The following is a 56,405-nucleotide window of genomic DNA, read 5'->3' on the forward strand; positions in this document are numbered from 1 at the left end:
ACATGTCACGGTTCCCGACCGCGGGGCACCTGTGTTCCTGGGCAAAGTTCTCCCCGGGCATCAACTCCTCCGCAGGCAAGACCAAGGGAAACGGTTCGACCGGTCACGGTAACCGCTATCTCGCCCGGGTCCTTGGCGAGGCCGCCGTCGGGGCCAGCAAAACTCACACCTTTCTGGGCGAACGCCACCAGAGGCTCGCGCGGCGGCGGGGCAAGAAACGCGCCATCGTCGCCACCGGACGTTCCATCCTCGTGATCATCTGGCACCTGCTGGAGAACCCGGACGCACGGTTCAACGACCTCGGGCCCGACTACTTCAGCCGCCATACCAACCCAGAGACCAGCAAACGCAACCACATCCGCCAGCTCGAAGCCCTCGNGGGTGGGGCTACTTTTCGACGAGGGTGAGGACGTCGTAGGTGGCCACGATCTCGTCGTTCTGGTTGGTCAGGAGCGCGTCCCAGGCCACCTCGCCGTACTCGTCGGTTTCGCGCGGCGTGATCTTCTTGGCCGTCAGGGTGACCCGGATGGAATCCCCGGCAGCCACAGGCGTGATGAAGCGGAGGTTCTCCAGGCCGTAGTTGGCCAGGACCGGGCCCGGCGCCGGTTCCACGAACAGCCCGGCGGCCCAGCTCAGCAGCAGGTATCCGTGTGCCACGATGCCCGGGAAGAACGGGTTGGCTTCGGCCGCTTCCTGGTTGGTGTGGGCATAGAAGATGTCGCCGGTGGAGTTGGCGAACGCGGTGATGTCCGCCAGGGACACTTGACGCAGGTCGGACCGGACGGCGTCGCCGATCCGCAACGAAGCCAGCGACTTCCGAAACGGGTGCGTTCCCTCGGTCTCCACGGTAAAGTTCCGGTCCGCCCCGGTGTGCCAGAGGCCGGTGACGGCGGTGAGCATGTTGGGCGAGCCCTGGATGGCGGTGCGCTGCATGTGGTGCATTACCGAGCGGATGCCGCCCAGCTCCTCACCGCCGCCGGCGCGGCCTGGCCCGCCGTGGACCAGGTGCGGGACGGGCGAACCGTGGCCGGTGGAGCTGCGGGCGTCCTCGCGGTTGAGCATCAGCACACGGCCGTGGTGGGCGGCGATCCCGGTGACGAGTTCGCGGGCTACGGCAGGATCGTTGGTGCACACCGATGCCACGAGGGAGCCGCCGCCCCGGGCGGCGAGGCGGACGGCGTCGGGCAGGTCCTTGTATCCGATCACGGAGGCGACCGGGCCGAACGCCTCCAGGGAGTGGATCGCGTCAGTCTCGGCGTCAGCCCAGCTCAGCACCACAGGCGACATAAAGGCGCCAGCATCCACTACGCCCGTGGCGCCGCCGGCAGAGGTGACCGACGGCGAATCCAGCGTCCCGTACGCAAGCTCACCGCCGGCGTCGAGCATTGACTGCACCGCGGCGCGGACATCGGTGAGCTGCTCGAGCGACGCCAAAGCGCCCATCGTGACGCCATCGGCGCGGGGATCCCCCAGCACCACACGCTCATCCACACGCCTGCCGACAGCGGCGATCACCGCCGGCACCAGCTCCTGCGGGACGATGGCGCGGCGGATGGACGTGCACTTCTGGCCCGCCTTGACCGTCATTTCGGTGACCACTGACTTGATGAACGCGTCGAATTCCGGCGTGCCCTCCACCGCGTCCGGACCAAGGATGGCGGCGTTGAGGGAGTCCGTTTCGGACGTGAACCGGACGCCGCCCTGCACCACGTTGGGATGCGATTTCAGGGACAGCGCGGTGGACGCGGAGCCGGTGAAGGCCACCAGGTCGCGGTAGTCCAGCACGTCCAGAAGGCCGCGGACAGAGCCGGAAATCAGCTGCAGCGAGCCCTTCGGCAGGATGTTGGATTCGATGATCGCCTTCACCACGGCCGCGGCCACATACCCGGTGGGGGTGGCCGGCTTGACGATGGTGGGGACCCCGGCGATGAATGCGGGCGCGAGTTTCTCCAGCATGCCCCAGACCGGGAAGTTGAACGCGTTGATCTGCACGGCGACGCCGGGGATGCGCGTGTAGATGTGCTCGGCCACGAACGAGCCGTCCTTGGACAGCACCTCCATGGGACCGTCCACCACTACCTGCGAATTGGGCAGCTCGCGCCGGCCCTTGGAGCCGAACGTGAAGAGGACCCCGATGCCGCCATCGATGTCGATCATCGAGTCGATCTTGGTGGCACCGGTCTGGGCCGAAAAAGCATAAAAGTGCTCGCGCCGGGCGTTCAGGTACTGCGCCAGCTCCTTGAGCTTGAGCGCGCGCTGGTGGAAGGTCAGCTTGCCCAGTTCCGCCTGTCCCGTGGTGCGGCCGTAATCCACGACGGCGGCAAGGTCCAGGCCGTCGGTGCTCACCTTGGCCAGGACTTCTCCGGTGCTCGCGTCCCGCACGGGGACAGCGGAAGCTGCCGAACCGGCGTCGGGAGTCCACCAGGAATCCCGCACAAAACTGGGAACGGTCTGGACGGTGTCGACTGTGGTTTCTGCAGTGGTGGTCATCGTTGACGGGTCCTTCCAAGGCGGGGACAAAACGCGGCCAGGGCTTTACTGACCGTCCGTTCGGTAATATGTCTACAGTACATGACTGTGCCGTGCCGCACACTGGAAGTTCAGCCTCGCCAAAGGAGACCCATGAGCGCCCTATCCCCCGACGCCGCTGCGCCGGACACCACCCCGGGCGCCACGCCGGTCGCCACGCCAGTCGCCACGCCGTGGAAGATCGTCCTCGGCGAGCTCGACGAGAAGATGGGCGTGAAAATCCTGGAGCAATCGGTCGAGCGCGTGGTGGCGACCATGCCTGTGGAGGGCAACAGGCAGTCGTTCGGGTTGCTGCACGGCGGCGCGTCCCTGGCGGTGGGCGAGGCTGTGGGCTCCTGGGCGGCGGTCATCCACGCCAGCACGTTGGGGAAAACTGCCGTGGGGGTGGACGTCTCCGCGACGCACCACCGCTCCGCGCGCGAGGGCAAGATCACCATCACCGCCACGCCCATCTACCTCGGCGGCACCCTGACCACGCACGAGGTTCTCATCACCAACGACGCCGGCCAGCGCCTCTGCACGCTGCGCATCACCAACCTGCTGATGAAGAAGAAGTAGCCGTCCCACCCCATGTAGGTAGCGCTATCTGTCGTTTTGCGTGCCCAAAACGACTGATAGCGCTACCTAGTTGGGGTGGGGCGCTGCCGCTTCCGCCGCTTCGCCAGCACCAGGAGCACACCGCCGACGGCGAGCGCACCAGCCGCCAGGCCGGCGAACAGAATCAGCCCGGATGCGCCGGTGTTGGCCAGGCCAGCCGCCGCGCTGTCACCCAGCGGACGTACGACGGCGGCGCTGTCACGTTTTGGGGGCAGCGCACCGTTCGCGGCTGGCACCGCAGCCGGGGGCTGAGATTGCGGGGCTGGCTGGGAGGGCTGGCTGACCGGGGTGAAGTCGAAGGCCACGGCACCGGATGTGCTGAATCCGTTGACCGTTTCGGCCGTGAAACGCAGCGGGCCTGCCACCGCGGGGGCAGTAAAGGACCACGCACCGCCAGCGTCCACGGGAACCTCAATGGACGCCTGGCCACTCACGGTGATCCGGACCTTCGAACCCGCCGCGACAGCGGACGCCGGAGCTGCGGCCACCGTGCCGGTAACGGTCTGGCCGGCGTCGAACGTTGCCCCCGACGCGGGCGACGTCACAGCCGGCTTGTTGAGGAAGAGTTCCAGCTGGTAGCCGGGGAGCACAGTCAATGAGTCCTGCAGCGTGGCGGCCACGGCGAAGTTTACCGGCGGCGCTTCGTTTGGTTTGGGTGCCTCTTCACCGGCCGAGTGGGTGCCCACGGCGTAGTTGCCGCTGACCCAGGGCCCGCCAGAATCGCCGCCGCTGGACTGGACATCGAAGGACAGGAAACCGTTGAAGGCCCGCAGGTCTGTCGGATCCGTCGCATAGTTGAGTCCGCCTGCCACGTAGATCCCCACCTCGTCGATGGTTCCGCAGGACCACGCTGAGGTTCGGCCGGAGCGACAGACCGGCATGCCGATTACCGGGGCGGCCGTCCCTATGATCTTGACGTCCCTGCCGGCCTGCGAGGGATCGTTCCATGTGCTGGCGGCGGGCAGTGGATCGAGGCCGGCGCGAAGTTGACCAATAACGGCGATGTCCGTGCCGACGTTGCCGGGGTCATCATCGTTGCCGGGGCGCAGGACTGTGGAGTTTCCGGGTCCGCCAAACTGGCTGAACCCGAAGGTCCCCAACAGGTCGCTACGGTTCCATTGCGGAAATTCCACGGTGGCCGTTGCCGCGGCGCCGTCATCCGTGCAATGTCCGGCAGTGAGGACGCCCGGCAGGCCTGCCGGGTCAAAAACTGAAAAGCCAGCGGAGCAGATTTCTCCGATGTCGGTGAAGTAGCCCTGGCCGCCGGAAAGGTCGGCCTGCGGCGCGAGCGGCGCCCCGGCGTCGAGCTGCACGTTGGCGTAGCGGGCCACAAACTCGGCGGGCGAGATCTTGCCGTCCGAGTTTGGGCTGGTGAGGCTCGAGCCGGCATTTCCGTCGTCGGCCGAATCAGGCACTGTGGCCTCGGACCCGTTGATTCCGCCGGTACGAACTACGAACCTGCTCCCGGTGTACGCCACGGCCTGCAACCCAGCCGCGCCCACATCGCGGAGGTACGCCTGGTACAGCTCCTGGGTGCTCCGGGCCAGTTCGGTGCCGGTCGCCGGAGAACCGGTCGACTGGGTGCCCGTTGCGGCCGGCGCGTCGGTTCTGTCAGCAGGCCCGTCCGACGGCGGCGCGGCGGGTGCGGTTTCAAGGTCGACGGCCGGGATAGTCGCGCTGAGCCGTGCCACCTCCGCTTCCAGCTCGGCCCCGCTACCGGCGACCAGAATGCTGCCGTTGTGGATCCGTGTTCCGAGGTAGCCGGAGATATCCTGCAGGGCCGCCGCAACGTCCGCAGCCTGCTTGCCCAGCTGGCCCGCAGCCGCGAACTCGTCTGCGGTGAGGCCAACATCGCGGAGGGCAGCTTCCCGAAGGCCGGCGTCGCCGGGGTGCGCGTCGCCGGGGCCGACCTCGCCGGGCTGCGCGTCACCGCCTCCGGAACCTCCCGCCGTCGGGCGTTCCGCAGCGTCCGCCGACGCAACGGCAGGCGAAGCAACCGGTGGCGGCTCAACGGCCGGCTGCTCAACCGCCCAGGCCGGCACGGCCCCGAGCCCCACGGAAAGTGCCACTCCGGCAGCCGCTGCTACTGCAAATACGCGTTTCAAACTGTGTGCCATCGCTTTCGTTCTATTCATCTGTATCGCTCCGCCGTGCCATGTACGCGGCCAGGCACAAGACTGCCCCGCCCACCATGAGGAAGATCTGGCCCGGGAGCCACCCGCCGACGACGGTCCCGTCGCCGAGCCCGAAGTTCCCCGCCGTAGTCCCGAAATCTGAAGCGAGGACGGCCCAGAACGGCCCGGCCACAATCATCACAACTCCCGACACCGCGAGCGACGCCGCCACGTACTTCATGGAATTCATGGCGCCACCCTGCTACCGAGCAGGCTCTGGACGGCGCCCAGTTCGGCCTCGGACAGGCCGTTGCGCAGCAGGAAGGTGCGGGTGTCCAGCTCCCGGACAAACTCCACCACGGCCCGGCCGCGCCGCTCCAGCAGGCGTGTCAGTGCGGCGTCGTCGATGTGGCGTTCGCCAGCATGGGGCGGGCCGTGCGTCCGGAAGCGTTCGTTGATGCCTCGGGCGGCTTTGGCATAGCCGTCCGCAATGAGCTGGTCCGGGTCGCCGGCGAGGTCCTGGAGCATGGCTGCCACCATGCCGCTCCGGTCCCGTCCCGCCGCGCAGTGAATGACGACGGCACCGGCCTCGGCTGCCGCGACAGCGCGGAACACCGCCACGAACTTCTCCGGGTAGAGCCGGACGTTGTGCAGATAATGGGCGGGATCATTGAGGTACGGTCCGCCGACGGCAGTGAACCGCGGATCATCGGGTTCTTCAGTGGGTGCGGCGACGATCGTGACGCCGGACCAGGCTGCTGCGTCCACCGCAGGGTCGGTGTCCCGGCGCTGCGCTTCACGGGAGTTACGGAGATCAATCACCGTGCGAACGCCGTCGTCGTACGCCTGCCGCCAACCTGCCTCGGTGAGCCATTCGCGGCGCCCCATCCGGTAAACGCGGCCGGCAACGTGCCAGGCATTCACGGCTCCGTCCCAGCTCACGGCTCCCCCTGTCGTCTCCACCCGGACAGCTAACCACACAGCCGCCATCGCCCGCACGCGATGGGCAGGTACCGGACAGTGTAGCGGCGCAGAAAATCGAGTACTCCGGACCCGTGACGGGCTTGTGCGTGGGGCGTACGGTGGCTGTTACATGCCTGTCTCACTTGTCCAATTGATAGTCAAAAGGGGAAAATTCAATGGCACGTTCTGGAGTACGACGTCGGCGCTCGGCTTTTGCGGCAGGCCTCGCCACCATAGCTGGCTCTGGGGTTCGCGGCCATCCCAGCCGAAGCTGCGCCGCAGGCGAAGACCGACTATGTGGCGTTGGGTGATTCGTACGCCGCTGGGCAGGGCGCGGCTCCTTACACGGACCAGACCTGCTTTGTGAGCCGTAGGGGATATCCGGTCATTGCGGACAACCTCCGGGGACTGGAGCTAACGGCGAATGCAGCTTGCTCGGGGTACACGATTGGAGTAGTTGCCGGCAACCTCCCGGCCAGCCTCGCCGGCGCCGAGATCATCACGATCACCGTCGGCGGTAATGACCTCGACACTACGGGTTTGTTGGCCACCTGCTTCGCAGCTCCGGATGCATGTCTGGGGGCCGCTGCAGTTCGTGCTGCAATGCTTCAGGACGCACGCGACAATCCCAGCATAAGCGCACTCGTGCAAGGCTTGGCTGGCCTTAGCCTAGCGGTCGACGCGCAGGCACCTGGCGCACGAATCGTGTTTACCGGCTATCCGATGCTCTTTGATCCGACCTTTCCGGATCCCCGGGCAGGCGTGGTCAATCAACTGACTGCTGGGCTGAACGATGTTATCCGCTTGACCGCACTTGGAACTGGTGCTGAGTTCGTCGATGTCGCACCGGCCTTCGCAGGCCATGGCATTGGCTCAGCCGAGCCCTGGATCAACTTCAATGCCGCCACCATTCAGGATCCCGCCAATTTCCACCCCAACGGAGAGGGCTATCGGCACGGCTACTTTGCGTCACTGGTCGGCAAGCTGACCGGGCAGTAACCACGCCCCGCTCGCCAAGCACCCGTCACGCGTGCTTGGCGAGTCGGTGCTCCAGACCGTTCCGGACCATGGCCCACTCGTGCTCCAGGATTGAAAACACCACGGTGTCGCGGAGGACGCCGTCGCTGGTCCGCCGGTGGCTGCGCAGCACGCCGTCCTGCTTCGCACCCAGCCTGGCGATCGCCTCCCTGGACTGGTGGTTCAGCCAGTGCGTACAAAACGCCACAGCCACACGGGGCGTGCCGGCGTCGATATTGCAGTAAGTGGTCATGCCGATGATCCGGCCAGGGCCGCCGGTGGCAGGATCGATCAGCCGCGTGGTGAACGGCAGCATGGACCCCTGCTCCTGCATCGCCAGCCTGCGGTCGATCTCCGCCGCCATCCCGTCCGGCGCCGGGACCGACGTGTACCAGAGCTTCCACAGCTCGCCATCCTGTGCGGCCGCCACCAGATCATCATGGTGATCGTGCTTCAGCGGCTCAAGAATCACGTGCCGGCCGGTCAGGGTGAGGGGTTCAAAGAGGGTCACCCGGAAATCCTACTCAGCCCAGTCGAAGAATCCCTTGCCGGTCTTCCGTCCAAGCTCTCCGCGGGCCACCTTATCCTTGAGGATCTGCGGCGGCGCGAACCGCTCCCCCAGCGTGGAATGCAGGTACTCGGCGATGCCCAGCCGCACGTCCAGGCCCACAATGTCCGTGGTTCTCAGCGGGCCGGTGGGGTGCTTGTAGCCGAGGACCATGGCGGCGTCGATGTCGGCCGGGGACGCCACCCCCTCCTCCACCATGCGCATCGCCTCCAGCGCGATGGCCACACCCAGCCGTGACGAGGCAAAGCCCGGTGCGTCATTGACGACGACGGCGGTCTTGCCGAGTGCCTCGACCCACCGTTTCGCCGCCTCAGCGAGGTCCGGGGACGTCTGCTCGCCGAGCACCACTTCGATGAGGGTGGAGGCGGGGACGGGGTTGAAGAAGTGCAGGCCGAGGAAGTTCTGCGGCCGCTTGAGTTCGCGGGCCAGGCCGTTGACGGACAGGGACGACGTGTTGGAGGCCAGGTAGGCGTCATCGGCCAGTCGCTCCTCGATGCCGCGGAGCGAGGTGACCTTCAGGTCCCAGTCTTCGGGAACGGCTTCGACCACCAGCTGGCGGTCCTTGAAGTCGTCATAATCGACCGTGACGGCGAGCCGGGACACCATCTCATCCAGGTTGGCGTCAGTGGCGCCGCGTTCGATGCTCTTGGCAGCAGCAGTTTCCACCCTCTCCCGGGCGGCTTCGGCGGACGCTTCATCGCGCTCCACCACCAAAACGTTGGCCCCGCTGATCAGGAAGGCGTGGGCGACCCCCGCGCCCATGCGGCCCCCGCCGAGGACGCCGACGGTCGCGGGAAGGTTCGGGTTCGTCATGGTTTCTTCTTCTCTGATTTCTTGTCGAGGAAAGCCTGCATGCGGTCAAACTTGGCCTGGGATTCAAACAGGATCCCCTGCGCCAGCTGATCAATCAGCGGGTGGGCTTCCGCCGGGGCGTGGAAAACCGACTTTGTAATCCGCACGGCCAGCGGGTCCTGGCGGCCGATCCGGTCCGCCAGGTTGTGCGCGGCATCCATCAGCTCCGGCGCCTCGTGGATTTCGGTGATGAGGCTGGCCGCCAGGGCCTCCTCGGCGCGGAGGACCAGGCCCGCGAGCAGGATCTGCTTGGCCAACGGCTCCCCCACTAGCTCCTTGAGGCGCCAGCTGGCCCCGGCCGCAGCGAGGATCCCCAGCCCTGTTTCCGGGTTGCCGATCCGCACACTGGGCGTTCCGATCCGGAAGTCGGCGGCGTAGGCGAGCTCGGCGCCGCCGCCCAGGCAGTAGCCGTCCAGCGCGGCAATGACCGGCAGGGGCAGCTTCGCGATCCGCACGAAAATCGTGGAGTTAATGCCCTGCAGGGCATCATCGCGGCGCCGCTCGCGCAGCTGGGCGATGTCCGCACCCGAGGCAAAGACGCCGTCGACCCCTGAGATGATCAGGACTTTGGGATTCTGCTCAAGCGCAGCGCAGACCACGTGCAGTTCGTCCACCATCTGCTGGTCGATGGCATTCCGGACTTCCGGGCGGTTGAGGAGGACCACCACGCGGTCCTCGCGCTCCTCGATCAGGAGCGTGCGGAATTCAACGGTGCTTAAGTGTCCGTTCGCGCTTTCCGGGGCGGGCATCAGACACGCTCCAGCAGCATCGCGGTGCCCTGGCCCACGCCGACGCACATCGTAGCCAGGCCGATTTTGGCGTCCTCGCGTTCCATCCGGCCCAGCAGGGTGATGGCAATCCGTGATCCGCTGGAACCGAGCGGATGCCCCAGACTTATGGCGCCGCCGTCGTTATTCACCGTGTCCGGGTCCAGCCCGAGCCGGCGCATGCTCGCGAGCGACTGCGTGGCGAACGCTTCGTTAAGCTCGACGGCGCCCAGGTCACCCACGCTGAGCCCGCTCCGTGCGAGCACTTTCTGCGTCGCCGGGACCGGGCCGATGCCCATGATTTCGGGTTCGCAGCCGGCGGAGGCGCCGTCGACGATCCGGGCCCGCGGCGTCAGGCCCAGCCGTGCGATGGCGGCCTCGGACGCAACGATGATGGCCGAAGCGCCGTCGTTCAGCGTGGACGAGTTCCCGGCCGTGACCACGGAACCGCCCCGAACCACGGGGCGCAGCCCGGCGAGGACTTCCAGGGTGGTGCCGGCACGCGGTCCTTCATCGGTGTCCACCACGGTTTCGGCCTTGCGGGATTGGACCGTCACCGCGACGATCTCGTCCCTGAAGCGCCCTGCGGCAATAGCGGCGAGGGAACGCTCGTGGGAGCGGACCGCGAAGGCATCGGCGTCCTCGCGGGTGATGCCGTCCACGCGGGCCACTTCTTCCGCGGTTTCCGGCATGGAGTAGGTCATCTTGCCGTCGCGGGCGAGCCCGCCCTTCTGGAAGAGGGGGTTGACGAAGCGCCAGCCGATGGACGTATCGAAGATTTGTCCCGGTTTGGCGAACGCCGTTGCGGGTTTTTCCTGGGCCCACGGTGCCCGGCTCATGGACTCTACGCCGCCGGCGATCACCACGTCCGCGGCGCCGGACTTAATCATGTGGCTGGCCTGGATGATGGCGCTCAGCCCCGAGGCGCACAGCCGGTTGACCGTGATGCCGGGAATGTGGAGGGGAAGCCCGGCCAGCAGGACTGCCATCCGGGCCACGTTGCGGTTCTCCTCGCCAGCGCCGTTTGCGTTGCCCAGGATGACTTCCTCGACACTGTCCGGATCCAGCCCGGCACGGGTCACGGCCTCGCGGACCACCAGTGCAGCCAGATCATCCGGGCGGACCGCCGATAACGCACCGCCATACCTGCCCACGGGAGTGCGGACGCCGCCAACAAGAAAAGCCTCGACCATAAGAACAAATCCTTTACGCCAGGGAGCCGGAATCTTCGGGGCCGTCCAGTGACCGCCCTATTTACCGACCGTTCGTTCTATAAAGACTACACTCACAGGACAAGGACGCCGAGGTGCCCAGCCAGGAGTGGCGCCAGCAGGCTCAGCTGATAGTCGTCGATCACGACGCCGGCCAGGCTGCCGAGGCCGCTGATGGTCCGGAAATCCGTGCCGCGAAGATCAAAGTCCTTCAGCCGCGAGCCTGTGAGATCCAGGGTGCCGATGGTGCAGTTCTTGAGCGCCACGCGCGTCCCGGAGGCGGAACCGAGGTCCAGTTCGTTGATGATGCAGTCGCTGATGACAACGTCCGTCAGCTTGGACCCGCGCAGATTCAGGAAGTCCAGCTTGCCGCCGTCGATCCGGACCGACTGCCAGCCGGTCTCGTACAGCTCAGCGGAGCCCAGCCGGGGATTGTTCAGCTGCACGTCCCGCCACGTGGAGCGGGCGGCCCGGAACACCGGCGCGTACAGCTCGGACAGGATGCAGTCCCGGAACGTGGCCCCGCGGAGCTGGGTGTCATTGAAGGAGACGCCCTGGAACTCACACTCGGCAAAATCCGTGCCGCTCAGCTCCAGACCGTCGGCGACCGCCCGGCTGTACCGGACGCCGTCGTACCTTTCACCACGCTGGAAGTCCGGGGCCGGATCATCCGTGACATCCTCCAGGCTGACGGGCGAGAGCCGGGGAGCCGTTACCTTGGGGGGCTTTGCCGCCACTAGAGCGATTCCGCTTTGGCGGCGATTTCCGCCAGGTCCTTCGTGAGCGCCTTGCGTGTCATGCTCATGCCCAGCTTGCCGAAGAGAGTCATGCTGACCTTGCTGAGCAGGGTGGGCTTGACGACGTCGGCGCCGAAGGTCAGCGTCAGGTCCGTCCCGCCGTCGCGCTCGGCCAGGCTGAAGCGCGAGGTGTAGTCGGCACCGCCCTGGAGGGCCTTGACCGTGTTGCTGCGAGGAGGATCGGCCTGCGCCACCCACATCTCCACCGTTTCCGAGCGGCCCATCATGGTTCGCGTTTCCTTCCAGCGCGTCCCCTCGCCATAGGGCCCGTCGCTGAGCATCTGCACGGCGTCGATGCCGGACAGGGTGGAGGCGGAACCCGGGATGTCCGAGATGACCGCCCAGACCTTTTCCGGCGTGGCATGAATGTGCTGGGTCAGGCTTGTGCTGTGTTCCATGCATCGAGCCTAGTCGGGGGCGCTGACATTCGACAGGCCGCTGATATCGGAGGCCCCTTGAAATGGTAAGCATGCTTTGTGTTATTCTGAAACGGCATTGTTTGATCCCCTGAAAACGAAAGGCGGCCAGACTCATGGGCCTCGGAGACAAGATCAGTAACGAAGCAGAGCACCTGGGCGGCAAGGCCAAGGAAGCGACCGGCAACGCCACGGACAACGACAAACTCAAAGCCGAAGGCCAGGCGGACCAGGTCAAGGCTGACGCCAAGAAGGTCGGCGAAAACGTCAAGGACACCTTCAAGAACTAGTCCTCCCATATTCGAGCGGCGGCGGATTCCCATGGGGGATCCGCCGCCGTTCTCGTGTCCGCCGACCGCCATCCGTTGCTCCCCACCGACCCCCTCGCCTCGCAAGCTCGGCCAGGGAACCCTGCCGGCGTGGGCCCAGGCGCCCTTTTGACGCCCCAAAGGGCCCGTACGGAGCAGTCGATGGAGGGCTTGACGGCGGCGGCTACCCTTGGCCCATGACTTATGTGGACCTGAGTGCCCAGAGTGCCGCTGCCGGCGGTTCGCCTTCGCTCGGCGGATATCTCGCCACGCCATCCGGACCAGGTCCGTTTCCCGCGGTCCTGATGATCCACGAAGCCTTCGGCCTGAACGAACTCGTTCGCGGGCATGCAGACCGGATGGCCCGAGCCGGGTACCTGACGCTGGCGGTGGACCTGTTCAGCGACGGCGGCCCGCGCCGCTGCCTGGTCAGCACCATGCGGAGCATGCTCAGGGGAAGCGGCCGCGCGTTCACCGACCTCGCCACCGCCCGCTCCTGGCTGGCCACTTCGCCGCTGTCCACCGGCAAGACCGGGGTGATCGGGTTCTGCATGGGCGGAGGATTCGCGCTGCTGGTGGCCCGCGACGGCTTCGACGCGGCCTCGGTCAACTACGGCCGCCTGCCCGGCAATCTCGAGGAAAGCCTCCGCGGCGCCTGCCCCATCGTGGCCAACTTCGGCGGCCGGGACCTCACCCTTAAGGGCGCGGCCGGCAAGCTTGAGACCGCCCTGGACAACCTCGGCATCGAAAACAGCGTCAAGGAATTTCCCACTGCAGGCCACGCGTTCCTCAACGAAATCGACCTGGGCCCGGCGGTTTTCCGGCCGCTGATGCGGGTCATGGGCATCGGCCCTGACCCGGAGTCCTCCCCCGAAGCCTGGCAGCGGATCGAAGATCACTTCGCCCGGCACCTCAAGAGCGTGGACGCCAACCGACCCCCATCGGTTGCTCCGTAGGCGCCCTTTTGAGCGCTCAAAAGGGCGGTCACGGAGCAACCGATGGGGGTTTCGACAGGCTCCACCAACGACGACGGCGGGCCGCCCCCGAAAGGGTGACCCGCCGACGTCGGACTTCTTAGCGTCCGACTTCTTAGCGTCCGTCCGCAGAGCGTCCGGCTGCTGAGGCGAAAAGACCTAGCAGAAGAGCTCGCTCTTGGGCTCGTTGTGCTTGACCTTCTGCCAGCCCAGCCACAGGACCAGGGCGAAGAACGGGATGGTGGCCAGTGTCCAGAGACCGAGGTGGAATACCTCGCCGGTCTTGCTGGTCATGGTGTCGAAGCCGATGAGCACGGCGATGGCCAGCAGCGCAATGAGTCCGGCCCAGCTGCTCCAGGTTCCGCCGGGCGCGGGCAGGGAGGAGACCTTGCCCTTCTTGTGGCGCAGCGCGATCTGGCTGGCGAAGATGGCGCCCCAGGTGAAGATCACGCCGATCGATGCGGAGTTGAGCGCGAGGTCGAAGGCGTGTGAGCCGCCCAGCCAGATGTTCAGCAGGATGCCAACGAGGTAGACGGCGCCGATGGCCAGGATGGCGGCGTACGGCACGTGGCTCTTGGACATCTTGGTCAGCCACTCCGGGGCGTGCCCGTTGTTGGCCATGGTCCGGAAGATCCGGCCGATCGAGTACAGGCCCGAGTTGCAGGAGGACAGCGCGGCGGTGATGACGATCATGTTCATAACATCGCCCATCCAGCCAAGGCCCATCTGGCCGAACACGGTGACGAACGGCGAGGTGCCGGCCACGTACTGGTCCGAGGGAAGCAGCATCGCCAGGAGCGTCACGGAACCGACGTAGAACACCACGATGCGGAAGACGACGGCGCGGATCGCTTTGGGAACTTCCTTGGCGGGGTCCTTCATTTCGCCGGCCGTGATGCCGACGAGTTCAATGCCGTTGTAGGCGAAAATCACGGCGTTCAGGACCAGGATCATCACCAGCGCACCCTTAGGGAACATTCCGCCTTCGGCTGCGAAGAGGTTGTTCACGCTGGCGTTGCCGTCGCCCACCTGGGCGTTGGTGACCACCATGAAAGTGCCCACGGCCAGGAAGATCACGATGGCGCCGACCTTGAGGCAGGATGCCCAGAATTCAAATTCGCCGAACGCCTTGACGCTCATGAGGTTGACGCCCACGAGCAGCAGCAGTGCTGCGATGGCGCTGAGTTCGACCGGCACGTTGGGGAAGAAGAACTGGAAGTACAGTCCGATCGCGATGAGTTCGGCGATGCCGGTCATGGCCCAGTTGATGAAGTACATCCAGCCGGACAGGTACGCGCCCTTCTTGCCGAACATCTCACCGGCGTAGCTGACGAAGGAACCCGACGTCTGGCGGTACATGATCAGCTCGCCCAGGGCCCGCATCAGCAGGTAGGCGATGACGCCGGCAATGGCGTAGGAGAAAATGAGCGCAGGGCCAGTGGAGGCCAGGCGTCCGCCTGCACCCATAAAGAGGCCGACGCCGATGGCGCCGCCCATGGCAATCATGGTGACCTGGCGTCCGCTCAGGGATTTTTTGTAGCCCTCGGCGCTGAGGGTGGAGTCGACGACGGCGGATTGCGCCGTCGGGCTCACGAGTTCTGTGGGGGTACTTTGAGGCACAACAATTCCTTGTAGGTAGGGGATTGGCCGGCACCCTTGGCAGGGACTTCTCCATCCCGAAAATTCGGTTTCTTGATGTTTCAAGGAATTTTCTGCATGGAAAGTCACAGTACGTCGAAGTTCGCGCGGCCTGTCTATCCTACAAGACTCAAACCGCAGCAAGTGACGCGGGCTACACCGAGCCCGGTTAAGCCAAACTATTGCCACGAATATGGGGATACTTCAGAACAATGTTCCGTTCGGCATCCTCCTGAACGCTGTACGTGCGCAAAGGTTCGGCGCCGGTGCTTGAGCAGCCCGTTTCCAGGCTGAACGCGTGCTGGTGCAGCGGGCACATCACCACCTCCCGGTCGATGGTGCCGTCCGCAATGGGGCCGCCGCGGTGGGGGCAGACCGCGGACAGGGCGCGCAGGGTCCCGTCCCGCAGCCGGAAGACCGCCACTTGCTCGCCGTCCACCCCGAAGGCCCTCCCCTCACCGAACGGGATCTGGTCCACCGGGCCCAGGATGTGGCCGGTGGTGATGACGGGCTCGGTGCTGGGCTGGTTAGCGTCTGTCTGGTCGGCGCTCATCGGACCGGCACCTGGGGCAGGACCGTGAGCGGCAGGGACGTGCGGAACTGGCCCGGCGTGAGTGGATCGTCGCGTTCACTCCACGGGTCCACGTAGCTGTCCACGGATGCCTGCATGGCCGCGTCCAGCGTGGCCGCGATGCCTTCGGAATCGTCCACGATCACTGCGCGGAGGTGTTCGATGCCCAGCCGCGGCACAAAGGAGTAGGTCCTTTCCAGCCAGTTGGCGTTCTCACGGTAGTACTGCATAAAGCGGCCGGTCAGGACCTTCACCTCCTCGGGGTCGTCCACGGTGGCCAGCAGGTCGCCCTTGCGGATGTGGGCGCCCGCCGCTCCCCCGACGTAGAGTTCCCACCGTCCGCCCTCCACAGCCACCACACCCACGTCCTTGACCAGCGATTCGGCGCAGTTCCGTGGGCAGCCGGACACAGCCAGCTTCAGCTTGGCCGGCGACTCGATGCCCTGGAACCGGGACTCGATCTCGATGCCCAGCTTCGTGGAATCGCCGGTGCCGTACCGGCAGAAGTCCTTGCCCACGCAGGTCTTCACGGTGCGGAAGCTCTTGCCGTAGGCGTACCCGGAGGGCATGTCCAGGTCGGCCCAGACCTGCGGGAGGTCCTCCTTGGGGATCCCCAAGAGGTCGATCCGCTGCCCGCCGGTCAGTTTGATCAGCGGAACGTTGTGCTTCTCGGCGACGTCGGCGATGCGGCGCAGCTGCTGCACGGACGTCACGCCGCCCTTCATCTGCGGGACCACGGAGAACGTGCCGTCGCGCTGGATGTTGGCGTGCACGCGGTCGTTGATGAAGCGGGCGTCGCGTTCGTCGATGTACTGGTCCGCGAGCATCATTTTCAGCAGTGACGCGAGGCCCATCTTGGACTTCGCATCCTCGGCGCTCCCCGGAGCCAGTGCCGTGAACACCTGGGACACGGAGCGCAGGCCCTTTTTCCGGATGGCGGCCATCAGGGCCGGCTTGTCCAGCGGGATCCCGGGCACGTAGTAGCTGGCGGCCGGGTCCTCCTCCACCGCGCCGTCCGCCGCCCACTCCACCACCTGCTTCACCAGGAGTTTGCAGGAACCGCAGCCCCTGCCGGCGCGGGTGGCGTCCATGGCACCGGACACTGTGGTGCAGCCGCCCTTCACGGCGGCCACGAGTGCCCCCTTCGAAACGCCGTTGCAGTTGCAGACCTGGGCGCCGTCGTCGAGCTCGGCCACACCCACCGCCTCACCCGGCCCGCCGACGTCGAACAGCAGCGCGATCCGCTCTTCGGGCAACGGCAGCCCGCGGTCGTAGGCCTGCGTCAGGTAGGCCACCTTCCGGCTGTCGCCCAGGAGCGTGGCACCCACCATCTTGTTGTCGCGGACCACGATGGACTTGAAAATGCCGCGGCTGGGCTCCGAGAAGACGATGTGCTCGTCGGTGTCGAACTCGGGACCGTGCAGTCCCATGGATGCGACGTCGACGCCGGCAACCTTCAGCTTGGTGGCGGTCCGCGAGCCCAGGTAGGCCGAGGATGTGTCGACGCCGGTCACGTGGTTGGCAAGCACCACGGCCTGTTCCCACAGCGGCGCCACCAGCCCGTAGACCTCGCCGCGGTGCTGGACGCACTCCCCCACCGCATAGATATCGTCTTCGTCCTGGACCCGCAGCCGGTCATCCACCACAATGGCCCGCTCCACCGGCAGCCCGCTCAGCACAGCCACGTCCACGTTCGGCCGGATGCCCGCGGCCACCACCACCATGTCGCAGGCGATGTCCTCCCGGTCCCGGAGGCTGACGCCGCTGACCGTGTCCCTTCCGAGGACGGCAGTGGTGCGGCTGGACGTGTGCACCCGGATGCCTAGGGCCTCCACGCTCCTGCGCAGCACCGCGCCGCCGTCGGGCCCCATCTGCGCATTCATGAGGTGCCCGCCGGAGTGCACCACCTCCACGTCGATCCCGTGGCTTTTCAGGCCGTAGGCCGCCTCGAGGCCCAGCAGGCCGCCGCCGATCACCACCGCCCGCCGGTGATGCTCCTGCTGCGCATGCTGGACCATCTTGCGGGTGTCATCGATGGTGCGGAACCCGAACACACCGTGCTTCACGGACCCGCCCGGAGTGTACAGCCCGTCCATCGGCGGCATGTGGGAGCGGCTCCCGGTGGCGATGATGAGGGTGTCGTACGGTGTCACGCGGCCGTCATTGGAAAAGACGTGCTTCGTGAACTTGTCGATCCGGTCAACACGGACCCCGGCGTGCAGCGTGATGCTGTTCTCGCGGTACCAGGGCAGCGCGTTCAGGAAGATGTCGGCGTCGCTTTCCTCGCCGGAGAGGACGTGGCTGAGCATGATCCGGTTGTAGTTGCCGTAGGGCTCGTCGCCGAACATGGTGATGGTGAATTGCTCGGCGCCGCCGCGGGCCAGGATCTCCTCCACGGCCCGGGCGCCCGCCATCCCGTTGCCCACCACCAGCAGCCGACGGCGTGGCGCGGCGCCTGCGTGCCTGCCCTGCGGCCGGTCCAGCACGCTGGTCATCAGTGCTCAACCATGCCCAGGTCAACAACCACGGATCCCCCAACACCATCCGGGGCGGCGAGATAGAGCTCCACCACCGAGCCGCCGTCGATGTCCTCCACGACGCGCAGCGGCACATGGACATCGCTCTTGGCGCCGATGGGGAAATAGCGCATGGGCACGCCGTTCCGCATCAGCACCACGGTGATGAGTTCACTGCTGGAATTGCCGCCCCGGAAGTAGAGCGTCTGGTTGATGACGCCGTCCGGAACGTAGTGCGAGAGTTCGCGGTGGATGGGGACGGGTTTCTCCAGCCCGGTGCCCACAAACGGGAAGATGCCCTGCAGGAAAAGGTTCTTGGTGATCACGGACAGATCCTTTCGGCCGGCGGGAGACTGGCATAGGCCTATCTTCCGCCGCCGATGTTTCCGCCTGCCGGTCGGTGCGTAACTTTTCCTTTGCGCAAATCTCACCGCTTCCGGGCCGCCACCGGCCGGCCCCTGCGACTACATCAGGCCGGGGCCAGCACGCCCTTGTCCATCGAGTACCTGATCCAGCGGCCGGATTCGTCCGTCCGCGAGGTGTCACTCTTCTTGGCGCACTTGGCAAACCAGTCCCGGAGGGCGCGGTCGTGGCTGACCATAACCAGGGTCCCGGTGAAGCCGGCGAGCGCCTCCTCGAGCTGCTCCACCAGGACCGGCGCCAGGTGGTTGGTGGGTTCATCCACAATCAGTGTGCCGTAACCGCCCAGCAGCAGGCGGGCCAGGGCAAGCCTGCGCTGCTGGCCCGCGGACAGGCTGCCTACGGGGACGTGGAACTCGCTGGTGCGGAACAGCCCCAGGCGCAGGAGTGCCTCGGCGTGCTCATCGATGTTGCCGCCGAGGCCCGCCGCGAAGGCCGGCAGCAGGCGGAGCGTGGGCCGTTGCGGCAGTTCGAGTTCCTGCTGCAGGTAGCCCACCCGGGCCGGCCGCTGCACCCTCCCGCCAACGGGCTCCAGGGTTCCCGCCAGCACGGAGAGCAGCGTGGATTTTCCGGCGCCGTTCGGGCCGGTGATGAGGATCTTCTCGCCCGTGCGGGCCGCGAAATCAGTGACGCCCAGGCGGCCTGGAACCGCGACGCCGCGGGCAACGAGGACCGCCGATGCCGGCAAGTGGGAGTCCCCGGATGCGGTGGTCGCCACGGAGGCACCCGAAGGAGCCTCCGGTTCCACGGCCAGCTCCGCCGCCAGCCGCAGCGGCACCGGCGGGCGGTCGATGGGGCTCGCTTCCAGCCGCCGGAGCCGTTCCTGCGCGTTGCGGACCTTGCTGGTGGCCGCTTTCTGCCAAGTGCCGGCCTTAAAGTCGAAGCCCACCTTGTCATTGTCGCGCTGGCGGGCGTAGCCCATCTTGTCGGTCACGGTGTCCGCCTGCCGCTGCTCCGCCTCCATCGCGACGATCCACTCGTGGTACTGCTGAACCCAGCGCTGGCGTTCGGCGGCCTTCTCGCGGAGGTAGCCGTCGTAGCCGTTGCCGTAGCGGGTCACGGTACGGCGCTCGGCATCAACCTCAATCACGGTGCTGGCCACCTTGCGGAGCAGCACGCGGTCGTGGGACACCACCACCACTGTCCCGCGATGGGCGGCCAGCCGGTCCTCCAGCCAGGCGGTTCCGCGGGCATCGAGGTGGTTGGTGGGTTCGTCCAGGAGCAGGATGTCCGCCGGATCGGCCAGGACACAGGCCAGCGCCACGCGTTCCTGCTCGCCGCCGGAGAGCGATCCCAACGTCCGCTTCCGGTCCAGGCCACCCAGGCCCAGCCGGTCGAGCGCCGCCTCCACACGGGATTCCGCGGCGTAGCCCTCGCGCAGCTGGTACTCGGTCTGCAGCCGGCCGTAGGTTTCCAGCTCGTCGTCCTCGGCATCGGCGAGGCCGGCCTCCAGCCGGTCAAGTTCGGCTTCGAGGGCGCGCAGCGAGGACAGGGAAGCGTCGACGGCGGCTCCCACGGTGAAGGATTCGGGCAGGCCGTGCGTCTGGGCAAGGTAGCCCACGCGGCCGTGGCTGACCGCAGTTCCTTCGTCGGGCGCTTCCAGCCCTGCCAGGATCCGGAGCAGCGTGGATTTGCCGGCGCCGTTTTCACCGACGATGGCAACATGCTCGCCGGCCGTGATGACCAGGCCGATTCCGTCCAGCAATTGCCGGTCGCCGTAGCCATGGGAGATGCCGGAAAGGTTCAGTTGTTCAGTCAAGACAAGTCCTCGCAAGATTCCGCAGTGTGGCCGCCGGAACTGATGCTCGACGGCGGCCCTGGATTCGGGGGAACAGTCCGGCATAGCCGGGCTGTTGCTCAGGACTTCATCGCTCCAGCTTCCCCGCCGGAAGCCGCAGCGTCAAGCCGGGACACCACCGGTGACACCAATATTCGCCAGAAAGTATTGACATGACACCAAAGTGACGTCAAAATGGTGTCATGCAACTCAACCAGTACGTATCCGCCGTCCAGCATCAGCTGGGCGTCGCGGCCGAAGCCGGTGGCCCTGAGGCCCGGGAACTCAGCGACCGCCTCACTGCCGCGCTTGAGTCCACCGTCCGGCTCGTCCTCCTCGAAGCCCTCTCCGACGCCGCCAGCGAGATCACCCTCGAGCTGGCCCCGGCGTCGGTGGAGGTACGGCTCCGGGGCCGCGATCCGGAGTTTGTGGTCACCAGCCCGCCCGTTGCCAGCGACTTCGAAGCGGTGACGGAACGGTCCAGCCAGCCTTCCCGGCAGACTCCGGAAGAGTTCGACGGCGCCAGCACCTCCCGCACGACGCTCCGCCTTCCCGATCACCTCAAGCAGCAGGTTGAAGAGGCCGCCGGCATTGAAGGCCTGTCCGTAAACTCCTGGCTGATCCGGGCCGTCGCGGACGCCCTCAACGGGAACCAATCCACCCAACGGACCATTCGCCGCGATCCCGGCGAGCAGAACTTCACAGGATGGGCACGCTGATGAAAACCTTCGAGACCCCCCAGCCAATCGCCGTCGTGGTGGACGTGTCCGTCCGTGCCGACATTCTGGTTGTGGCCGGCAACCGCACCGACACCGTGGTCAACGTCCGGCCCCGCGAAGCAACCCGGGCCCTGGACATCAAGGCGGCGGAGCAGACCACCGTGGACTACACGGATGGACGCCTGCAGGTAAGGCTGCATCCGCAACGCCGCCACACCTGGTTCAGCGACGGCGGCGCCGTGGACATCGCAGTTGAAGTGCCCATCGGCTGCAGCCTTGAGTTGAAGTCCGGAATGGGCGATCTCCGCTGCGAGGGCGAATTCAGCTCCGCCGAACTGAAGACGGACATGGGCCACGTCCACCTCGACCACTCCACGGAACTCCGGGTCCACACGGGCATGGGCGACGTGACCGTGGAACGCGTCGCGGGGCGGGCGGAAATCAAGACCGGCTCGGGCAAGATTCGGATCCGGGAAATCGACGGGACCGCCAGCGTCAAGAACGGCAACGGCAGCACGTACATCGTGGATGCCGCCGGTGAACTCAAGGTCAGTGCCGCCAACGGGGACGTCTCCCTGGAACGCGCCGGCGTCACCACCACCATCAAGGCCTCCAACGGCGACATCACGGTCGGCGAGGTGGTCCGCGGAATCCTCACCCTACAGACCGCCGCAGGTTCGTTGGCCATCGGCGTCCGCGAAGGCACCGCCGCGTGGCTGGACCTCAGCACCAAGTACGGTCGCGTCCGCAACGGACTCGATGCCACCACCGGGCCAAGCGAGACGGACGCCAAAGTGGAGATCCGCGCCCGCAGCGCCTACGGCGACATCACCGTGCGGCGCTCCCCCGTTCCCACCCGGTAAACCACACCAGGTCAGACCACAGCAAAAGAACAACGCGGGGTCACTTAACGCTCATGTTTCCCCTCGTATTGGGCAGTAATTGACCCCGCGTTGCTGTGGACTCCCGGGCCTAGGCAACCAGAAGCGCGGCGGCCTTCCTGCGGCGGGCCTTCGCCAGCCGGGTGCCGATCAGTCCCTGCCGGGGGCTGAACAGGTAGACGGCAGCGAACACCACGCCCTGCGTGAGCACCACCATGGCGCCCGAAGCCGTGTCCAGGTAGTAGCTGAAGTAGATGCCGGCGATGGAGCACACCGCTGAAATCACCGGTGCGATGACCAGCATCCGGTTGAAGCGGTCCGTGAGCAGGTAGGCGGTGGCACCGGGGATGATGAGCATCGCCACCACCAGCACCACGCCCACCGTCTGCAGCGCCACCACCGACGTCAAAGCCAGCAGCCCCATAAGCAGCGCCCCCAGCCGTTTCGGGGAGAGCCCGATCGCGTGGGCGTGCGTGGGATCGAACGCATAGAGGGTCAGGTCGCGGCGCTTCAGGATCAGGATGACGAACGCGACGACGCCGAGCACCAGCACCTGGATCAGGTCCGGGATGCTGACGCCCAGGAGGTTGCCGAAGATGATGTGATTCAGGTCAGTCTGGCTGGGCGTGACGGAGATCAGCACAAGGCCCAAGGCAAACAGCGAGGTGAACACAATGCCGATGGCGGCGTCCTCCTTCACGCGGCTGGTGTTGCGGATGACGCCGATCAGGGTCACCGCGATCAGCGCGAACACCAGGGCACCGAGCGCAAACGGGGCGCCCACAATGTAGGCCAGCACAACGCCGGGCAGCACGGCGTGGGAGACGGCGTCGCCCATCAGGGACCAGCCGATCAGCACCAGCCAACAGCTGAGGACAGCACAGACGACGGCGGCGAGCGCGGTGGTGACGATGGCGCGGACCATAAAGTCGTAGCTGAGCGGTTCGAGCAGAATGTCGAAGATTTCCACGGGTCAGCCCCTGCTCTCGATGGTGGCGGAGGCGCCGGCGGCTGCGGGGTGGACGACGGCGGCCGTGACGGCGGGGTGGGGAGGTACCGGAAGGTCGCGGTTCAGCACATCCAGGCCGAACGCCATGGCGAGGTTCTCCGGCTGGAGCACCAGTTCCGGGGCGCCGTGCATCAGGACCCGGCGCATGAGGAGCACGGCTTCGTCGCACAGGTTGGGCAGCGCGTGGAGGTCGTGGGTGGAGATCAGGATGGTGCAGCCGTCGGAGGCCAGCTCGCGCAGCAGCCGGGTGATGGTGGCCTCGGAGCGCTTGTCAACGCCGGCGAACGGTTCGTCCAGGAGCATCATGGTGGCACCCTGGGCAATGCCGCGGGCCACAAAAGCACGCTTCTTCTGCCCGCCGGACAGCTGCCCGATCTGCCGTTCCGCGTACTCGCCCAGTTCCACGCGGTCCAGCGCCAGATCGACGGCGGCGCGGTCGGCCTTGGAGGGGCGCCGGGTGAAGCCCTGGTGCCCGTAGCGTCCCATCATCACCACATCGCGGACGGACAGCGGGAACTGCCAGTCAACGTCCTCGCTCTGCGGCACATAGCCGATCCCGCCCTCCTTGCGCGCCCTGGTGGGTGACTGTCCGCCGATCAGTACGCGGCCGGCGTCGGGCTTGATCATTCCCATGATCACCTTGAACAGGGTGGACTTCCCGGACCCGTTCATGCCGATCAGGCCGCAGATCCGGGCGGCGTCCACGGTGAGCGAGGCGGAATCGAGCGCCAGGACCTCGCCGTAGTGGACGGTGACGTTTTCAACGAGGATGGCCGGGGAGCTCATTACTTCGCCCCTGCTGGGGCCCCGGTGGAGGTTCCGGCTGAGGTGCTGGCCAGGGCCTTGGTGATGACATCGGCGTCGTGCCTGATCAGGTCCAGGTAAGTGGGTACGGGCCCGTCGGCTTCGGACAGCGAATCCACGTATAGCGTGCCGCCGAACTTCGCTCCGGTGGCGCCCACCACCTGCTGCATGGGCGCATCGGACACCGTGGATTCACAGAACACGGCAGGAACCTTGTTGGCCTTGACGTACTCGATGGCGCGGGTGATCTGTTGCGGCGTGGCCTGCTGTTCGGCGTTGACGGCCCAGATGTAGACCTCTTTGAGCCCGGCATCACGGGCCAGGTAGGAGAATGCGCCTTCGCAGGTCACCAGGGCGCGCTGGTTCTCCGGGAGGCCTGCGAGGCTTGCTTTCATCTCGTCCTGCACACCCTGCAGTTCGGCCTTATACGCGTCACCGTTGGCTTTGAAGACCGCTGCGTTATCCGGGTCAAGCTCGCTGAACGCCTTCACCATGTTGTCCACATAGATCTGCACGTTCACGGGCGACATCCACGCATGCGGGTTCGGTTTGCCCTGGTAGGAGTCCTCGCTGATGGACATGACCTCCACACCGTCACTGACCACGGCGTGCGGCACGTCCAGGCCCTCCACGAACTGCCCGAACCAGGCCTCGAGGTTCAGGCCGTTGTCCAGGATGAGGTCCGCCTTGGCTGCCTTGCGGATGTCGCCGGGGGTGGGTTCGTAGCCGTGGATTTCGGCGCCCGCCTTGGTGATGGACTCCACCGTGAGCTTGTCCCCCGCAACGTTCCGGGCGACGTCGGCGAGCACCGTGAAGGTGGTCAGGACCACGGGCTTGTCACTGTCACGGGCGCCCGACGCGTCACCCCCGCACGCGGTAAGGGACAGGGAAAGGAGGACGACGGCGGCGGCGCCGGCAGCGCGGAACGCCGCCGTTCCCCGGGCGAGGGTTCGGACGGCGACTTTGGCGCGCCGAAACAAAAATTTAGGCATACCGAACATTCTACGCGACGCCGATCTGGCCCCGCAATGTGACGCCCACCCGCCCACTCCCAACTAGGTAGCGCTAACTGTCGCTTTGGGGCCTCAAAACGACAGTTAGCGCTACCTAGTTGGGAGGGAGCTAGGCTGAAGACATGGCCATCACGCACCGGAAACCACCCGCGCCGCAGCCCGAGCTGTACCGGTTTTCCGCCCTTGATTTCACCGCCGTCGGCCTCTATGTGGCCGCGGCCGGGCTCTTCGCCGTGGCCGGGGAACTGCTGGTCCCGCTCATAAGCCAGCTTGCCCCCAGCCCGGCCGCGGCGTCGTACGCCGTGAACCTCATCTTCTATGGCTCGATCGGGATCCTGGCGCTGGCCGCCGCCCGCCGGGTGGTAGCCCGGGACCTGCGCGTGCTGGCCACCCGTCCGTGGTTCACGCTGCTGATGGTACCGGCGGCGGTGGTGGCCATGATGATCCTCACGGCGGTGGTGGTGTCGGCCGGCGGCGGAGTGGAGACGTCGGCAAACCAAGCCGGACTGCAGGCGCTGATGCAACAGGTTCCTGCCTGGCTGATGGTGCCGGTCCTGGTGGTGGTGGGCCCGTTTGTGGAGGAGTACATCTTCCGGCACCTGCTGATCGGCAAGCTCAGCCGCCGGCTCAACATCTGGCTGTGCTGTGCCCTCTCTGTGGTCCTCTTTGCCGGCATCCATATCGCAGGCCAGGAAGCCATCACGCTCAGTGCTTTGCTCCCCTATCTGGCCATGGGCGGCACGCTGGTGTTTGTCTACGTGTGGACCGGGAAGAACCTGATGTTCTCCTACTTTGTGCACGCGGCGAAGAACCTGCTGGCGGTCATCTTCATCTACGCCATCCCGCCCGAGCTATTCGAGCAGTTGCAGCAGGTCCAGCCCTGACAGCTGCCGTTCCCGAGGGCAACGAGTTCTGCATCAGCTGACCCGATTACTAGACTTGTCCGGTGAGCAACCAACTTCCCGCCAAGGTGTCCGACGTCTTTGACCCCACCCGCTGGCGCACCGTGTCCGGTTTCGACGACTTCCAGGACATGACGTACCACCGGCAGGTAGAGCGGGTCTCGACAAGCTCGACCACCGGGACGGGCTCAACAACCGGAACGGAAACCAGGGACCTGCCCACCGTCCGCATCGCCTTCAACCGCCCGGAAGTCCGCAACGCCTTCCGCCCCGGCACGGTGGACGAGCTCTACCGCGCCATGGACCACGCCCGCATGACCCCGGACGTCGCCACGGTCCTGCTCACCGGCAACGGCCCCTCCCCCAAGGACGGCGGCCACAGCTTCTGCTCCGGCGGGGACCAGCGCATCCGCGGCCGCGACGGGTACCGCTATGCCGACGGCGAGACCCAGGAAACCATCGACCCCGCCCGCGCCGGACGCCTCCACATCCTCGAGGTCCAGCGGCTCATGCGGACCATGCCCAAGGTGGTCATCGCCGTCGTGAACGGCTGGGCTGCCGGCGGCGGGCACTCCCTGCACGTGGTCTCGGACCTCACGATCGCCTCCCGCCAGCACGGCAAGTTCAAGCAGACGGACGCCACGGTGGGAAGTTTCGACGCCGGGTACGGCTCGGCGCTGCTGGCCCGCCAGATCGGCCAGAAGTCCGCCCGCGAGATTTTCTTCCTGGCCCGCGAGTACTCCGCGGACGACATGGTCCGCATTGGCGCCGTGAACGAGGCCGTAGACCACGAGCGCCTCGAAGAGGTGGCCCTGGAATACGCCGCGGACATCGCCCGGCAGTCACCGCAGGCCATCCGGATGCTGAAATTCGCCTTCAACCTTGCCGACGACGGCCTGGCCGGCCAGCAGGTCTTCGCCGGCGAAGCCACCCGTTTGGCCTACATGACGGACGAGGCGGTGGAAGGAAAGGAAGCCTTCCTGGAGAAACGCGACCCGGACTGGTCCCGCTTCCCGCACTACTTCTAGGCACCACGTCTAGGCACAAACTTCCAAGCCGGCCGGCCTCCAGGCCCCGGCTGACTTCAAAGGCAGGACGGCACATGAATCTCGGAACCCAGACCATCGGTCCCACGGACATCGACCCGGTGCTCAAAGCCCTGGCTGCCGCCCTCCACGGTGAGGGACCCGCCGTCGAACTTTCCGTGGGCCCCGACGGCGAACTGGTGGTGGGACACACCGAGACGCCCGGCTGCGATGACGCCGTGGCGGTGGTCCGCACGTCCGGCTCCACCGGCGCGCCGAAGGCTACCATCCTGACCGTCGAGGCGCTGGCGGCCTCATCCATGGCCACCGCCCTGGCGCTCAAGGGCGAGGGCCAGTGGCTCCTGGCCCTCCCCGTGCAGTACGTGGCAGGCGTGCAGGTCCTGGTGCGGTCACTGTTCGCCGGCACCCGCCCGTGGGTGATGGACATGTCCGGCGGTTTCACCCCCGAGGCGTTCACGGCCGGCGCCCTGGAGTTGACCGACAAGTTCCGCTTCACCTCGCTGGTCCCCACACAGCTCCAACGCCTCCTGGAGGCGCCGTCGCCGGAGACCCTGGCCGTCCTGCGGCGGTTCAACGGCATCCTGCTGGGCGGCGCACCGGCGTCGGCCGGGCTGCTGGACGCCGCCCGCGAGGCCGGCGTCAGGGTGGTCGCCACGTACGGGTCCGCCGAAACCTGCGGCGGCTGCGTGTACGACGGCGTGCCGCTGGAAGGCGTCCAGGTCCGGGTGGCCGACGACGGCCGTATCCTGCTGGGCGGCGACACCGTGGCCGCCGGGTATGTGGATGCGCCCGAAGCGACGGACACGTTTTTCGAGGAGGACGGCGTCCGCTGGTACCGCACCAATGACCTCGGCACGCTGGACGCGGACGGCCGGCTCACCGTGCTGGGCCGCGCCGACGACGTCATCATCACCGGCGGCGTCAAGGTCTCCGCCGCGCATGTGCAGGAAGAGCTGGAAAAGTCCGACGGCGTTGCGGCGGCTTTTGTGGCCGGCGTCCCGTCAACGGAATGGGGCCAGGCCGTGGCCGCCTTTGTTGCGCTCGACGCCGCTGCCTCCGGCGCCACCGCGGACTCAGGTGTCGCGGGCTCCCCAGCAGGGGATCACACCGTCGTACTTAAGGAGGAATGGCACAGGCGGCTGGGCCTCCTGGCGCCGAAAACCGTCCTGGCTGCCCCGGAACTGCTGATGCTTCCCAACGGCAAGCCGGACCGCCTGGCGATGATCGAACGGCTCAACGCGCTGCATCAGGGAAAGTAGAGTAGAGCTGCACCGGCGGCCCGTTCGCGGCCGCCACCACCGTTTCACCGTTCTCCCGACCCAACACGAGGTACTGACCGTGGCCACAGCCGCACAATGGATCCAAGGCGCCCGCCTCCGCACTTTGCCGGCCGCCATCGCCCCGGTACTGATCGGCACCGCCGCGGCCTACGAGCTGGATTCGTTCCGCCCCGTTAATGCCGTGCTGGCCGCCCTGGTGGCGCTGCTGCTGCAGATCGGCGTGAACTACGCCAACGATTATTCCGACGGCGTCCGCGGCACCGACGAGGACCGCGTGGGACCCCTGCGGCTGGTGGGTTCCGGCGCCGCCCAGCCGGAACACGTCAAATATGCAGCGTTCGGCGCCTTCGCGGTGGCCATGCTGTTCGGCCTGGCGCTGGTGTTGATCACCCAGAGCTGGTGGCTGATCCTGGTGGGAGTCGGCTGCGTCATGGCCGCCTGGGGCTACACCGGCGGCAAGAACCCCTACGGCTACATGGGCCTGGGCGACGTCTTTGTGTTTGTCTTCTTCGGCCTGGTGGCAACACTCGGCACCACCTACACCCAGGCCGGCCAGGTCAACCTGCCGGCCGTTATCGGCGCGCTCGGTACCGGTCTCATTGCCTGCGCCCTGCTGATGGCCAACAACGTCCGCGACATCCCCACCGACATCCAGGCCGGCAAAAAAACCCTGGCCGTGCGCCTGGGCGACAAGCACGCCCGCGAAAGCTACGTGCTGATGCTCGCCGTGGCCGTCCTGCTGGTGGTCATCCTGGCTCCCGGGCGGCCGTGGATGCTGATCGTGCTGCTGCTGATCCCGGCCTGCCTGATGCCCGCCTGGCTGATGATCAACGGCCGCAAGCGCAAAAGCCTCATTCCCGTGCTGCAGCAGACCGGCCTGATCAACCTCGGCTACAGCCTGCTGTTCTCACTGGGACTGGTGCTCAGCCACGGATTCTAGGCCGAATCCGGGCGGGGTCAAGGACTCGGGCTCTAGGACTCGGGTGCCTTCGGGGCCGGTGTTCCGGTTTCGGGGGCCTTCGGGCCGCTGTTCCGGATGGTGACATCCGGGTTGGCGTCCAAGAGGCTGTCCTCGGCTTCGGCGTCGGCCACCTCGCTTTCACTGCGCAGCGGCTTGGCGTTGCCGGAGAGCCGTCCGTGAATGGCGGCAGCGGCGGCGTCGCGCTGTTTCTGGAAGAAAAGGTAGCTGACCGCAAACGCGATCAGCGCTGCGCAGATGACTGACAGCACCGCCCCCAGCTTCAGGAACATAAAGAGCACAAAGAGCGGCGCAAACAGCGCCAGCCGGATCAGGGAGTATTTCAGAAAAGCCACGGTTCAAGTTTAGCCGCTTTGCCTGAACGCCCCCGGCCCGCGGACGATAGACTTAATGCCATGCTCTTCCGTGTGGTTCTCGCCGTCGCCATTCTCGTCATCTTTGTGTATGGCCTGGTGGACGTGATCCGCACTGATGGCCGCCTCACCCGCGGGATCTCCAAGCCGGCCTGGATCGTGGTGATGATTGTCCTTCCGGTGCTCGGCGCCATCCTGTGGCTGCTGATCGGCCGTCCGCGTGACTCAGCCCCGGTCCGCCAACCGCGCAGCCACCCCACCGCGCCGGATGATGATCCCGATTTCCTCCGCAACCTGGAAATGCGCCGCCGCAACCAGGCCGACGCTGCCCGCCTCAAGAAGCTCAAGGATGACCTTGAGGCGAACGCCAAGGCGGACGGCGGTCCCGCTCGCACCGGACAGGACAACGCCGGTACGCGGGGCAAGGATGGGATCGGCCACGACGAAGCCGGCGGTGCCAGCACGGGAGACGCGGACACCCACGATACCGGCGACGTAAAGTAGGCAAAACGTGGCCCAGCACCCCGACGGAGAATCCCAACAGCCAGTTGCACCCGCCGGGGCTGCCACGCCCCCTCTGCCGCCGCCGCGGCCCGGGCTGTCCTACGCCGCGCCGGCGCCCATCGTTGTCATTCCGCCGACACCGCGGAGCGTCCGCCTAGCGCGGACCTTCTGGCTGTTCAGCTTCGTGGCAGGCCTGGCCGTGCTCATCGGTTCCTTCCTCACCCTCGACTCACACCTGGAGCGGCTCCGCACCGTGGTGGACCAGATGTCCCCCGGCGGCGGACCTGACGCTGTAACCACATCCGCGACCATTGTTTTCTGGGGTAGCCTGGGCGCCCTGCTGCTGGTGATCCTGCTCGAAGCGGCGGCGCTGGCAATTTTCTCAGCGCGCCGCGGCTGGTCCCGCTGGCTCATGATCCCGCTGCTGGCCGGGCAGGTAATGGTCATGGTGGTGGCCGCAGCTTTCCTCGTCCCCGAGGGCGACGCCGGCAGCTATGTTGTCCTGCTCTGGGGAGCCCAGTTGCTCCTTGCGTTCCTCGGCCTTGTGGCGGTTTTTGCGCCGTCGGCGGGCAGGTGGCTCAAGTCAGCGCGGATCCAGTCGGCGCAGGTCAGGCCGGCGCGGACGCGGCAATAAGGGCTGACCTCAGGCGGACTGCGGGTGCAGCTGCAGGGCGGAGCATTCAGCCACGACGCCCTCACAGCTGCGCATCACCACGCGGCAGGCCTCCACGGCTGAGCGCTCCGTCAGCGGGTTTTCCGATACCGTCCGCCACCGGTTCAGGCAGCGGCGGGCTTCGGCCAGGACTTCGTCCGGTCCGGCATCCGGAGCCAGCCCCAGCCTCAGGGCGGACGCCGCTCCCCAGCCGCCGACCAGCCTTTCGGCTTCCGCCGCCAACTCATCGCTGAGGGATACACCGGTGGTACGGATCGTGGCGAGCAAGCGGAGCTCACGGAACTCATGGGCGTTGGCCTGAAGGCGTTCCAAGGCTGCGGCCAGGCGGCCGGCCCCCTCCCTGGGCGCGCTGCGCAGCAAGCTTTCCACTCCCACCAAGGCAGTACGGGCTTTGAGGGCATCCCCGCGGGCCTGGAACTGCCGGGCCACAAGGTGCAGCAACGGGTCCAGCCCGCTGCGCCGGGCCAGTTCATGCGCCAGTGGCGTGGGTTCAGTGAAGCCACTCCGAATCAGCACTACGCCCAGCCGTATCCCAAACAGCCCGAACCGCTCAAGGAGGGAGGCGCGGGCTTCGGCGCCCAGGCTTTGCGGGACAGTGGCCCTGATGAACCTGTCCGCCGAGAGCAGCATCCGCTCCCGGTCGGACCGCTCCATGCCGGCCAGGACCTGCATGGACTCGAAGTCCGACTGGCGCATGCTGCGTGCGCTTTGCGCCAGCAGCCCGGCCACCGGGACCACCCCCAACGCCAGCTTCCGCAGGCTGTGGTCCCGGCGGTACCGGTCAGCGATGTCACCCGCGGAGAGCAGCGAATCAATGCGGCCCGCACCGATCTCGTCGGCACGGGACAGCACGGCAAGGGCGTTCACGGTTCCCGACCTACCCGTCTCGGTATCCCTGAAGGATTCGAGGAACCGCAGGTCCGAGGCGTGCATGTGGCGCATGAGGTAAATGATGGCATCAGCCTCGGAGGGCGCGTCCACGGGGATGAGGAAATCGGTGGACCGGGCAGAGACGTCTTCGGACAACGAGGCAATTCCCGGGGTGTCTATCAGGGTGAGCTCGCGCAGGGCCGGCGAGGGCCACTCCACCACCAGCCGTTCCATGTCCTCGGCGCGGGCGTTGCCCAGGACAAACACCAGGCGGCCGTCCACGCGCTTCAGCGGCAGGATATGCGGTTCACCGGCAATTGGGTAGGCCGTGATCCGCGGCGTGTGCCCGTAACGGTACCAGGTCACAATCCTTGTGCATTCCCCGGTGTCGGTCGGGGCGATCTCCTCCCCGATGATGGCGTTCAGCAGCGTGGATTTTCCCGCCTTGACCATGCCTGCCACAGCGATCCTGAGGGGCTCGGACAGCCGCCTGGCATAAGTCTCCAATGCCGCAGCCGCAGCGGGGTCGTCCGCATACACGAGCAGGGCGTCCTGGATCAGGTCCGCCACTCCCGCGCTGATGGACTCCTTCATCTGCCCGCCGCACCCACCGGCGCCGTGCCCACCGGCTGGCCGCCCGCCGTCGGACTTCCCGGCGCCGGGTTTCCCGACGCCGTGCCGCGCCCGGCCGGAGACTGCTCCGCCGGAGACTGCGCGGCCTGCGGCCCCGGGGATTGGGCCACTTCGGCGGCCACCAGGCCGGCGGCATGGTGCAGGGCGTCCACCTTCTTGAGCTCGGCCTTGATCTCGCGGATGCGGATGTCCTTTTCCAGCGTGTAGGTGGTGGCTGCCTTCTGGGCCGCCGCCACCGAATCCGCCAGGGAGCGATGGTGTTCGTCCGCGATTTCCGTGAAGTGGTCCCGGGTGGAGCGCTGCACCAGCCGGAGCCGGTCCTTGAGCTGCTTGCCCACCTGGAACGTGACATCGTCCAGCTGCCGGCGGACCAGCGCCTTGGCTTCGGCCTGCCGGCGCTTCAGCCGTGCTTCCTTGTCCTCGCGGTACGCCTTGCGGCCCAGCAGCAGGCCCGCGCCCACTGACAGGGGATTGATCAGGGCCATGCCGAAAATCCCGGTCAGGAGCCCGAACATCAGCACGCCGCCGTAGGACCCGCGCATGCCGATCAGGACCTTCTGCAGGGGGTTGATGTGCCCGTCGTCGAGCCTTGGCATGTTGTCCACCGGGTCCAACGCGTCGTCGGTGTCCGAGATGTGAAGCACCGGCAGGGCCACTTCGTCCTCTGAAAAATGCTCCGCCACCTGTGCGGCCAGCCACTGCGCGCGTTCGCTGGTCCACACAAACGTGTCCGAGATCGCGGCGGCGGCGCACTCCTCGAGCCACGCGGAAAACTGGGTCCAGGTGGGGCCGGGATCGCCCTGGTCAATAGCGGCCTCGGCTTCGCGCTGGATGCGCCGCAGGCGGTCCCGGAGGTCGTACTCCATGTCCGCGATCAGGTCGCCGATGCCGTCGTTGAGCGTAATCTGCCACCGGGCGGAACGTTTGCGCAGCTCATCGGCCTGAGACTTCGCCTCCTCCAGCCCTGCAATCATCCGCGGCGTCCCGTCAGGATCCTCAAGCGCTCCCAGCTCGGACCGCAAGGACAGGCGCAGGTTCTCAGTCACGGAGAGCAGGTCCTGGCTGACGGAGCGCCGTTGCAGCCGCTCCGCCTTGCCCACAATTTCATTCCGGAGGTGGCCGATCAGCACGGGGAAACCCGACTCGGCGTTGAGTTCGCTGTCCTGAAGGCGTGCAGCCTCCAGCCGGAGATCCGAGGAAACCGCGAACAGCGGGATGTCCGGCGCCACCTGCGCGAGCTGGGCACGGTCCATGGCCTCCACACGCCGCCAGTCCGGATACAGGTCCGTTTTGGACAGGATGCCTGCAACGCTCGGGGTGATCCGCATGGCCTGGCGCAGGAACCGCATTTCGGGCTCGGTGTATTCCTGCGAGGCGTCTGAAACCAGCAGCATGGCGTCCGCTGTGGGCAAGGCTGTGAGGGTGGTCAATGTGTGCGAGGAGCCCAGTCCCCCCACACCCGGGGAATCGATGACCGTCAGCCCGCCGGCCAGGACCTTGCGGGGCAGGAAAACTTCGGCCGCTACCAGCTTCTTGACGTTTCCGGGGTTGCCCCGCTCGGAAACGTAAGCCGCCAGGTCCGCTATGTTGATGGGCTGCCGCTCCAGTGCGGCGTCGTCGCCGGGCTCTGTGCCGGCTTTGGGCAGCAGGATGGCAGCGGACGCGGGTTCCCCGTGGCGGACCACGGTGGGCACCGAGGTGGCGATGTCGTCGTCGACAGGGCACACCGGGGCGTTCACCAGGGCGTTGATAAGTTTGCTTTTTCCTTGCTTGAATTCCCCCACCATGATCACGCGGATACTCGGATCCTTCAGCCGGCGCAGGGTCTGGTCCAGGCGTTTCCGCAGGTCCGCGCGGTCCCCTATCCCCACCAGCTCGATGCCCTGCTCCACCAGCAACGCCAGCTGGCCGGCGTTCATCGGCACCGGCGCACGTCCAGGACCTCCCGGTCGTTGCGATTCAGCCATGATCTGTCCTTTGCAGCAGGAGTGCGGGTGGGGCGGGGGATAATCCGCGAAGAGCCCGGCAGGAGGTCGATGGCCTCCTGCCGGGCGCTCCCGGTACTCGGAATTTGATGATCAGAGGCTGATCTCCGAATCTTCGACCGCGACGTCGGTGTCCACAGCCACGTCAGTGTTCGTCGAGTTGTCCTCGGTGGAGTTGTCCTGGAAAGAATCCTCAACCACAACCTCAACCGGGTTGAAGGAATCAACCACTTCCACCTCGGTGGTCTCCGCCTGCGAGTTGTCGTTGAAGGATTCCTCAACCGCAACCTCGGTGGTGGAGTTGTCTTCGATGGAGTTGTCCGAGTTGTCGTTGACTACGATCGAGTTGTCCTCGGTGGAGTTATCGGAGTTGTCCTGGAAGGAATCCTCAATCTTCACCGAGTTATCCACGGAGTTATCCGAGTTATCCGAGTTATCGGAATTATCGGAGTTGTCCGAGTTGTCGTTGAACGAATCAGCGACATCCAGGTCAACGTCGGTGTTGAACGAATCGGCCACATCCAGATCGCGGTTGCCGATGTTGACGTCGCCGCCGGCGGTGATCGAGTTGTCCGTGGAATTGTCCGTGGTGTTGTCCGTGTTGTAGGAGTCGGTGGTGTTGTAGGAGTCCCGGACGTTGTTGTCGTCGCCCGCGGCCAGGGCCTGATCGCCGGATGCGATGACAGCCTCGTTGTCGAACCACTGGTTCACGTCGCCGTCGGCCCAGATGTTCTGGTTGACCGACTGGTCCGTGATCGTGTCCCGGTCATCCACCGTTGAGGTGTAGGAGTAGTTGTTCACCACGTGATGCAGCTGCTGGACAGCGTGGGCGTGATCGTCATGGTGGTCGTGCCCCGGGGTGTGGCCTGAACCGCCGCCTGCAGGAGGCGGGGTGTGGCCGGCGCCGCCGATGCCTCCCGTCCATGAGGTGTTCCCGCCGGTGTTGTACTCCCGGTCGAAGGAAGAAGCGTTGACAGTGATGGGTGCGTAGTCCAGGACAACCGGCATAGCGGCGTCAACATCGGCGGAGCAGACTTCGCGCAGGCCGGCACCCTCGAGTGAACGCTCCGGATCGTTCAGGAACTCCTGGGCAGCGGCGGGGTTGTTGAACAGGCCCATCAGGAACTGGACGAGCTGGTTTGCGAGTGTAGGCATTGGATGGTCCTCAAATCTTCTCGGAGTTGTGGATCGCCAGGCCTCGGTGCCGGGCTTAAATCAAACCTAAGGTCCTTCGTGGGGGCCGGGCATCGGTTCTGTCCCCGTACCCGGATGCCCCGCATTAGGGGTTTGCCTGTTTCGTGGCTAGGGGCAGCAGGGCTCAGTCCGGGCCCTGATGATCTGCACTTAGCGCCAGCCTCAGGCGCACCAGCAGATCGGAGCGGTTTTCAGCCCCAAGCCTCCGCCGCATCCTGGCAATGTGATGTTCAGCGGTCCTGGGGGAAATGTAGATGGCTTCGCCGATTTCCCGGTACGTCTTCCCTTCCAGGACCAACCGCGCCACTTCCTTTTCGCGTTCGCTGAGCCCCGAGGCGTCAGGATGCGCGCCATGGTTGTTCTCGGCGGCGCTGCGGCGTACTTCCGGTGACAGCCCGTCGGGTGGCCCGGTGGTTCTGCCCTGCGGGTGGAGGTCCCTGGCGCAGGCAAGGAGCCGCATCATGTCCCTGCGCTCGTCTGCCTGCGCGGCAGCATGTCCTGCCAGCCGGGCCCCTTCCCACGGCATGCCCACCACTTTCAGTCCCCGGGCGGCGTTCTCCACATCCGTCGCCTGGAACCGGCCGGCCAGGACGCTGACCCAGGCCTTGCCTGCGGCGGCGAACACAGCGGCCATGTGACTGTAGTCCGCGGCCCGTACCAGCGCTGCCGCGTGCGGGGCAAGGTCGGCCGGGCTCTTGTTCAGCAGGGCAGCCTGGACCGCCGCCCAGTGAAGCGGAACGGCCCACAGGGGTGGCTCCCCCAGCTTGGTCAGCAGAGCCCACGCTTCATCCAGATAATCCGCGACGCGCCGTGTCTCCCGCAACCGGGCGGCAGCAATCATCAGTTCGCCCCACGGCAGAAGGCTGTAAAGGTCGACGGCGGAGTGCAGCATCGCTTCGCGGGCGCGCTCCCAGGCCATCACGAGGTCATGAACGTCGCCGCTGCGCCGCGCAAGGCCCACTTCCAGGGCCGCGCACAGGAACTCGTCCCTGGGAACCAGCGGCCAGTGGTTGGCTTTGGAGGCTTCGTTGATGGCCAGCCGTGCTTCGCCAGCATCGTCCTGCTGCATGGCCGACCACGCCTGCAAGAGGTGGAGCCGTGGCTTGGCGGCGTCACCGCCCTGCCTCGCGGCGACGGCGGAGCGGATGATGGTGTCCGCTACGTGGGATTCACCGCTGTGGAGGGCCAGTAACGCGGCCAACGCTCCAGGGGTGTCCGGAAGGGGCAGCGCCGAACCGGACGCGTTGAGCATGTCCGAAGCATGGATCAGCAGGGGAAGGCCCTTGTGTGGATCCCGCTCCATCGACTCCATCACGCCCTTGCCCGTTTGCGAAAGCGCCACCGCCAGTAAGGTGGGCGACACCGGTGCCGACCCGGCGGAAAAGGCCTCTTCCGCGCCCGCCCGGTCGCCGCTGCCGATCATGACCACCGCGGCAAGCGGGGCGGACCGGCCCATGTTCGCCGGACCAAGCCAGGCATAGAGGTCGGCACTGCGGACCAGCAGCCCGCGCTGTGCCCAGACGGAAGCAGCAACATCCACGCCAAGTCTGACATCCGGCGGATCAGAGCTCACCAGGAGCCCGTCAATAATCCGGCCCGCGGCGTCGAGGTCGCCCGTTGCGGCTGCGGCCTGGGCGCGGCGGGCAGCGATGCGCAGTTCGTCCGCCCCTGCCAGCAGCGCTTCGCTGTACAGCTGGGCGGCCAGACCGGGGTTCTGAGGCAGTGCTTTGTCCGCTGCGGCTTCGAGTTCGGCGGCGACCCTCGGGTCCGACAGTCCGCCCCTCGCCAGCTCGCGGGCAAGGTCGCCGAAGGGCCGGCCCTCGGCCGAAACAAAACCGACGAGTTCCCGCTGCAATGCATGCACACGGGCTGTGGGCGTGCCGTTCAGGAGTGCGTGTTGCACCGGGCCGACGACGGTCCCGTCGGTAAGCAGCAGGCCCGAGGCCTCGGCGCGGTTTACCACGGCGTCCAGGCCCGGACTGTCAGGGCTTTCCAGCTTGTGCGCCAGCTCACCGGGCAGCGGACCGGGCAAGGTGAACCCCACGGACAGCGCCAGCAGGAGTTCACGGACTGCCGCATTCTCGCCCCGCAACTGCTGTGCCATGTCAGCGGCTCCGGAGGGAGCCGAGGTCCCTGCCTCGTGCAGTTCCCGTTCGGGCTGCGTATGATCGGCGGCCATGCCTCAGACCGCCGGTTCGGTGGTTGGGACAGGATCCGTGGTGGGGGACGGTTCCGCGAACGGGTCGGGCATCGGCGCAGAGGCCGTTGTCGGATCGAGCTCCGGCGCAGGTGCCGACGACGGCTCGGGAGCCGGTCCGGTGGTCGGATCGGGAGCCGGGTCAGTGGTCGGATCGGGAGCCGGGTCAGTGGTCGGATCCGGCGCAGGGTCGGTGGTCGGATCAGTGGTCGGATCCTGTGCAGGGTCGGTGGTCGGATCCGGAGCCGGATCGGTCGTCGGATCCGGGGCCGGGTCAGTGGTCGGATCAGGTACAGGATCGACGGGCAATGGGACCAGGTCCGGCGACAGGTCCGTCGTCGGGTTGGTCACCGGACCCGGGGTGGAGCCTCCGGAACCCTGTACAGGCTCACCAGAAGTGCCCGTCCCGGCAATGGCCCCGCCGGGGACTGGTTGGCCTGCTTCGGTAGGTGGCCTGCTGGTAGACGAGGCAGCAATGTCCAGTCCCGTGGAACTGGCCGGCGCGCTGCTGTCCTGCAGCTGGGCGCTGGCTTCAATCCCCTGCACGGGGAGCTGCGCCGCGCCTGCTCCTGCACCTGCCGCGCCTGCTCCTGCCGCGGGGCCACCGGAGCCAGGTCCGCCGGTTCCGTCAGGAGGAGCAGCGCTTGGGGTGTCCTTCGCCGCATCTGCCGGCGGGGCGAGCATCGCCGAAAGGCTGCCGAGTCCGTCCGGGCTCTGGGCTGCAGTCGCCGTGAGCCCGGTGAAGAGCGCCACTACCGCTGCTACCGCAGTCAGCCGCACGGTCGAACGTGGCCCGTGCGCGCCGCCCTTGCGCCCGCCCGCATGGGTGCCGGCGGCATGGGCGCCGGCGGCGAGTGCTGCAGCACCGGCGTCGGCATGCCGGGACCAGCTGGCTCGTCGGCCGGCAGCTCCATGATGCCCGTCAGCCTGCGTGAGCACGACGGCGTCAGAAAGCTGTGCGGTCATGGCAGCGGGCTGCGCGGCCCCCTCTGGCTGAGCGCGAAGGGCGGCAACCGCCGCGCCGAGGCAGATGGATGACTTCGGATCGGCGTCCACGGCGATCGGCCGGTCCAGCTGCTCCGAAATCAGCTGTGCCACCAGGGGAATGCGCGATGAGCCGCCGATGAGAAGCACCGCGGACAGGTCGTCCGGGGTGAGCCCCAGGTCCTGCAGGGAACGCTCCAGGGCGTCCACTGTTTCCCGGATGGGCTCGCTGATCATCGCCTCGAAGTCGGACCGGACCAGCCGCACCTGCTGCTGGAATCCCGGCAGCAGCACCGAAATGCTCGCCTCGCTGTCCGCGGACAACGCCTCCTTGGCTTCCACACACTCCCGCCGCAGGCGCGACAGGGCCGCCAGCGCAACGGGCGCCGACGGGTCAAGATTGGCCAGGCCCTGCCCGGCGTGATCGGCAACGTACCGCAGGACGGCTGCGTCGAAGTCGGCGCCGCCCAGTCCCTCGATCCCTTCGGGCCGGCCCAGCAGTTCAAAGTGGCCGGCGTCCGTTTTCTTCAGGACGGCGGTGTCAAAGGTCCCGCCACCGAGGTCGTAGACGGCGATGGTACTGCCAGCCTCCACCCGCACCTGGGCGGCGTAGTGCAGCGCCGCCGCTTCCGGTTCGCTGATCAGCGTGACCTTGGTCAGGTCTTTTGAGGCCAGGGCAGCGAGGATGAGCTGCGTTCGGTGCGCACCCCACGAGGCAGGGTGGGAAAGGATAATGTCCGACGGCGGCGCTCCCTCGCGTTCTTCAGCCCGGTCTGCGACCCATCGGGCCATAGTGGCGAAGACGTCCTCAGCAGGGAGGGAAAGCGTGCCGACGGCAATGGGGACGTCGTCTCCGACCCGCCTTTTGAACTCCCGCACCACGCGCTCCGGGGAGTCAAGGCCGCGGCGCTCGGCCGCCTCCCCCACCAGGATGGGGCCTTCCTCGGGGTAGTAAACCACCGAAGGCACAGCCGTTCCGCGGAGCCCCAGCGGCAGGCTCTCCGGGACAAGTGAAGCGTCGTGATTAATTCGAACTATGGCGGCGGCGGTGAAACTGGTCCCGACGTCAAGGGCGAGAACATAGTTCATGGGCACCTCGGCAAAAAACGCAGCTAGCTGTCTGCGAGCTTCATCACTGACAACTCCCACCAAGGTAGCATCACCGTCTGCGGGGCAACACCCTTATTCATACATCGATTGGCGTATCAGTCGACCGTTGCCAAGGACAGCCGGAGAAACCCCAGTTCAGAGGCCCGAATAGGAGTGCAGACCGTTAAAGAACTGGTTGACGATGGTGAAATTGAAGACCACGCAGAGGTAGCCGACGATCGACAGCCACGCGGCGCGGGTGCCGGTCCAGCCACGTGTGGCGCGGGCGTGCAGGTAGCCCGCGTAGACCACCCAGATCACGAAGGTCCAGACTTCCTTGGTGTCCCAGCCCCAGAACCGGCCCCAGGCTTTTTCAGCCCAGATGGCACCGAACATGAGGGTGAAGGTCCAGCCGATGAAGGCGATGGCGTTGATGCGGTAGGACAGGTTTTCCAGGCTCAGTGCCGAGGGAACCAGTCGCATAAAACCAAGTTTGTCAGCACCACCGGCAGCCACCGTCTTTTGCCGGTGGGACTGCACCAGTTGCAGGGCGGACATGGCGAACGTGAGGGTGAAGAGTGCGGAGGAGAGCACCGCGATGGAGACGTGGATGATCAGCCAGTAGCTCTGCAGCGCAGGGACCAGGTGGCCCACGGGGGTCCAGTAAGCAACCGAGGCGGCCACCAGCATGATGATGGCCAGGCCCACCACAAACGTGCCCAGGAACCGCAGGTCGCGGCGGATCAGCACCAGCAGGAAAACGGCCACGGCCACAAAGGCGCCGGTGGTCAGGAACTCGTACATGTTGCCCCACGGCACCCGGCCTGCACCCACGGCACGCGTGATGACGCCGGCGGCATGGATCAGCACGCCGAGAACGGTGAGGGCAACGGCGACCCGCGCCGGAACGCGGCGTTCCGCCGCGTAGCGCATATCGGCGTCGGCCGTCTGCCCTGCCCCGGAAGCGTCGCCGCCCCGCTTGGCCACGGACGACGACGGCCGCTCGGCCCGGCCCACGGGTCCGGCCAGGTGCGAGTCCACCCTGTTGGTTGCCACAGTGTCGGCTACCGCGGCTGAGCCAGCAGAAGTGCCGGCCATCGCGGGCACCTTGGTTCCGGCAGCCTCGGCCGCCTTCAGGTCAATGGCGCGCAGCGCCCTGCTGCTCTTCGCGAGGTCCCAGGCGAAGGCGATGAAGGCCACGGTGTACGTGCCGGCGGCGAGCAGCATAAACAGCTCGCTGTACTGGCCCATGGTTTCGTTGATGGCGAACGGCATTACTGGTCCTTTTTCGGCCCGGTGGGGCCCGCTGGGGTGGTGAGCGAGTCTGCGCCATTATCGCCCTGGCGGCTGGGAGTTTGCTGGGTGACGCTGGAGTCGGAATCGTCAGCAGATTCGCCGGAATCAGAATCCGCAAGCTGCCACTCTTCGGACAGCAGCTTCCTGACGGCAACCGCTTCCGCGGCGAGCCGGTGGTCCTCACCGCGGGCAAGCAGGCCATACTCCACCATGGTGCGGCCGTCCTCGTGGGTCCCGGTCCGCACCCAGACGCGGCGCCGGTTCACGTAGAGCGAGACGATCAGGCCGCCCACGGCCAGCAGCGCGAAAATGAGGGCGTAGAGCTGGCCCGGGTTGTGGTGGATGTCCACGCCCACGTAGCGCTTCACGCTGTCAAAGCTGATGCTGCCTTTGCCGTCCGGCAGGGTGTAGGTGCTGCCCGGAGCCAGGGTAATGCCGCCGGCGTCCAGGTTGCGGGCGTTCAGCGGCGTGAGGTCACTGACGTCCAGTTCAAAGACGTTCTGCGGCGAGCCAGCGTCCAGGCCAAGGTCCCCGAAGTACGAGTTCAGGGTCAGCTGCGGGTTGAAAAGGTCCGGATCGCCGCTGAAGGACACCCCCTCCTCGGTGATAAACGCCGTGGGCAGGAAGAACCCCACAAAGCCCAGCTGTTCGGGCCGTGCGTCGGGGACCTTGATCACCAGGGACGAGTAGTAGTTGTCACCCTGGAGCTTGGCCACCACGGGACCCTGCATGGCCACGTTGCCGGCGCCGTCACGGATGGTCACCACGGGCGCGTAGCCGTTGCCGGTGAGGTAGATGCTGGTGCCGCCCAGGGTCACGGGATCGTTGACCTTCAGGACTTCCTGCTTGGCGGGCGAGTCCGGGGTTTCCCGCGTGGTGACTTCGGCGTTGAAGTCGATGGGCTGGCCGATTTTTCCTGGTGATTCGCGGTCAAACAAGACGTCGAATTTGTCCAGCTGGATGGAATACGGCTGCAGCTGGCTGGACTGGAAGTTGGCGCCGGGGGTGAACTGGTCGTAGCCCACCAGCGTGTTCACGAAGGTGTCGCCCTCCACCAGGATGCGCTGGCCGCTGTAGCCGAACAGGCCGCCCACGGCGACCGAAACCAGCACGCCGATCAGCGACGTGTGGAACACGAGGTTCCCCACTTCCTTGGCGAAGCCGCGCTCGGCGCCCAAAGACGGCCGCGCGCCGTCGTCGTCCCTCACGTCAACGCGGTAGCCGCGCTTCTTCAGCACCCCGGCGGCACTGCGGATGGCGTCCGACGCCGGGAGGCCGGCGTCGGCGGGAACCACCAGGGTGCCGTACTCGGGGAGGCGGGAGAGACGTTTGGGGGTCCGCGGCGGCTGGGAGCGCATGGCCTTGTAGTGGGCGATGGCGCGCGGGACCACGCAGCCGATCAGCGAGATGAACAGCAGGATGTAGATGGCCGAGAACCAGGCCGACGAGTAGACGTCGTAGAGCTGCAGGGTGTCCAGCAGCTTCCCGTAGTCCGGGTTGTCCTTGATGTACTGCGTCACGATGGACGGGTTGGCCGGGCGCTGCGGGAACAGCGAACCGGGCACCGCGGCGATGGCCAGGAGCAGCAGCAGGAACAGCGCCGTGCGCATGCTGGTCAGCTGGGTCCAGGCCCAGCGCAGCATCTCCACCGGCCCCAGGACTGGCAGCGCCGCCTCAGTTTTGGCGGCGGCAACGGGTGCCGGGGACTTTTTGTTTTCTTTCACGCGCTCGCTCATCAGATCGGCAACTTCACATCGGTTTGGAACCAGTACTGCAATTCGGTGACCCAGGTGCCCCAGACGCCGCTGGCCATCAGCAGGCCCAGCACCACCAGGATCCCGCCGCCGATCCGCTGGATGGCCAGGCGGTGCGTGCGGAAGAAGGACATCACGCCCATGCCGCGTCGCACCGCCAGGGCGATCAGCAGGAAGGGGATGCCCAGGCCCAGGCTGTAGACAAATGCCAGGAGGGCACCTTTGGCGGCGGAGGAACCGCCGGACAGGCTCAGGAGCTGGACGGCGGAGTAGGTGGGGCCGATGCACGGGGCCCATCCCAGGCCGAACGTGAGGCCCAGCAACGGCGCGCCCCACAGGCCGGCCGGCGGCTTGGCATGGATCTTCGCATCACGCTGCAGCCAGCCGAAACCGCCCATAAACACCACACCCATGAGGATGACCAGGAGCCCCAGGAGCTGTGTGATCCAGGCATTCTGCGAGCCGGTGATCAGGGTGCCGAGCTGGCCGAACGCGCCGCCCAGAAGCACGAAAATCACCGAGAACCCCAGCACAAAAAGCCCGATGCCCGCCAGCATCCGGCCGCGCTTCTGCTTCTCCAGGTCCACGCCGCTCAGGCCCGTGACGTAGCCTAGGTAGCCGGGCACCAGGGGCAGCACGCACGGCGACAGGAAGGACACCAGGCCGGCGAGCAGCGCCACCGGGATGGCAAGCAGGAGCGAGCCGTTCAGGATGGTTTCGGCGAAGGGGCTGTTCACGGTCCGGGCCGCCGCTACTCTGCCACGGCGGCGGTGATGAGGGCTTTGAGGGTGCCCTTCTGGATTTCGCCCAGCACGCGCGAGGCCACGCGGCCCTGCTTGTCCAGGACCAGCGTGGTGGGGACTGCCCCCGGCGGGACCAGGCCGGAAACGGCCAGGAGCACGCCGCCGTTCTTGTCGTCGAAGCTGGGGTAGGTCAGGTTGAAGGTCTTGTCGAAGGCCTCTGCGGTGCCTTTTTCATCGCGGAGGTTGACGCCGAAGAACTGCACGCCCTGGTCCTTGAAGTCCTTGTGCAGCTCTTCCAGGATGGGTGCTTCAACGCGGCAGGGTGCGCAGGCGGCGAACCAGAAGTTCAGGACCGTCACCTTGCCCTGGAAGTCCGCGGGGGCTATCTGGGTGCCGTTGAACAGCGTGCCGTTAATGGCGACGGCGGCCTTGCGGTCCGCCGCGGTGAACTCGGTCACCGAGCCGTCCCCGGCCACGTAGTTCTTGTTGTCGCCGGCTTTGGCCTGCTTGGCGAGGGCGTCTTCCTGCGCACAGGCGGACAGGCCCAGGGTCAGGGCGGTCAGGGCGGCCCCGCCGGCCGCGAGAACGGCACGGCGGGACGCTGTGCCTGAAATTGCGCGGGACGTTGCGCGAGGGCCAGTCATGTCAGGCTCCGGGGGTGCTGGCGGCACCGGGAAGAAGTACGGCAGCGGGCTCACTGTACTCAACGCGCAGGAGCGAGCCGTCGTCGTCGAACACCAGGGAGGTGATGGACGTCAGCGTGCACTCGCGTTTGCGCGGGTCATGCCACAGCGGCCTGCCTTCGGCACTGAGGCGGGTGGCCCAGATGGGGAGCTGGTGGCTGACCATGATGGCTTCCGGGCCATCGGTTCCGTAGTCCCCGGCGGCCAGTTCGATGGCCCGGAGCCGGACGTCCTCAACAGCTGACATGACGCGCGCGGCCTGTGCCTTGTACGGTTCGCCCCAGGACGGCCGGAACGGGTTGACCAGGTGGGGCCAGTGCTTGGGCTTCCGGAGCTCGGCCTTGGTGACCTTCATGCCCTGGAAGTAGTTTTCCGCTTCAATGATGCGGCTGTCCGTGTGGAGTTCCAGACCAAGCGCCTCCGCCGTGGGGGCCGCTGTTTCCTGCGCCCTGACCAGCGGCGACGCCGCGAGATAGACGATCCTTGCCCCGCGCGCGGCACGTTCGGCGAAGTGGGCGGCGAGCATCTGCGCCATTTCGCGGCCCAGCTCGGAGAGGTGGAATTCGGGCAGCCTGCCGTACAGAACGCGGTCAGGATTGTGGACCTCGCCGTGGCGGAGCAGATGGACAGTGGATTGGGGCATGTTTACCAGTTTCTCAAAGATGGCGTGCTATCCGAAATCTTCTACATCCAGTAGAACTCAAACTTTTGGAAAAATGTTCCGGAACGGGGAACAAAACATGCAAATGCATGTTTATACTGGATGCAGCGGATAGTTGAGGATTCAACAGATGAAGCGTCAAGCTATCCGGACGTACCACCCGACAAACCCAAGGAGAAACACCATGACTCTTCCCGCAGACGTCACCACCGGCACCTGGACCCTTGACAACTCGCACAGCGAGATCGCCTTCACCGTCCGGCACGCAGGCATCAGCAAGGTCCGCGGCCAGTTCAAGGATGCCGTGGCAACCCTGGACCTCGCCGACAACGTGGCCGATTCCAAAATCAGCGCCACCATCCAGACCGCCAGCTTCGACTCCGGCGATGTCAACCGCGACGGCCACGTCCGCGGCGAAGACTTCTTCGACGTCGAGGCCTTCCCGGAAATCTCCTTCGTCTCCAACAGCCTCGTGGCCAAGGGCAACAGCTACGAGCTGACCGGGGACCTCACCATCAAGGGCGTCACCCGCCCCGTTGCCCTTGAGACCGAGTTCAACGGCGTGGCCGTGGACCCGTTCGGCATGACCCGCGCCGGCGTCTCCGCCGAAACCACCATCAGCCGCAAGGACTTCGGCCTGACCTGGAACGCCGTGCTGGAAGCCGGCGGCGTGCTGGTCAGCGACAAGGTTGCCGTCAACCTGGAGCTCGCGTTCATCGCACCCGCAGCATAGTTTTCTTCCTGAAGCACCCCGGCCGCCATGTTTCCCCGGAATCTGGCGGCCGGGGTGCTTTGTTTTATCCCCTAGATACCGGCGGATCCGCGGTCTACAGTGTGACCCATGAGCAACAGTGAAGTACCGCAGCCCCAGCAGCCCCAGCAGCCCGACGCCGAGCAACCCGGCGCCCAGCCGCCCGTCACTCAGCCGCCTGCCACTCAGCCGCCTGCCGGCCACGTTCCTCCTGCCCGGAACGTTCCTCCGGCCGGCTACCAGCCGCCACCCGCCTACCCGCAGCCGGGCCAGGCTTATCCCGCGCCGGGCCAGGCCTACCCGCAGCCCGGCCAGCCATACAACCAGCCGGGCCAGCCGGGCGGCTTCCGTTTTGAGATGCCAACCGACGGCCCCCGCAACTTCAACGACGTTATGCCCAAGGCCGGGTTCTCCGGCATGTTCAGCGTGACCGGGCTGCCCACCGAGCTCAAGGTCTCGTACTGGATCTGGCTCATCGGCGGCATGCTGGGAGTCCTTGGCGGCCTGTTCGGCGTGTTGGGTTCGCTGGCGTTGTTCGTCGTGGCACCCGGGCTGGCCGTTGTGGTCCTCCTGCTCGTCCTGGTGGCACTGGCCCTGGCGGCGGCCCAGATTGTCCTGGTCCTGAAGATGAAGGAGGGCAAGGAATGGGCAAGACTTGCGCTGACCATCGTGGCCGGCGTTTCGCTGGTGCTCGCCGTGCTTGGCGGCAGCGTGGGCGGCGGCGGCATGGGCCAAGGCATCGGCAACAACTGGCTGGGCTTCCTCATCAGCGCCGCGGCAACGGTGCTCATGTGGCTGCCGAACTCGCAGGCCTGGTTCAACGCCGCCAAGGGCCGCGCGTAGACCGGATCCAGTAGAAACACAGTCTTGCGCGACCCCCGCTGAGTTCTGTGGGAATACCTCTCCGGAATGATCCCCCGCGGCACCCGCCGGGGGTACGGTGGGAAGTAAGCCGTACTGGGGGCAGGCCAGTTGGACTGCACCCAGCAGCCGAACTGACATCCGACCTGCAAAGGACCGCTCATGAGCACGCCTGTCCCGCCTCCCGTTCCGAACGAGCCCGAGCCCGGCAACCAGCCGCCAGCGCCCCGATACGGCGAGAACAGCCCGCAGTTCGGGCAGCCCACACCGCCGGCGCCCCAGTACGGGCAAAACGCACCGCAGTATGGCCAGCAGACTCCCCCGGCACCCCAGTACGGGCAAAACGGACCGCAGTACGGGCAAAACGCCCCGCAGTATGGCCAGAACAACCCGCCGCAGTTCGGCCAGCCCACGCCTCCGCCTTATGGTCAACAGCCGTACGGGCAGTCCCCTTACACGCAGTACCCGTCCGAGCAGCCGCAGGCCACGGGATCCAACGGGGTTCCCCAGCTGGTCAACATCTCGTTCTGGCTGCTGATTGGCGCGGGTGTTGTGTATGTCATCAGCCTGCTGATGGGCATTGGCATGCTCGATGACCCGGCGATGCGCCGCGCCTTCGAAGACGCCATGCGCAGCGGTGGCGCTACCGGCACGGAGTTTGCCTTTGACGATTTCAAGGGTGTCCTCGCCGGGTCGCTCGTGGTCTTCGCCATCATCGGCGCTGGGCTGTACGCGCTGGTGGCGTTCTTCGTCCGTAAGGGCAAGAACTGGGCCCGCATCCTCGGTACCGTTTTCGCGGCACTGTCCATTTTCGGCCTCTTCGGACCACCGAGCCTTGGAACCGTGGGGACGCTGGCCGGGATCGCAGCGATCGTGCTGCTCTACCTGCCGGCCGCGGCACCTTACTTCCGCAAGCAGCAGCCGTTCGCTAACCCGTACGGCGCCCCGGGCACCACGCCTGGCAACCCCTACGGGCAGTAGTACCAACGAGTCGCATCCACACCCTAACGGACGTGGGCCCCATCAGCCGCCGACGAACTAGGCGGTCTGGTCCGGGGTCTGCGCCCGTTGTGCGTGATAGGCGAGGATCTGCAGTTCGGTGGCCATATCCACCTTGCGGAGGTTGACGCCCTCGGGGACTTGCAGCATAACGGGGGCGAAGCTCAGGATGCTGCGGACGCCGGCCGCCACCACGCGGTCGCACACGGCCTGCGCCACGTGGGCCGGAAGTGCCAGGACCACCATGTTGGCGCCCGTCCGCTGCAACACGGCCTCCATGTCCGCAGCGTCGCTGACGCGCAGCCAGCCGACTTCATTGCCCACCACCATCTGGTCGGCGTCGAAAATTGCCACGACGTCAAACCCGCGGGACTCGAAGCCGCCGTAACGGGCCAGGGCCTTGCCGAGGTTACCCGCGCCAACAATGGCGACCTTCCAGTCGTGGGTCAGCCCTAGGGCTGCGGAGATGTGACGGCTCAGGTACTGCACTTCGTAGCCCACTCCGCGCGTGCCGTAGGAACCCACATAGGAAAGGTCCTTGCGAAGGGTTGACGAGCTCACTCCTGACGCTTCCGCCAGCGATTCCGAAGATACCCGTTCGACGCCGTCGGACAGCAGCGTGTTAAGGGCGCGCAGGTAGATGGTCAGCCGGGCCACCGCTGCGGGCGGTATTTGTTTGGTGGACTCGGCACCGTGGACGGGCTGTGTACTGTGGCCAGCCTCTGTACCTTGGACAGCATGGGGAGATGGATCCAGTGAAGTCACTATCCCCTCCATCCCATCGCGTCGTGACTCCACTCTAGAGCCCCGCCGCTGGTGCCAACAAAGCCGGTGTCATTCTGCGAGGCCGCTTTCCGATTGGGCCATGGCGCGTTTGAGGACGCGCTCCAGCCGGGCTTCGTCGATCTTCCAGAAATCGCGTTGGATTCCATCCACCAGGACTACGGGGATTTCCTCCGCGTACCGCTCACGCAGTTCCGGCAGCTCGTCCACCTGCTGTTCCGTCCACCCGAGTCCCAGCGAGGCAGTAACGCGTCCGACGGCGTCGCGCGCTCCTGCACACAGGTGACAGTCTGCTTTGGTGATGAGGACTACCTCGGGTTTTGCCATGCCTTAACCGTATCGCCCTTCAGGGCAGAGAGCTGGGCAGAGGACAGCGGCCGACGGCGGGGCGTACGGCGACGCGGGTATCCGGGCGAGCGCTGGCACTCGCGCTGGCACTGAAATCTTGGTCACCGAGTATTGACTAGACTCGTGGACATGCCCGAGGAGAAGTACGTCGCTGTGGTGACCCAGCCGGATGCGTTGATGCAGACCGGCGAAGCCGCCTTCTTCGACGTCGATAACACCCTCATGAAAGGCGCCAGCCTCTTCCATGTTGCCCGCAAGATGCACCAACGCGGCGCCTTCACCCTGACGCAGGCTGCGGGGTTCGCATGGAAGCAGTTCAAATTTGTGGCGCGCGGCGAGAACATGGACGATGTCCACGCTGTCCGCGACTCCGCCCTCACCCTCGCCGAGGGCATCACCGTGGAAGACGTCAAGGCCCTGGGCGAAGAGGTCTACGACGAAATGATCGCGTCCAGGATCTGGCCCGGCGCCAAGGCACTGGCGCAGCAGCACCTGCGCGTGGGCCGGCGGGTCTGGCTGGTTACCGCAACCCCCATCGAGGTTGCCGCGGTCATTTCCACCAGGCTCGGCCTGACCGGAGCCTTGGGCACCGTGGGCGAGGTTGCCGACGGCATGTACACCGGCCGGCTGGTGGGCGACATCCTGCACGGTTCCGCCAAGGCAGTGGCAGTGCAGGCCCTGGCCCACGCCGAAGGCCTGGACCTCAAGCGGTGCTGGGCCTACAGCGACTCATATAATGACATCCCGCTGCTGACCCTCGTGGGGCACCCGGTAGCCATCAACCCTGATGCCAGGCTCCGCCGCCACGCGCGGGACAACAACTGGCCGGTCTACGACTTCCGTTCCGGCCGCCGCGCCGCCACCCTGGGGCTCAAGGCAGCAACGGCCGGCGGCGCCGTCTACGGGCTCTGGCGCGGATACTCCCGGATGCGCGGCCCCCGGGCATAAGCTGCCGCCACAGCGGTCGCCGTCGATGTTTCGCGTAGGAGCGCATCGCCGTCGATCGCGGGACAGAGGTCGCCCAGCGACCGCCGGACCGCCTATCGGCGGAAGTGAAAGCCCGCGGGTCCCGGCCCGAGCTTGCGAGGGTTGGGAAAGGCTGAACGCTAAGCGACGGTGAAACGTCGATGGCGACCTCGCGGAGACAAAAAATGCCCGCTGCCGGATAGGCAACGGGCATTTCACGCTTGTCGAAGTATCTCTACTTCTTATTGCGGCGCTGGTGACGGGTCTTACGAAGCAACTTGCGGTGCTTCTTCTTGGCCATACGCTTGCGACGCTTCTTAATAACTGAACCCACGAAAGTTCCTCACAAACTAGATGCAGTACCTGTCTGATGGAAATGGTCCGTGGACAGAGCTACAGACTGAAACAACTGACAGATTCTTACAATGACGTAAAACGTTCCTTAACAGGGTACCGCTTCTTGGCGATGCCCACTGACCGCAGGTAATGCTCAGGCGGTTTCGGAGTGCCCGTCCACCACAGCACCCTTGAGGTACTGCTCGACGGCGCTCTCCGGCACCCGGTACGACCGGCCGAAACGCACGGCGGGCATTTCGCCGGAGTGGACCAGCCGATAGACGGTCATTTTGGAGACGCGCATGACCTCGGCCACTTCGGCCACGGTCAGGAACTTCGCGTTCGAGAAGTTCTGTTCTGCGGACATTTCCCTATTCCTTTGCTGATGGATGACGACAGTACCCCAGCTTTGATTCATATTTCGGTGTGCCGATGCTGAGCCATCCACCAACCATGTGTTAGATACTCTAGAGGTTCATGGGGCTGTAGTGAAAGTCATCCGGGCAATCATTAAGCGGTCCGGCGCTTCCGGGCGGACGCCGCGAGCTGATCGAGGACCGAAACGGAGACGTCCCAATCCATGCACGCGTCCGTGACACTCTGCCCGTAGACCAGTTCCGCCCGGCCCGCCGCATGCTCGGTGACATCCAGGTTCTGGGCTCCGCCCACCAGGAAGCTCTCCAGCATGACACCCGCGATGGCCTGTGCCGCCTCGCCGCCGTCCTCCAGCTGTGCGCCGATTTCCAGCGCCACTTCCGCCTGCCGGTGGTGGCTCTTGCCGCTGTTGGCGTGGCTGGCGTCCACGATCAGCCGGGGGTTGAGCCCCTTGCCGGCGAGCTTGGCGGAGGCGCTTTCGACGTCGGCCGCTGAGTAATTGGGGCCCTTCCGTCCACCTCGGAGGATGACGTGGGTGTCCGGGTTCCCGGCAGTGGCCACCAGCGCGGCCCGGCCATCGCCGTCGATCCCCAGGAATGCTTGGGCGGCAGCGGCGGCGCCGCACGCGTCGAGCGCAACCTGGAGGTCGCCGTCGGTCCCGTTCTTGAAGCCGATGGGCATGGAGAGACCGGAGGCAAGCTGGCGGTGGATCTGGCTCTCGGTGGTGCGCGCCCCGATGGCTCCCCACGAGATGAGGTCCGCCATGTACTGGGGGCTGATGGGTTCCAGGAATTCGGTGGCGGTGGGCAGTCCCAGCGCGGTGACCTGCTGCAGGAATTCCCTGGCGGTCCGGAGCCCGGTGACCATGTCATGGCTGCCGTCCAGGCGAGGATCGTTGATCAGGCCCTTCCAGCCCACCGTCGTGCGGGGCTTTTCGAAGTAGGTGCGCATCACGATCAGGAGGTCGCCACGGTGCTTCTCGGCCTGGCTGACCAGGCGGCGGGCGTATTCCAGTCCAGCCTTGGGATCGTGGATGGAGCACGGGCCCACGATGACCAGCAGCCTGTCATCCACGCCGTCCATGATGGCCCGGACTTCGTCGCGGCCACGCTCGACGACGTCTGTCACCCGGGCATCCAGGGGCAGCTCGGCGATGAGCTCCTGGGGCGTGGGCAGCGGCGTGAATTCGCTGACGCGCAGATTGGACGTGGATTTTGAGGGAGTGGCTGTCGCGGTGCTCATGTTCGGGTCCTGTTCCAGATAGGAAGCGGGCCCAGATCAGAACCCGCCGGAGAAATGGCGAAGGGCAGAGAATGATCTCTGCCCTGTTGGCTCTGAAGGAAGATGGATGCGTGTCAGTTAGACGCGGGCTCCTCCAGAGCCAACGAAAAATACGCATACCAACGGTTTGTCATAGGCAAACCATAACCGCGGGCTGCGACCGCCGCAAAATCACGGCCGTCACACATGGAAATCCGGGCTTAAGTCAGTCGCCTCGTCCCCCAACTGAGTAGCGCTATCTGTCGTTTTGAGCGTCCAAAACGACAGATGGCGCTACCTACTTGGTCACTTGAGAGTCAGGCCAGGAGCTCGCGGAGGTACTGCAACTGCCGGATCCAGTGGTGCTCCTGGCCACCCTCGTGGTTGTTGAACCGGTAGACCGCGATGTCCTTTTGTGCCGCGGAGCCGCTGCCGTAGGCGTTGAAGCTGGCGAACACGGTGGATGGCGGGCAGACATCGTCCATCTGCGCCACCGAGTACAGGGCAGGTGCGGTGGCCGCCCGGGCGAGGTTGACGCCGTCGAAATTGTTCAGGACCGCGAGCATCGGCTCGTACCGGTCCCGGTGCCTGCCCAGGAACGCCGCGATTTCCGGATAGGGGCCGCGGGCAGCGATGTCGATCGACCGGGGGAAGTCCTGCAGGAAGGGGACGTCGGGCAGCGCGGCGATGACGCCGTCGAGCCTTCCCGCCATCAGCCCCGCAACCGCCACCACAATGCCGCCGCCCTGGCTGATTCCGGCCAGGACCACGCGCGAAGGATCCACCTCCGGGTGGGACTGCGCCGCTTCCACCGCACGGAACGCGTCCACGTACACGCGGCGGTAGTAGTAGTCCTCGCGGCTGCCGGCGCCCCTGGTCATCAGCCCCGCGTAGGCCACCTCGCCCGCGGACGGGTGGGGATCCGCCGTTTCGCCGAGGATCCCGCCGTAGCCCTGGCCGCGGGTGTCCATGATGAAATGCGCATAGCCGGCCTGCGCCCATTTGGTGTCCTGGTTGACGAGGCCGCGGCCGCCCGAGTAACCGATGTACTGGACGACGACGGGTAGCCGGCTTCCGGCGCGCCGATTCGCCGGGAGGTGCAGCCAGCCCTTGATGGGTGCGCCGCCGTAGCCGGCGAACGTCACGTCAAACGTGTCGATGACCGATAAGTGGTTCTCAACAGGCCCGAACGTGGTGTTGAGCGGGAACGTCCGGGCCTCGTCGAGCGTGGCGTCCCAAAAGTCCTGCAGATCGGCGGGCGGCGTGACCCTCGAGGTGTAGCCGCGGAGCTGGTCAAGGGGAAGGTCGAAGAGGGGCATGCTGCTGTCCGGTCCTGTCTCGCTTGATAGGTTGCTGCTGGGTGGCGGGTGTTACAGGCGGGTCAGCTGCGGCGTGAACGTCTGCAGCTCGTGCGAAGACACCACCAGTCGGCGCAGTTCCGTGAGCCCCCCGCTGACGTGCCCGGCGGCCCTGGCTTGGACCAGGATGTTGCCGAGGGCGGTCGCTTCCACCGGCCCGGCCACCACTTTTTTGCCGGTGGTGTCGGCCGTGAGTTGGCAGAGGAGTCTGTTTTGGGAGCCGCCGCCCACGATGTGGACGATGTCCACGGTGCGGTCTGCCAGGCGTTCGGCGTCCGCGATGGTGCGCGCGTAGCCCGTGGCGAGGCTGTCCATGATGCAGCGGGTGATGGCCGCGGGGTTATCAGGCAGTTGTTCCCCGGTGTGGCGGACTGTGGCGCGGATGCGCTCCGGCATGTTGTCCGGGGCGATGAAGGCGGAATCGTCCGGATTGATCTGCGGGCCACCCGGAGGCAACGCCGCTGCGGCGGCCAGCAGATCAGCGAGTTCCGGGATGAAGCCCTCCGCGGCCCAGGTCCGCTGGCATTCGCTGAGCAGCCATAGCCCGCCCATGTTCCGCAGGTAGCGGATAGTGCCGTCCACGCCGCGCTCGTTGGTGAAGTTCGCTGCCCTGCTGGCCTCGGTCAGGACCGGCTGATCCAGTTCCAGCCCCACCAGAGACCAGGTGCCCGAGGAGATGTACGCGAAATTCTCTTTCTCAGACGGGACGGCGGCGACGGCGGAGGCGGTGTCGTGCGAGCCGACGGCCACCACCTTGGTGCCGGCCGGCAGACCCACCCTGGACGCGATCTCCGGCAGCAGCGTGCCTACGGTTTCGCCGGGCTCGATCAGCGGCGGGAACAGGTCTTTGGGCAGGCCCAGGGCGGTGAGGAACTCGGAGGCCCACTCCCCCGCGACGGCGTCAAACAGACCTGTGGTTGAGGCGTTGGTGGATTCCGTGCGGCGCTGTTCCGTCAGGAAGAATGCGATGAGGTCCGGGATCAGCAGCGCCTGCAGACCGTCCAGATCCCGCTCCGTGGCCAGCTGGTACAGGGTGTTGAACTGCAGGAACTGCAGCCCGGTAGTGCCGTAAAGCCGGGCAGGGTCCAGTTTCCGGTGCACGGGCGCGACGGCGGCGCGGCTGCGGTCATCGCGGTAGCTGAACGGCTGCGCCGTCAGCTCCCCGGCGGCGTTGACGAGGCCGTAGTCCACCGCCCAGGTGTCGATCCCGATGCTCGTGATGGTCTCGCCCTGCACGGCCGCCACGGTGGCGGCGGCGCTCAGGCCCGCGAGGACCTCGGCGAACAGGGCGTCGAAATCCCAGCGGAGGCCGCCGTCGAGCTCCACCACACCGTTGGGGAAACGGTGCACCGTTTCCAGCTCCACGATGGAACCGGTGATCCGGCCAAGGATGACCCGGCCGGAGGAGGCACCGATGTCGACGGCGGCGAACACGCTGCGGGCGGAAGTACCGCCGCCGTCGACACCGCCCTGTGCATGGGATGCGGTTCTGCTCATCGGAGGAAAGCTGCTGCCACCCCGGCGTCCACGGGGATGTGGAGGCCGGTGGTGTGGGACAGTTCGTTGCTGGTGAGGACCGCGGCGGCGTTGGCCACGTGCTCAGGCAGGACTTCGCGCTTGAGCAGCGTGCGCTGGGCGTAGTACTTGCCGAGTTCCTGCTCGTCCACGCCGTAGACTGCAGCGCGCTTGGCGCCCCAGCCGCCGGCGAAGATGCCGGAGCCGCGGACCACACCGTCGGGGTTGATGCCGTTGACGCGGATGCCGTATTCGCCCAGTTCGGCCGCGAGAAGCCGGACCTGGTGCGCCTGGTCGGCCTTCGTGGCGGAGTAGGCAATGTTGTTCGGGCCCGCGAACACGGAGTTCTTGGAGGAAATGTAGATGATGTCCCCGCCCATGTCCTGGGCGATCATGACCTTCGCCGCCGCCTTCGAGACCAGAAAGGAGCCCTTGGCCATCACGTTGTGCTGCAGGTCCCAGTCCTTCTCGGTGGTCTCCAGCAGCGGCTTGGAGATGGACAGCCCGGCGTTGTTGACCACGAGGTCCAGCCCGCCGAACGCCAGCACGGCTTCCTGGATGGCGGCTGCGATCTGGGCCTCGTCGGTCACGTCCGCCTGGACGCCGATGGCGACGTCCGCGCCGCCGAGCTCTGCGGCGACGGCCTGGGCGTTCTCCAGGTTCAGGTCGGCAATCACTACGCACGCGCCGTCGGACGCCAACCGCGTGGCAATCGCCTTCCCGATGCCCGACGCCGCACCCGTCACCAACGCGATGCGGGAGGCGTGCGACTTCGGCTTCGGCAGGCGGGCCAGCTTGGATTCCTCCAGCGACCAGTATTCGATCCGGAACTTCTCGGATTCCTCGATCGGGGCGTAGGTGGAGATCGCCTCGGCGCCGCGCATCACGTTGATCGCGTTGAGGTAGAACTCGCCGGCGACACGGGCGGTCTGCTTGTTCGCTCCGTAGGAGAACATGCCCACACCCGGGACCAGCACAATCGCCGGGTCCGCGCCGCGCAGCGCCGGGGAATCCGGTACCGCGTGGCGGTGGTAGTAGGCCTGGTAGTCCTCGCGGTAGTCCGCGTGCAGCTCGTGGAGCCGGGCAATGGAATCCTCGATCGAGGCGTCCGCCGGCAGGTCCAGGATCAGCGGCTTGACCTTGGTGCGCAGGAAATGGTCCGGGCAGGACGTGCCTAGGGCGCCCAGGCGCGGGTGTTCGGCGGCTTCCAGGAAGTCAAGCACGACGGCGTCATCACTGAAGTGCCCCAGCTGCGGCTTGTCGGTGGAGGCCAGGCCGCGGATCACCGGGGCGAGTGCGGCGGCCTTGGCTTTTCTTTCCGCTTCCGGGAGCGCGCCATAGCCGGCCAGCTTGGCACCGAAGGGTTCGGCTTTGCCGTTCTCCGCGATGAACTTTTCGGCCTGCCCGATGATCCAGAGCGAGTTGGCCTCGGCTTCTTCGCTGGTGGCGCCCCAGGCGGTGATGCCGTGGCCGCCCAGGATGGTGCCGATGGCCTGCGGGTTGGCGTCCTTGATCGCGGCGATGTCCAGGCCCAGCTGGAAACCGGGCCGGCGCCACGGAACCCAGAGAACCTTGAAGCCGAATATCTTGGTGGTCAGCGCCTCGCCGTCCGCCGCTGTGGCAATAGCGATGCCCGAGTCCGGGTGCAGATGGTCCACATGTGCGGCGTCCACGAGCCCGTGCATGGCGGTATCGATCGACGGTGCGGCGCCGCCCTTGCCGTGCAGGCAGTAATCAAACGCGGCCACCATCTCGTCTTCGCGCTCAACGCCCGGGTAGACATTCCTCAGCGCGTTCAGCCGGTCCAGGCGCAGCACCGCGAGGTTCCCCGCTTTGAGTGTGCCGAGGTCTCCTCCGGAGCCCTTGACCCACAAAAGCTGGACATCCTCACCCGTGACCGGGTCCTTCTCCGTGCCCTTGGCCGAGGTGTTGCCACCGGCAAAGTTGGTGTTCCGCTTGTCCGCACCCAGGCGGTTGGAACGGCTGATGAGGTCCTGGACTGTCTTATTGATTCCCGTAGTCATTGCTTAGGCGCCCCATCCGGCTTGCTGGCCGCCTGCGCGGTCCTCGTTGATCTGTTTCTGGTAACCGCTGGCCTTGAAGGCGGCCATCGGGTCCGCGGGCAGCCCGCGGGATTCTCGCCATTCGGCCAGGATGGGCCGGACGTCCGTGTAGAACGCGTCGTTGAACAAGCCGTTGGCGGCCAGGACATCCCCGGACCGCTGGGCCTCGCTCAGGGCTGCGGTGTCCACCAGCAGGGCGCGGGCCGTCATCTCCTGGACGTTCAGGACCGAGCGGATCTGGCCCGGGATCTTCTCCTCCAGGTTGTGGCACTGATCCAGCATCAGCGCCACACCGGAATCCTTGCCGAAGCCGCCGCCACGGATTACCTCGTACATGATCCGGAACAGCTGGAACGGATCCGCGGCCCCCACGATCAGGTCATCGTCGGCGTAGAAGCGGGAGTTGAAATCAAAGGAGCCCAGCTTGCCCAGGCGCAGCAGCTGCATCACGATGAACTCGATGTTGGTGCCCGGGGCGTGGTGGCCGGTGTCCAGGCAGACCA

At 66.4% G+C, this 56,405-nt stretch carries 55 protein-coding genes (1 of these 55 running past the window's edge); 17 read left to right on the forward strand and 38 right to left on the reverse strand.

Features of this window, described 5'->3' with window-relative positions; translation table 11 throughout:
• Positions 1–2 precede the first annotated feature (2 nt).
• Positions 3–407: a transposase gene (locus tag NG697_RS09510; RefSeq protein WP_252614056.1), complete on the forward strand. Its 405-nt coding sequence runs from the start codon at positions 3–5 to the stop codon at positions 405–407.
• On the opposite strand, the gene paaZ is transcribed toward NG697_RS09510, so the two are convergent.
• Positions 388–2,490 carry a phenylacetic acid degradation bifunctional protein PaaZ gene (paaZ, locus tag NG697_RS09515; protein WP_252614057.1) on the reverse strand — a complete coding sequence of 701 codons (2,103 nt, stop codon included), beginning with the start codon at positions 2,488–2,490 and terminating at the stop codon, positions 388–390. The genes NG697_RS09510 and paaZ overlap by 20 nt on opposite strands.
• A 246-nt stretch (positions 2,491–2,736) precedes the next feature.
• On the opposite strand from paaZ, the gene NG697_RS09520 reads away from it, so the two are divergent.
• Positions 2,737–3,087 (forward strand): PaaI family thioesterase, encoded by a 351-nt coding sequence (locus NG697_RS09520; RefSeq protein ID WP_252599947.1) that lies wholly within the window; start codon positions 2,737–2,739, stop codon positions 3,085–3,087.
• A 62-nt stretch (positions 3,088–3,149) separates the two neighbouring features.
• Here the strand turns inward: NG697_RS09520 and NG697_RS09525 are convergent, their stop codons facing one another.
• The 3 genes from NG697_RS09525 to NG697_RS09535 are packed head-to-tail and all read right to left on the reverse strand — an operon-like array spanning position 3,150 to position 6,182.
• Positions 3,150–5,243 carry a S1 family peptidase gene (locus NG697_RS09525; RefSeq protein ID WP_252614058.1) on the reverse strand — a complete coding sequence of 698 codons (2,094 nt, stop codon included), beginning with the start codon at positions 5,241–5,243 and terminating at the stop codon, positions 3,150–3,152.
• 10 nt (positions 5,244–5,253) lie between these two features.
• Positions 5,254–5,490, reverse strand: a complete 237-nt coding sequence (locus tag NG697_RS09530) for a hypothetical protein (protein ID WP_252614059.1) — start codon at positions 5,488–5,490, stop codon at positions 5,254–5,256.
• Positions 5,487–6,182: a tyrosine-protein phosphatase gene (locus NG697_RS09535; protein ID WP_252610586.1), complete on the reverse strand. Its 696-nt coding sequence runs from the start codon at positions 6,180–6,182 to the stop codon at positions 5,487–5,489. Before NG697_RS09535 ends, NG697_RS09530 begins: the two co-directional genes overlap by 4 nt.
• A gap of 318 nt (positions 6,183–6,500) precedes the next feature.
• On the opposite strand from NG697_RS09535, the gene NG697_RS09540 reads away from it, so the two are divergent.
• Entirely contained in the window at positions 6,501–7,202 is a 702-nt protein-coding gene (locus tag NG697_RS09540) for an SGNH/GDSL hydrolase family protein (protein WP_252614060.1), read from the forward strand.
• A 25-nt stretch (positions 7,203–7,227) separates the two neighbouring features.
• Here the strand turns inward: NG697_RS09540 and NG697_RS09545 are convergent, their stop codons facing one another.
• From NG697_RS09545 to NG697_RS09570, 6 genes are all read right to left on the reverse strand, one after another.
• The gene (locus tag NG697_RS09545) at positions 7,228–7,731 is read right to left on the reverse strand and encodes a GNAT family N-acetyltransferase (protein ID WP_252614061.1); all 504 of its coding nucleotides are present in this window, start codon (positions 7,729–7,731) and stop codon (positions 7,228–7,230) included.
• A gap of 9 nt (positions 7,732–7,740) precedes the next feature.
• Positions 7,741–8,601 carry a 3-hydroxyacyl-CoA dehydrogenase family protein gene (locus NG697_RS09550; RefSeq protein ID WP_252614062.1) on the reverse strand — a complete coding sequence of 287 codons (861 nt, stop codon included), beginning with the start codon at positions 8,599–8,601 and terminating at the stop codon, positions 7,741–7,743.
• Positions 8,598–9,389 carry an enoyl-CoA hydratase/isomerase family protein gene (locus NG697_RS09555; protein WP_252614063.1) on the reverse strand — a complete coding sequence of 264 codons (792 nt, stop codon included), beginning with the start codon at positions 9,387–9,389 and terminating at the stop codon, positions 8,598–8,600. Before NG697_RS09555 ends, NG697_RS09550 begins: the two co-directional genes overlap by 4 nt.
• Entirely contained in the window at positions 9,389–10,600 is a 1,212-nt protein-coding gene (locus tag NG697_RS09560) for a thiolase family protein (protein WP_252614064.1), read from the reverse strand. The genes NG697_RS09555 and NG697_RS09560 overlap by 1 nt, the downstream gene beginning before the upstream one ends.
• 92 nt (positions 10,601–10,692) lie before the next feature.
• Complete coding sequence (locus NG697_RS09565) at positions 10,693–11,355, reverse strand: pentapeptide repeat-containing protein (protein WP_252610597.1); 663 nt, start codon at positions 11,353–11,355, stop codon at positions 10,693–10,695.
• Complete coding sequence (locus NG697_RS09570; protein ID WP_252610599.1) at positions 11,355–11,813, reverse strand: SRPBCC family protein; 459 nt, start codon at positions 11,811–11,813, stop codon at positions 11,355–11,357. The genes NG697_RS09565 and NG697_RS09570 overlap by 1 nt, the downstream gene beginning before the upstream one ends.
• Positions 11,814–11,947: 134 nt before the next feature.
• Here NG697_RS09570 and NG697_RS09575 point away from each other — a divergent pair, with 134 nt between their 5' ends.
• A complete protein-coding gene (locus tag NG697_RS09575; RefSeq protein WP_104060426.1) occupies positions 11,948–12,121 on the forward strand; it encodes a CsbD family protein in 174 nt (57 codons plus the stop codon).
• 215 nt (positions 12,122–12,336) lie between these two features.
• Positions 12,337–13,095, forward strand: a complete 759-nt coding sequence (locus tag NG697_RS09580) for a dienelactone hydrolase family protein (RefSeq protein WP_104060427.1) — start codon at positions 12,337–12,339, stop codon at positions 13,093–13,095.
• Positions 13,096–13,272: 177 nt separating this feature from the next.
• Here the strand turns inward: NG697_RS09580 and NG697_RS09585 are convergent, their stop codons facing one another.
• From NG697_RS09585 to NG697_RS09605, 5 genes are all read right to left on the reverse strand, one after another.
• A complete protein-coding gene (locus NG697_RS09585; protein WP_252614065.1) occupies positions 13,273–14,733 on the reverse strand; it encodes an amino acid permease in 1,461 nt (486 codons plus the stop codon).
• A gap of 187 nt (positions 14,734–14,920) precedes the next feature.
• A complete protein-coding gene (locus tag NG697_RS09590) occupies positions 14,921–15,304 on the reverse strand; it encodes a Rieske (2Fe-2S) protein (protein ID WP_252599903.1) in 384 nt (127 codons plus the stop codon).
• Positions 15,301–17,817, reverse strand: coding sequence for a nitrite reductase large subunit NirB (nirB, locus tag NG697_RS09595; RefSeq protein WP_252614066.1), 2,517 nt, complete (start codon positions 17,815–17,817; stop codon positions 15,301–15,303). The genes NG697_RS09590 and nirB overlap by 4 nt, the downstream gene beginning before the upstream one ends.
• Positions 17,817–18,164, reverse strand: a complete 348-nt coding sequence (locus tag NG697_RS09600) for a molybdopterin oxidoreductase (protein ID WP_104060431.1) — start codon at positions 18,162–18,164, stop codon at positions 17,817–17,819. The genes nirB and NG697_RS09600 overlap by 1 nt, the downstream gene beginning before the upstream one ends.
• A gap of 143 nt (positions 18,165–18,307) precedes the next feature.
• Positions 18,308–20,017: an ABC-F family ATP-binding cassette domain-containing protein gene (locus NG697_RS09605; protein ID WP_252614067.1), complete on the reverse strand. Its 1,710-nt coding sequence runs from the start codon at positions 20,015–20,017 to the stop codon at positions 18,308–18,310.
• 221 nt (positions 20,018–20,238) lie between these two features.
• Here NG697_RS09605 and NG697_RS09610 point away from each other — a divergent pair, with 221 nt between their 5' ends.
• Together NG697_RS09610 and NG697_RS09615 are read left to right on the forward strand one after the other, a co-directional pair.
• Entirely contained in the window at positions 20,239–20,754 is a 516-nt protein-coding gene (locus NG697_RS09610; protein ID WP_252610605.1) for a histidine kinase, read from the forward strand.
• On the forward strand, positions 20,754–21,617 hold the full coding sequence (locus NG697_RS09615) for a DUF4097 family beta strand repeat-containing protein (RefSeq protein ID WP_252610607.1): 864 nt from the start codon (positions 20,754–20,756) through the stop codon (positions 21,615–21,617). The genes NG697_RS09610 and NG697_RS09615 overlap by 1 nt, the downstream gene beginning before the upstream one ends.
• Positions 21,618–21,726: 109 nt before the next feature.
• Here the strand turns inward: NG697_RS09615 and NG697_RS09620 are convergent, their stop codons facing one another.
• From NG697_RS09620 to NG697_RS09630, 3 genes are read right to left on the reverse strand one after another with little or no spacing between them, the layout of a single operon-like run.
• On the reverse strand, positions 21,727–22,560 hold the full coding sequence (locus tag NG697_RS09620) for a metal ABC transporter permease (RefSeq protein ID WP_252599945.1): 834 nt from the start codon (positions 22,558–22,560) through the stop codon (positions 21,727–21,729).
• A 48-nt stretch (positions 22,561–22,608) separates the two neighbouring features.
• Positions 22,609–23,430, reverse strand: coding sequence for a metal ABC transporter ATP-binding protein (locus tag NG697_RS09625; protein ID WP_252599898.1), 822 nt, complete (start codon positions 23,428–23,430; stop codon positions 22,609–22,611).
• The gene (locus NG697_RS09630; RefSeq protein WP_252614068.1) at positions 23,430–24,440 is read right to left on the reverse strand and encodes a metal ABC transporter substrate-binding protein; all 1,011 of its coding nucleotides are present in this window, start codon (positions 24,438–24,440) and stop codon (positions 23,430–23,432) included. Before NG697_RS09630 ends, NG697_RS09625 begins: the two co-directional genes overlap by 1 nt.
• Positions 24,441–24,583: 143 nt before the next feature.
• On the opposite strand from NG697_RS09630, the gene NG697_RS09635 reads away from it, so the two are divergent.
• The 4 genes from NG697_RS09635 to NG697_RS09650 all read left to right on the forward strand — a co-directional run bounded on the left by NG697_RS09635 (position 24,584) and on the right by NG697_RS09650 (position 28,629).
• Positions 24,584–25,345, forward strand: coding sequence for a CPBP family intramembrane glutamic endopeptidase (locus NG697_RS09635; protein WP_252610613.1), 762 nt, complete (start codon positions 24,584–24,586; stop codon positions 25,343–25,345).
• A gap of 62 nt (positions 25,346–25,407) precedes the next feature.
• Positions 25,408–26,391: a 1,4-dihydroxy-2-naphthoyl-CoA synthase gene (locus NG697_RS09640; protein WP_252599896.1), complete on the forward strand. Its 984-nt coding sequence runs from the start codon at positions 25,408–25,410 to the stop codon at positions 26,389–26,391.
• A 74-nt stretch (positions 26,392–26,465) separates the two neighbouring features.
• Positions 26,466–27,668 carry an AMP-binding protein gene (locus NG697_RS09645; RefSeq protein WP_252599895.1) on the forward strand — a complete coding sequence of 401 codons (1,203 nt, stop codon included), beginning with the start codon at positions 26,466–26,468 and terminating at the stop codon, positions 27,666–27,668.
• 79 nt (positions 27,669–27,747) lie between these two features.
• Positions 27,748–28,629, forward strand: coding sequence for a 1,4-dihydroxy-2-naphthoate polyprenyltransferase (locus NG697_RS09650; RefSeq protein WP_252614069.1), 882 nt, complete (start codon positions 27,748–27,750; stop codon positions 28,627–28,629).
• Between the two features lie 32 nt (positions 28,630–28,661).
• Here NG697_RS09650 and NG697_RS09655 read toward each other — a convergent pair whose 3' ends face one another.
• Positions 28,662–29,003 carry a DUF4229 domain-containing protein gene (locus NG697_RS09655; RefSeq protein ID WP_252599893.1) on the reverse strand — a complete coding sequence of 114 codons (342 nt, stop codon included), beginning with the start codon at positions 29,001–29,003 and terminating at the stop codon, positions 28,662–28,664.
• 60 nt (positions 29,004–29,063) lie between these two features.
• Here NG697_RS09655 and NG697_RS09660 point away from each other — a divergent pair, with 60 nt between their 5' ends.
• Entirely contained in the window at positions 29,064–29,525 is a 462-nt protein-coding gene (locus NG697_RS09660) for a PLD nuclease N-terminal domain-containing protein (protein WP_252599892.1), read from the forward strand.
• 7 nt (positions 29,526–29,532) lie between these two features.
• Entirely contained in the window at positions 29,533–30,159 is a 627-nt protein-coding gene (locus NG697_RS09665) for a hypothetical protein (protein ID WP_252614070.1), read from the forward strand.
• A gap of 9 nt (positions 30,160–30,168) precedes the next feature.
• Here NG697_RS09665 and NG697_RS09670 read toward each other — a convergent pair whose 3' ends face one another.
• The 10 genes from NG697_RS09670 to NG697_RS09715 all read right to left on the reverse strand — a co-directional run bounded on the left by NG697_RS09670 (position 30,169) and on the right by NG697_RS09715 (position 44,269).
• A complete protein-coding gene (locus NG697_RS09670) occupies positions 30,169–31,662 on the reverse strand; it encodes a dynamin family protein (RefSeq protein WP_252614071.1) in 1,494 nt (497 codons plus the stop codon).
• The gene (locus NG697_RS09675; RefSeq protein WP_374209916.1) at positions 31,659–33,620 is read right to left on the reverse strand and encodes a dynamin family protein; all 1,962 of its coding nucleotides are present in this window, start codon (positions 33,618–33,620) and stop codon (positions 31,659–31,661) included. Before NG697_RS09675 ends, NG697_RS09670 begins: the two co-directional genes overlap by 4 nt.
• Positions 33,621–33,779: 159 nt before the next feature.
• Complete coding sequence (locus NG697_RS09680; protein ID WP_252614072.1) at positions 33,780–34,841, reverse strand: IniB N-terminal domain-containing protein; 1,062 nt, start codon at positions 34,839–34,841, stop codon at positions 33,780–33,782.
• Between the two features lie 163 nt (positions 34,842–35,004).
• Positions 35,005–37,059 (reverse strand): LuxR C-terminal-related transcriptional regulator, encoded by a 2,055-nt coding sequence (locus tag NG697_RS09685; protein WP_252599887.1) that lies wholly within the window; start codon positions 37,057–37,059, stop codon positions 35,005–35,007.
• 3 nt (positions 37,060–37,062) lie between these two features.
• Positions 37,063–39,150 (reverse strand): Hsp70 family protein, encoded by a 2,088-nt coding sequence (locus NG697_RS09690; protein WP_252614073.1) that lies wholly within the window; start codon positions 39,148–39,150, stop codon positions 37,063–37,065.
• A 156-nt stretch (positions 39,151–39,306) separates the two neighbouring features.
• Positions 39,307–40,425: a c-type cytochrome biogenesis protein CcsB gene (ccsB, locus tag NG697_RS09695; RefSeq protein WP_252599885.1), complete on the reverse strand. Its 1,119-nt coding sequence runs from the start codon at positions 40,423–40,425 to the stop codon at positions 39,307–39,309.
• A complete protein-coding gene (resB, locus tag NG697_RS09700) occupies positions 40,425–42,182 on the reverse strand; it encodes a cytochrome c biogenesis protein ResB (RefSeq protein WP_252610627.1) in 1,758 nt (585 codons plus the stop codon). Before resB ends, ccsB begins: the two co-directional genes overlap by 1 nt.
• Positions 42,182–42,937: a cytochrome c biogenesis CcdA family protein gene (locus NG697_RS09705; protein WP_058931385.1), complete on the reverse strand. Its 756-nt coding sequence runs from the start codon at positions 42,935–42,937 to the stop codon at positions 42,182–42,184. The genes resB and NG697_RS09705 overlap by 1 nt, the downstream gene beginning before the upstream one ends.
• Before the next feature lie 14 nt (positions 42,938–42,951).
• Positions 42,952–43,587: a TlpA family protein disulfide reductase gene (locus tag NG697_RS09710; protein WP_252599883.1), complete on the reverse strand. Its 636-nt coding sequence runs from the start codon at positions 43,585–43,587 to the stop codon at positions 42,952–42,954.
• Position 43,588: 1 nt separating this feature from the next.
• Positions 43,589–44,269, reverse strand: a complete 681-nt coding sequence (locus NG697_RS09715) for a histidine phosphatase family protein (RefSeq protein WP_252610629.1) — start codon at positions 44,267–44,269, stop codon at positions 43,589–43,591.
• A 202-nt stretch (positions 44,270–44,471) separates the two neighbouring features.
• On the opposite strand from NG697_RS09715, the gene NG697_RS09720 reads away from it, so the two are divergent.
• The 3 genes from NG697_RS09720 (at position 44,472) to NG697_RS09730 (ending at position 46,880) form a co-directional block, all read left to right on the forward strand.
• The gene (locus NG697_RS09720; protein ID WP_252599881.1) at positions 44,472–45,020 is read left to right on the forward strand and encodes a YceI family protein; all 549 of its coding nucleotides are present in this window, start codon (positions 44,472–44,474) and stop codon (positions 45,018–45,020) included.
• A gap of 108 nt (positions 45,021–45,128) precedes the next feature.
• Positions 45,129–45,881, forward strand: a complete 753-nt coding sequence (locus NG697_RS09725; protein WP_252614074.1) for a hypothetical protein — start codon at positions 45,129–45,131, stop codon at positions 45,879–45,881.
• 180 nt (positions 45,882–46,061) lie between these two features.
• Positions 46,062–46,880 (forward strand): MFS transporter, encoded by an 819-nt coding sequence (locus NG697_RS09730; RefSeq protein WP_252599879.1) that lies wholly within the window; start codon positions 46,062–46,064, stop codon positions 46,878–46,880.
• A gap of 57 nt (positions 46,881–46,937) precedes the next feature.
• Here NG697_RS09730 and NG697_RS09735 read toward each other — a convergent pair whose 3' ends face one another.
• Together NG697_RS09735 and NG697_RS09740 are read right to left on the reverse strand one after the other, a co-directional pair.
• Positions 46,938–47,663, reverse strand: a complete 726-nt coding sequence (locus NG697_RS09735) for a redox-sensing transcriptional repressor Rex (protein WP_374209912.1) — start codon at positions 47,661–47,663, stop codon at positions 46,938–46,940.
• 69 nt (positions 47,664–47,732) lie between these two features.
• The gene (locus NG697_RS09740; RefSeq protein ID WP_252599877.1) at positions 47,733–48,008 is read right to left on the reverse strand and encodes a glutaredoxin family protein; all 276 of its coding nucleotides are present in this window, start codon (positions 48,006–48,008) and stop codon (positions 47,733–47,735) included.
• 150 nt (positions 48,009–48,158) lie between these two features.
• Between NG697_RS09740 and NG697_RS09745 the strand changes: the two genes are divergently transcribed.
• The gene (locus tag NG697_RS09745) at positions 48,159–48,977 is read left to right on the forward strand and encodes an HAD family hydrolase (protein WP_252599876.1); all 819 of its coding nucleotides are present in this window, start codon (positions 48,159–48,161) and stop codon (positions 48,975–48,977) included.
• Between the two features lie 253 nt (positions 48,978–49,230).
• Here the strand turns inward: NG697_RS09745 and NG697_RS09750 are convergent, their stop codons facing one another.
• The 7 genes from NG697_RS09750 to rhaI form a co-directional block, all read right to left on the reverse strand.
• The gene (locus tag NG697_RS09750; RefSeq protein WP_003792170.1) at positions 49,231–49,329 is read right to left on the reverse strand and encodes a 30S ribosomal protein bS22; all 99 of its coding nucleotides are present in this window, start codon (positions 49,327–49,329) and stop codon (positions 49,231–49,233) included.
• A 156-nt stretch (positions 49,330–49,485) separates the two neighbouring features.
• Entirely contained in the window at positions 49,486–49,698 is a 213-nt protein-coding gene (locus tag NG697_RS09755) for a helix-turn-helix domain-containing protein (protein WP_058931377.1), read from the reverse strand.
• A 143-nt stretch (positions 49,699–49,841) separates the two neighbouring features.
• Positions 49,842–50,948 carry a 3-deoxy-7-phosphoheptulonate synthase gene (locus NG697_RS09760; protein ID WP_252610635.1) on the reverse strand — a complete coding sequence of 369 codons (1,107 nt, stop codon included), beginning with the start codon at positions 50,946–50,948 and terminating at the stop codon, positions 49,842–49,844.
• Between the two features lie 335 nt (positions 50,949–51,283).
• Positions 51,284–52,285, reverse strand: a complete 1,002-nt coding sequence (locus NG697_RS09765) for an acetylxylan esterase (RefSeq protein WP_252614075.1) — start codon at positions 52,283–52,285, stop codon at positions 51,284–51,286.
• Positions 52,286–52,336: 51 nt separating this feature from the next.
• A complete protein-coding gene (locus NG697_RS09770) occupies positions 52,337–53,821 on the reverse strand; it encodes a rhamnulokinase (protein ID WP_252614076.1) in 1,485 nt (494 codons plus the stop codon).
• On the reverse strand, positions 53,818–55,863 hold the full coding sequence (locus NG697_RS09775) for a bifunctional aldolase/short-chain dehydrogenase (protein ID WP_252614077.1): 2,046 nt from the start codon (positions 55,861–55,863) through the stop codon (positions 53,818–53,820). Before NG697_RS09775 ends, NG697_RS09770 begins: the two co-directional genes overlap by 4 nt.
• Before the next feature lie 3 nt (positions 55,864–55,866).
• A protein-coding gene (gene rhaI, locus NG697_RS09780; RefSeq protein WP_252614078.1) for an L-rhamnose isomerase crosses the window boundary here: on the reverse strand, positions 55,867–56,405 show its final stretch. The gene runs 628 nt beyond the window's last position; the window shows 539 of its 1,167 coding nt (coding positions 629–1,167); its start codon lies off the right edge, out of view — the gene reads right to left on this strand; the stop codon is at positions 55,867–55,869.

It is taken from the genome of Pseudarthrobacter raffinosi (assembly GCF_023913835.1).
In the GTDB taxonomy this organism is placed as follows: domain Bacteria; phylum Actinomycetota; class Actinomycetes; order Actinomycetales; family Micrococcaceae; genus Arthrobacter; species Arthrobacter raffinosi.

Coding starts and splice junctions, on each gene's coding strand:
- NG697_RS09710 (WP_252599883.1), bottom strand. CDS start 43,587: ATGACTGGCCCTCGCGCAACGTCCCGCGCAATTTCAGGCACAGCGTCC.
- NG697_RS09610 (WP_252610605.1), top strand. CDS start 20,239: ATGCAACTCAACCAGTACGTATCCGCCGTCCAGCATCAGCTGGGCGTC.
- NG697_RS09670 (WP_252614071.1), bottom strand. CDS start 31,662: ATGAAGGAGTCCATCAGCGCGGGAGTGGCGGACCTGATCCAGGACGCC.
- NG697_RS09620 (WP_252599945.1), bottom strand. CDS start 22,560: ATGGTCCGCGCCATCGTCACCACCGCGCTCGCCGCCGTCGTCTGTGCT.
- NG697_RS09690 (WP_252614073.1), bottom strand. CDS start 39,150: ATGAACTATGTTCTCGCCCTTGACGTCGGGACCAGTTTCACCGCCGCC.
- NG697_RS09715 (WP_252610629.1), bottom strand. CDS start 44,269: ATGCCCCAATCCACTGTCCATCTGCTCCGCCACGGCGAGGTCCACAAT.
- NG697_RS09645 (WP_252599895.1), top strand. CDS start 26,466: ATGAATCTCGGAACCCAGACCATCGGTCCCACGGACATCGACCCGGTG.
- NG697_RS09615 (WP_252610607.1), top strand. CDS start 20,754: ATGAAAACCTTCGAGACCCCCCAGCCAATCGCCGTCGTGGTGGACGTG.
- NG697_RS09745 (WP_252599876.1), top strand. CDS start 48,159: ATGCCCGAGGAGAAGTACGTCGCTGTGGTGACCCAGCCGGATGCGTTG.
- NG697_RS09525 (WP_252614058.1), bottom strand. CDS start 5,243: ATGGCACACAGTTTGAAACGCGTATTTGCAGTAGCAGCGGCTGCCGGA.
- NG697_RS09775 (WP_252614077.1), bottom strand. CDS start 55,863: ATGACTACGGGAATCAATAAGACAGTCCAGGACCTCATCAGCCGTTCC.
- NG697_RS09635 (WP_252610613.1), top strand. CDS start 24,584: ATGGCCATCACGCACCGGAAACCACCCGCGCCGCAGCCCGAGCTGTAC.
- NG697_RS09720 (WP_252599881.1), top strand. CDS start 44,472: ATGACTCTTCCCGCAGACGTCACCACCGGCACCTGGACCCTTGACAAC.
- NG697_RS09660 (WP_252599892.1), top strand. CDS start 29,064: ATGCTCTTCCGTGTGGTTCTCGCCGTCGCCATTCTCGTCATCTTTGTG.
- NG697_RS09755 (WP_058931377.1), bottom strand. CDS start 49,698: ATGTCCGCAGAACAGAACTTCTCGAACGCGAAGTTCCTGACCGTGGCC.
- NG697_RS09520 (WP_252599947.1), top strand. CDS start 2,737: ATGGGCGTGAAAATCCTGGAGCAATCGGTCGAGCGCGTGGTGGCGACC.
- NG697_RS09590 (WP_252599903.1), bottom strand. CDS start 15,304: ATGAGCGCCGACCAGACAGACGCTAACCAGCCCAGCACCGAGCCCGTC.
- NG697_RS09725 (WP_252614074.1), top strand. CDS start 45,129: ATGAGCAACAGTGAAGTACCGCAGCCCCAGCAGCCCCAGCAGCCCGAC.
- NG697_RS09730 (WP_252599879.1), top strand. CDS start 46,062: ATGAGCACGCCTGTCCCGCCTCCCGTTCCGAACGAGCCCGAGCCCGGC.
- NG697_RS09765 (WP_252614075.1), bottom strand. CDS start 52,285: ATGCCCCTCTTCGACCTTCCCCTTGACCAGCTCCGCGGCTACACCTCG.
- NG697_RS09570 (WP_252610599.1), bottom strand. CDS start 11,813: ATGGAACACAGCACAAGCCTGACCCAGCACATTCATGCCACGCCGGAA.
- NG697_RS09550 (WP_252614062.1), bottom strand. CDS start 8,601: ATGACGAACCCGAACCTTCCCGCGACCGTCGGCGTCCTCGGCGGGGGC.
- ccsB (WP_252599885.1), bottom strand. CDS start 40,425: ATGCCGTTCGCCATCAACGAAACCATGGGCCAGTACAGCGAGCTGTTT.
- NG697_RS09630 (WP_252614068.1), bottom strand. CDS start 24,440: ATGCCTAAATTTTTGTTTCGGCGCGCCAAAGTCGCCGTCCGAACCCTC.
- resB (WP_252610627.1), bottom strand. CDS start 42,182: ATGAGCGAGCGCGTGAAAGAAAACAAAAAGTCCCCGGCACCCGTTGCC.
- NG697_RS09580 (WP_104060427.1), top strand. CDS start 12,337: ATGACTTATGTGGACCTGAGTGCCCAGAGTGCCGCTGCCGGCGGTTCG.
- NG697_RS09575 (WP_104060426.1), top strand. CDS start 11,948: ATGGGCCTCGGAGACAAGATCAGTAACGAAGCAGAGCACCTGGGCGGC.
- NG697_RS09560 (WP_252614064.1), bottom strand. CDS start 10,600: ATGGTCGAGGCTTTTCTTGTTGGCGGCGTCCGCACTCCCGTGGGCAGG.
- paaZ (WP_252614057.1), bottom strand. CDS start 2,490: ATGACCACCACTGCAGAAACCACAGTCGACACCGTCCAGACCGTTCCC.
- nirB (WP_252614066.1), bottom strand. CDS start 17,817: ATGACCAGCGTGCTGGACCGGCCGCAGGGCAGGCACGCAGGCGCCGCG.
- NG697_RS09685 (WP_252599887.1), bottom strand. CDS start 37,059: ATGGCCGCCGATCATACGCAGCCCGAACGGGAACTGCACGAGGCAGGG.
- NG697_RS09675 (WP_374209916.1), bottom strand. CDS start 33,620: ATGAACGCCGGCCAGCTGGCGTTGCTGGTGGAGCAGGGCATCGAGCTG.
- NG697_RS09555 (WP_252614063.1), bottom strand. CDS start 9,389: ATGCCCGCCCCGGAAAGCGCGAACGGACACTTAAGCACCGTTGAATTC.
- NG697_RS09760 (WP_252610635.1), bottom strand. CDS start 50,948: ATGAGCACCGCGACAGCCACTCCCTCAAAATCCACGTCCAATCTGCGC.
- NG697_RS09625 (WP_252599898.1), bottom strand. CDS start 23,430: ATGAGCTCCCCGGCCATCCTCGTTGAAAACGTCACCGTCCACTACGGC.
- NG697_RS09680 (WP_252614072.1), bottom strand. CDS start 34,841: ATGCCTACACTCGCAAACCAGCTCGTCCAGTTCCTGATGGGCCTGTTC.
- NG697_RS09770 (WP_252614076.1), bottom strand. CDS start 53,821: ATGAGCAGAACCGCATCCCATGCACAGGGCGGTGTCGACGGCGGCGGT.
- NG697_RS09740 (WP_252599877.1), bottom strand. CDS start 48,008: ATGGCAAAACCCGAGGTAGTCCTCATCACCAAAGCAGACTGTCACCTG.
- NG697_RS09530 (WP_252614059.1), bottom strand. CDS start 5,490: ATGAATTCCATGAAGTACGTGGCGGCGTCGCTCGCGGTGTCGGGAGTT.